This window comes from Phycicoccus jejuensis (assembly GCF_044797865.1).
GTDB lineage: Bacteria > Actinomycetota > Actinomycetes > Actinomycetales > Dermatophilaceae > Phycicoccus > Phycicoccus jejuensis.
The window spans coordinates 623243-680913 of record NZ_CP085209.1; the positions used below are offsets into that span (position 1 = coordinate 623243).

General features: G+C 67.5%; 49 protein-coding genes and 2 tRNA genes (2 of these 51 running past the window's edge). 34 read left to right on the top strand and 17 right to left on the bottom strand.

Going from position 1 to position 57671, the window contains the following annotated elements:
• On the bottom strand, nt 1–818 hold the 5' portion of the coding sequence (locus LG324_RS02850) for a LacI family DNA-binding transcriptional regulator (protein ID WP_030527006.1). 226 nt of this gene lie to the left of the window's left edge; 818 of the gene's 1044 nt are visible here — the first part of the coding sequence; the start codon lies at nt 816–818; its stop codon lies beyond the left edge, outside the window.
• A 122-nt stretch (nt 819–940) separates the two neighbouring features.
• Here LG324_RS02850 and LG324_RS02855 point away from each other — a divergent pair, with 122 nt between their 5' ends.
• From LG324_RS02855 to LG324_RS02875, 5 genes are all read left to right on the top strand, one after another.
• Nucleotides 941–2047 (top strand): substrate-binding domain-containing protein, encoded by a 1107-nt coding sequence (locus LG324_RS02855; RefSeq protein ID WP_030527005.1) that lies wholly within the window; start codon nt 941–943, stop codon nt 2045–2047.
• A 2-nt stretch (nt 2048–2049) separates the two neighbouring features.
• Nucleotides 2050–3072 (top strand): ABC transporter permease, encoded by a 1023-nt coding sequence (locus tag LG324_RS02860; RefSeq protein WP_030527004.1) that lies wholly within the window; start codon nt 2050–2052, stop codon nt 3070–3072.
• 85 nt (nt 3073–3157) lie between these two features.
• Complete coding sequence (locus tag LG324_RS02865; RefSeq protein ID WP_084696580.1) at nt 3158–3991, top strand: ATP-binding cassette domain-containing protein; 834 nt, start codon at nt 3158–3160, stop codon at nt 3989–3991.
• A 114-nt stretch (nt 3992–4105) separates the two neighbouring features.
• Nucleotides 4106–4498 carry a universal stress protein gene (locus LG324_RS02870; protein WP_207024085.1) on the top strand — a complete coding sequence of 131 codons (393 nt, stop codon included), beginning with the start codon at nt 4106–4108 and terminating at the stop codon, nt 4496–4498.
• Between the two features lie 204 nt (nt 4499–4702).
• The gene (locus LG324_RS02875; RefSeq protein WP_030527001.1) at nt 4703–4906 is read left to right on the top strand and encodes a cold-shock protein; all 204 of its coding nucleotides are present in this window, start codon (nt 4703–4705) and stop codon (nt 4904–4906) included.
• A gap of 154 nt (nt 4907–5060) precedes the next feature.
• Here the strand turns inward: LG324_RS02875 and LG324_RS02880 are convergent, their stop codons facing one another.
• Entirely contained in the window at nt 5061–6938 is a 1878-nt protein-coding gene (locus LG324_RS02880) for a penicillin-binding transpeptidase domain-containing protein (RefSeq protein WP_404351643.1), read from the bottom strand.
• Between the two features lie 159 nt (nt 6939–7097).
• Between LG324_RS02880 and LG324_RS02885 the strand changes: the two genes are divergently transcribed.
• The gene (locus tag LG324_RS02885) at nt 7098–8549 is read left to right on the top strand and encodes an LCP family protein (protein WP_404351645.1); all 1452 of its coding nucleotides are present in this window, start codon (nt 7098–7100) and stop codon (nt 8547–8549) included.
• 178 nt (nt 8550–8727) lie between these two features.
• The gene (locus LG324_RS02890; RefSeq protein WP_404351647.1) at nt 8728–10194 is read left to right on the top strand and encodes a mannitol dehydrogenase family protein; all 1467 of its coding nucleotides are present in this window, start codon (nt 8728–8730) and stop codon (nt 10192–10194) included.
• A 33-nt stretch (nt 10195–10227) separates the two neighbouring features.
• Here LG324_RS02890 and LG324_RS02895 read toward each other — a convergent pair whose 3' ends face one another.
• Nucleotides 10228–11259 (bottom strand): AraC family transcriptional regulator, encoded by a 1032-nt coding sequence (locus tag LG324_RS02895; protein ID WP_404351649.1) that lies wholly within the window; start codon nt 11257–11259, stop codon nt 10228–10230.
• 258 nt (nt 11260–11517) lie between these two features.
• On the opposite strand from LG324_RS02895, the gene LG324_RS02900 reads away from it, so the two are divergent.
• From LG324_RS02900 to LG324_RS02915, 4 genes are all read left to right on the top strand, one after another.
• Nucleotides 11518–12885 carry a sugar ABC transporter substrate-binding protein gene (locus LG324_RS02900; RefSeq protein WP_207024091.1) on the top strand — a complete coding sequence of 456 codons (1368 nt, stop codon included), beginning with the start codon at nt 11518–11520 and terminating at the stop codon, nt 12883–12885.
• A 105-nt stretch (nt 12886–12990) separates the two neighbouring features.
• Nucleotides 12991–13923, top strand: a complete 933-nt coding sequence (locus LG324_RS02905; protein ID WP_030526996.1) for a carbohydrate ABC transporter permease — start codon at nt 12991–12993, stop codon at nt 13921–13923.
• A complete protein-coding gene (locus LG324_RS02910; RefSeq protein ID WP_030526995.1) occupies nt 13920–14735 on the top strand; it encodes a carbohydrate ABC transporter permease in 816 nt (271 codons plus the stop codon). The genes LG324_RS02905 and LG324_RS02910 overlap by 4 nt, the downstream gene beginning before the upstream one ends.
• A gap of 37 nt (nt 14736–14772) precedes the next feature.
• Nucleotides 14773–15516 (top strand): SDR family oxidoreductase, encoded by a 744-nt coding sequence (locus LG324_RS02915; protein WP_404351652.1) that lies wholly within the window; start codon nt 14773–14775, stop codon nt 15514–15516.
• Between the two features lie 302 nt (nt 15517–15818).
• On the opposite strand, the gene LG324_RS02920 is transcribed toward LG324_RS02915, so the two are convergent.
• Nucleotides 15819–15908: transfer RNA gene (locus tag LG324_RS02920), tRNA-Ser, on the bottom strand.
• A gap of 137 nt (nt 15909–16045) precedes the next feature.
• Here LG324_RS02920 and LG324_RS02925 point away from each other — a divergent pair.
• On the top strand, nt 16046–16540 hold the full coding sequence (locus LG324_RS02925; RefSeq protein ID WP_404351654.1) for a hypothetical protein: 495 nt from the start codon (nt 16046–16048) through the stop codon (nt 16538–16540).
• Here LG324_RS02925 and LG324_RS02930 read toward each other — a convergent pair.
• Together LG324_RS02930 and LG324_RS02935 are read right to left on the bottom strand one after the other, a co-directional pair.
• Nucleotides 16465–16986: a GtrA family protein gene (locus LG324_RS02930; RefSeq protein ID WP_404351656.1), complete on the bottom strand. Its 522-nt coding sequence runs from the start codon at nt 16984–16986 to the stop codon at nt 16465–16467. The genes LG324_RS02925 and LG324_RS02930 overlap by 76 nt on opposite strands.
• Nucleotides 16983–19103 (bottom strand): ArnT family glycosyltransferase, encoded by a 2121-nt coding sequence (locus LG324_RS02935; protein WP_404351659.1) that lies wholly within the window; start codon nt 19101–19103, stop codon nt 16983–16985. Before LG324_RS02935 ends, LG324_RS02930 begins: the two co-directional genes overlap by 4 nt.
• 81 nt (nt 19104–19184) lie before the next feature.
• Between LG324_RS02935 and LG324_RS02940 the strand changes: the two genes are divergently transcribed.
• The gene (locus tag LG324_RS02940) at nt 19185–19673 is read left to right on the top strand and encodes a GNAT family N-acetyltransferase (protein ID WP_404351661.1); all 489 of its coding nucleotides are present in this window, start codon (nt 19185–19187) and stop codon (nt 19671–19673) included.
• A 109-nt stretch (nt 19674–19782) separates the two neighbouring features.
• Here LG324_RS02940 and LG324_RS02945 read toward each other — a convergent pair whose 3' ends face one another.
• Both LG324_RS02945 and LG324_RS02950 read right to left on the bottom strand, forming a co-directional pair.
• Nucleotides 19783–21285: a HAMP domain-containing sensor histidine kinase gene (locus LG324_RS02945; protein ID WP_030526989.1), complete on the bottom strand. Its 1503-nt coding sequence runs from the start codon at nt 21283–21285 to the stop codon at nt 19783–19785.
• 4 nt (nt 21286–21289) lie between these two features.
• Nucleotides 21290–22030 carry a response regulator transcription factor gene (locus LG324_RS02950; RefSeq protein WP_404351663.1) on the bottom strand — a complete coding sequence of 247 codons (741 nt, stop codon included), beginning with the start codon at nt 22028–22030 and terminating at the stop codon, nt 21290–21292.
• 166 nt (nt 22031–22196) lie between these two features.
• Here LG324_RS02950 and LG324_RS02955 point away from each other — a divergent pair, with 166 nt between their 5' ends.
• Nucleotides 22197–22877, top strand: a complete 681-nt coding sequence (locus LG324_RS02955; RefSeq protein ID WP_404351665.1) for a hypothetical protein — start codon at nt 22197–22199, stop codon at nt 22875–22877.
• Nucleotides 22878–22935: 58 nt separating this feature from the next.
• Here LG324_RS02955 and LG324_RS02960 read toward each other — a convergent pair whose 3' ends face one another.
• Entirely contained in the window at nt 22936–24762 is a 1827-nt protein-coding gene (locus LG324_RS02960) for a phosphoenolpyruvate carboxykinase (GTP) (RefSeq protein WP_404351667.1), read from the bottom strand.
• A gap of 191 nt (nt 24763–24953) precedes the next feature.
• On the bottom strand, nt 24954–25523 hold the full coding sequence (locus LG324_RS02965; protein WP_404351669.1) for a dihydrofolate reductase family protein: 570 nt from the start codon (nt 25521–25523) through the stop codon (nt 24954–24956).
• Nucleotides 25524–25690: 167 nt separating this feature from the next.
• Here LG324_RS02965 and LG324_RS02970 point away from each other — a divergent pair.
• The 3 genes from LG324_RS02970 to LG324_RS02980 all read left to right on the top strand — a co-directional run bounded on the left by LG324_RS02970 (nt 25691) and on the right by LG324_RS02980 (nt 27457).
• Nucleotides 25691–25763, top strand: a tRNA-Arg gene (locus LG324_RS02970).
• Between the two features lie 238 nt (nt 25764–26001).
• On the top strand, nt 26002–26226 hold the full coding sequence (locus tag LG324_RS02975; RefSeq protein ID WP_404351671.1) for a helix-turn-helix domain-containing protein: 225 nt from the start codon (nt 26002–26004) through the stop codon (nt 26224–26226).
• A 34-nt stretch (nt 26227–26260) separates the two neighbouring features.
• On the top strand, nt 26261–27457 hold the full coding sequence (locus LG324_RS02980; RefSeq protein ID WP_404351673.1) for a tyrosine-type recombinase/integrase: 1197 nt from the start codon (nt 26261–26263) through the stop codon (nt 27455–27457).
• A 1223-nt stretch (nt 27458–28680) separates the two neighbouring features.
• On the opposite strand, the gene LG324_RS02985 is transcribed toward LG324_RS02980, so the two are convergent.
• Nucleotides 28681–29535 (bottom strand): toll/interleukin-1 receptor domain-containing protein, encoded by an 855-nt coding sequence (locus tag LG324_RS02985; RefSeq protein WP_404351675.1) that lies wholly within the window; start codon nt 29533–29535, stop codon nt 28681–28683.
• 243 nt (nt 29536–29778) lie between these two features.
• Between LG324_RS02985 and LG324_RS02990 the strand changes: the two genes are divergently transcribed.
• Nucleotides 29779–30852 carry a hypothetical protein gene (locus tag LG324_RS02990; RefSeq protein ID WP_404351677.1) on the top strand — a complete coding sequence of 358 codons (1074 nt, stop codon included), beginning with the start codon at nt 29779–29781 and terminating at the stop codon, nt 30850–30852.
• A gap of 145 nt (nt 30853–30997) precedes the next feature.
• On the opposite strand, the gene LG324_RS02995 is transcribed toward LG324_RS02990, so the two are convergent.
• A complete protein-coding gene (locus LG324_RS02995; RefSeq protein ID WP_404351679.1) occupies nt 30998–32209 on the bottom strand; it encodes an IS110 family transposase in 1212 nt (403 codons plus the stop codon).
• Between the two features lie 426 nt (nt 32210–32635).
• Here LG324_RS02995 and LG324_RS03000 point away from each other — a divergent pair, with 426 nt between their 5' ends.
• The 5 genes from LG324_RS03000 to LG324_RS03020 all read left to right on the top strand — a co-directional run bounded on the left by LG324_RS03000 (nt 32636) and on the right by LG324_RS03020 (nt 36643).
• Nucleotides 32636–33193, top strand: a complete 558-nt coding sequence (locus LG324_RS03000; RefSeq protein WP_404351681.1) for a hypothetical protein — start codon at nt 32636–32638, stop codon at nt 33191–33193.
• Nucleotides 33194–33384: 191 nt separating this feature from the next.
• Nucleotides 33385–33756: a hypothetical protein gene (locus tag LG324_RS03005; RefSeq protein ID WP_404351683.1), complete on the top strand. Its 372-nt coding sequence runs from the start codon at nt 33385–33387 to the stop codon at nt 33754–33756.
• Nucleotides 33757–34070: 314 nt separating this feature from the next.
• Entirely contained in the window at nt 34071–34295 is a 225-nt protein-coding gene (locus LG324_RS03010) for a hypothetical protein (RefSeq protein WP_404351685.1), read from the top strand.
• Between the two features lie 1035 nt (nt 34296–35330).
• Nucleotides 35331–36005, top strand: a complete 675-nt coding sequence (locus tag LG324_RS03015; RefSeq protein ID WP_404351687.1) for a hypothetical protein — start codon at nt 35331–35333, stop codon at nt 36003–36005.
• Between the two features lie 149 nt (nt 36006–36154).
• On the top strand, nt 36155–36643 hold the full coding sequence (locus tag LG324_RS03020) for a hypothetical protein (RefSeq protein WP_404351689.1): 489 nt from the start codon (nt 36155–36157) through the stop codon (nt 36641–36643).
• Between the two features lie 768 nt (nt 36644–37411).
• On the opposite strand, the gene LG324_RS03025 is transcribed toward LG324_RS03020, so the two are convergent.
• A complete protein-coding gene (locus LG324_RS03025; protein ID WP_404351691.1) occupies nt 37412–37690 on the bottom strand; it encodes a DUF3892 domain-containing protein in 279 nt (92 codons plus the stop codon).
• Nucleotides 37691–38758: 1068 nt separating this feature from the next.
• Between LG324_RS03025 and LG324_RS03030 the strand changes: the two genes are divergently transcribed.
• The 4 genes from LG324_RS03030 to LG324_RS03045 all read left to right on the top strand — a co-directional run bounded on the left by LG324_RS03030 (nt 38759) and on the right by LG324_RS03045 (nt 43855).
• Entirely contained in the window at nt 38759–39841 is a 1083-nt protein-coding gene (locus tag LG324_RS03030; RefSeq protein WP_192912052.1) for an IS110 family transposase, read from the top strand.
• A gap of 50 nt (nt 39842–39891) precedes the next feature.
• Complete coding sequence (locus tag LG324_RS03035) at nt 39892–41523, top strand: NAD(P)/FAD-dependent oxidoreductase (protein WP_226283153.1); 1632 nt, start codon at nt 39892–39894, stop codon at nt 41521–41523.
• Nucleotides 41520–42923 carry a glutamine synthetase family protein gene (locus LG324_RS03040; RefSeq protein ID WP_226283155.1) on the top strand — a complete coding sequence of 468 codons (1404 nt, stop codon included), beginning with the start codon at nt 41520–41522 and terminating at the stop codon, nt 42921–42923. Before LG324_RS03035 ends, LG324_RS03040 begins: the two co-directional genes overlap by 4 nt.
• Before the next feature lie 164 nt (nt 42924–43087).
• Nucleotides 43088–43855, top strand: coding sequence for an alpha/beta hydrolase (locus tag LG324_RS03045; RefSeq protein ID WP_192912054.1), 768 nt, complete (start codon nt 43088–43090; stop codon nt 43853–43855).
• Nucleotides 43856–44317: 462 nt separating this feature from the next.
• On the opposite strand, the gene LG324_RS03050 is transcribed toward LG324_RS03045, so the two are convergent.
• Together LG324_RS03050 and LG324_RS03055 are read right to left on the bottom strand one after the other, a co-directional pair.
• Nucleotides 44318–45028 carry an HAD family phosphatase gene (locus LG324_RS03050; protein ID WP_192912055.1) on the bottom strand — a complete coding sequence of 237 codons (711 nt, stop codon included), beginning with the start codon at nt 45026–45028 and terminating at the stop codon, nt 44318–44320.
• Nucleotides 45028–45435 carry a hypothetical protein gene (locus LG324_RS03055; protein WP_192912056.1) on the bottom strand — a complete coding sequence of 136 codons (408 nt, stop codon included), beginning with the start codon at nt 45433–45435 and terminating at the stop codon, nt 45028–45030. The genes LG324_RS03050 and LG324_RS03055 overlap by 1 nt, the downstream gene beginning before the upstream one ends.
• A gap of 519 nt (nt 45436–45954) precedes the next feature.
• Here LG324_RS03055 and LG324_RS03060 point away from each other — a divergent pair.
• Nucleotides 45955–46845: a choline kinase family protein gene (locus tag LG324_RS03060; RefSeq protein WP_226283157.1), complete on the top strand. Its 891-nt coding sequence runs from the start codon at nt 45955–45957 to the stop codon at nt 46843–46845.
• Here the strand turns inward: LG324_RS03060 and LG324_RS03065 are convergent.
• Nucleotides 46763–47845 (bottom strand): IS110 family transposase, encoded by a 1083-nt coding sequence (locus tag LG324_RS03065; RefSeq protein WP_404351695.1) that lies wholly within the window; start codon nt 47843–47845, stop codon nt 46763–46765. The two genes, LG324_RS03060 and LG324_RS03065, sit on opposite strands and share 83 nt — an antisense overlap.
• A 493-nt stretch (nt 47846–48338) precedes the next feature.
• On the opposite strand from LG324_RS03065, the gene LG324_RS03070 reads away from it, so the two are divergent.
• The 3 genes from LG324_RS03070 (at nt 48339) to LG324_RS03080 (ending at nt 53223) form a co-directional block, all read left to right on the top strand.
• A complete protein-coding gene (locus tag LG324_RS03070) occupies nt 48339–50795 on the top strand; it encodes an FAD-dependent oxidoreductase (protein ID WP_192912057.1) in 2457 nt (818 codons plus the stop codon).
• A 643-nt stretch (nt 50796–51438) separates the two neighbouring features.
• Nucleotides 51439–51657, top strand: a complete 219-nt coding sequence (locus tag LG324_RS03075; RefSeq protein WP_226283274.1) for an NUDIX domain-containing protein — start codon at nt 51439–51441, stop codon at nt 51655–51657.
• 349 nt (nt 51658–52006) lie between these two features.
• Nucleotides 52007–53223, top strand: a protein-coding gene (locus LG324_RS03080) for an IS3 family transposase (RefSeq protein ID WP_191281029.1) whose coding sequence is annotated in 2 segments (ribosomal slippage) — nt 52007–52291 and nt 52294–53223 — 1215 coding nt in all. Because the reading frame shifts where the segments join, the coding sequence is not laid out codon by codon here.
• Between the two features lie 412 nt (nt 53224–53635).
• On the opposite strand, the gene LG324_RS03085 is transcribed toward LG324_RS03080, so the two are convergent.
• Nucleotides 53636–54718, bottom strand: coding sequence for an IS110 family transposase (locus LG324_RS03085; protein WP_192912052.1), 1083 nt, complete (start codon nt 54716–54718; stop codon nt 53636–53638).
• 246 nt (nt 54719–54964) lie between these two features.
• On the opposite strand from LG324_RS03085, the gene LG324_RS03090 reads away from it, so the two are divergent.
• The 3 genes from LG324_RS03090 to LG324_RS03100 all read left to right on the top strand — a co-directional run.
• Nucleotides 54965–56518 carry a class I adenylate-forming enzyme family protein gene (locus tag LG324_RS03090; RefSeq protein WP_404351698.1) on the top strand — a complete coding sequence of 518 codons (1554 nt, stop codon included), beginning with the start codon at nt 54965–54967 and terminating at the stop codon, nt 56516–56518.
• Nucleotides 56519–56592: 74 nt separating this feature from the next.
• Nucleotides 56593–57024 carry a hypothetical protein gene (locus LG324_RS03095; protein ID WP_404351700.1) on the top strand — a complete coding sequence of 144 codons (432 nt, stop codon included), beginning with the start codon at nt 56593–56595 and terminating at the stop codon, nt 57022–57024.
• A gap of 223 nt (nt 57025–57247) precedes the next feature.
• Nucleotides 57248–57671, top strand: the beginning of a protein-coding gene (locus LG324_RS03100) for an extracellular solute-binding protein (protein ID WP_404351702.1). The gene runs 464 nt beyond the window's last position; only the first 424 of its 888 coding nucleotides appear in the window; the start codon lies at nt 57248–57250; its stop codon lies beyond the right edge, outside the window.

Sequence of the window (57671 nt, forward strand, 5' to 3'; positions counted from 1 at the left end):
CGCTCGCGCAGCGCCCGGACGGCCCCGGACGCGAGGATGTTCCGGCCCGCGAAGACCGCGGTCGGCGGGTCGTCGAGGTCGAGGAGCCGGTGCACGACCTCGCTCGCCTCGTCGGTGGAGGCGACGCCGTCGACGACGAGCCGCGGGTCGGGGCGCAGGCCGCGGTCGGTGTGCGCGGCGGTGAAGCCCTCGCGCCGCAGCTGCGCGGTCGTCAGGGTCGGGAGGTGGAAGAGGGCGGCGATGCGTCGATGGCCCCGGTCGAGCAGGTGCTCCGCGGCCATCCGACCCCCGAGGAGGTTGTCGATGACGACCGAGTCGACGTCGACCCCGCGCGGCGGCCGGTCGACGAAGACCGCCGGTGTGCCGGTGCGCAGCTCGGCGACGAGGTAGTCCTGCCGGTCGCTCGCCGGCATGAGGACGAGGCCGTCGACCCGCCGCGTCACGAGGTCGTGAACGAGTTCCTGCTCGCGGTCGACCCCCTCGTCGAGGCTCGCCGCGAGGACGCCGGTGCGGTGCGAGCGGGCGGCGTCCTCGAGCGAGCGGAGCAGCCCGGCGGAGAACGAGTTGGACACGTCCTGGACGAGGGCGCCGATGAGCCCGGAGCGTGCACCGGTGCGCCGGAGGTTGCTCGCGGCGAGGTTGGGCCGGTAGTCGAGGCGCTGTACCGCGGCGGTGACACGCTCGCGGACGTCGGGGGAGACGCCCGCCTCCTCGTTGACGACGCGCGACACCGTCTTGAGGCTCACCCCCGCCAGGGCCGCGACGTCACGCATCGTCGCTCGGGGGCGACTCTCTCCTGACAACGATGTCACGGCCATGTCACAAGGTGTAGCCCATCTCTTGACCTCGGCGCAAGCAGAGGGTACAACTGTGGCCTGACAACGTTGTCACCTGGCAGCGTCGTTCGGTCCAGCCCAGCACTCAAAGGAGAGTCACGGACATGCAGCTCCGTCAGATCCCCACGACGCGCACCGCCCGCCGTGCCGTCGTCTCGGCCGCGATCGTCGGCCTCGCCCTCACCAGCACCGCGTGCAACCGCGGCAGCGACGCCGACACCGGCTCCGGTGGGGAGGCCGCCGTCGGCGTCACCCTCATCACCAAGGACTCCACCAACCCGTTCTTCGTCGCCATGCAGAAGGGCGCGCAGGCCGACGCCAGCAAGAACAACGTCAAGCTCACCGTCGCCTCCGGCAAGCAGGAGGGTGACGACCAGGGCCAGATCACGGCCATCGAGGACGCGATCGCCCGCGGCGACAAGGGCATCCTCATCACCCCGATGTCCACCGGCGTCAACGCGGCGATCAAGAAGGCCCGCGACGCCGGCCTCTACGTCATCGCCCTCGACACCCCGCCGGACCCGGCCGACACCGTCGACATCACCTTCGCCACCGACAACCGCTCGGCCGGCAAGCTCGACGGCCAGTGGGCCGCCGCCACGCTCGACGGCAAGCCCGCCGTCATCGCGCTCCTCGACCTCTTCGACGACAAGATCGTCTCGGTCGACTACAACCGCGACCAGGGCTTCCTCGAGGGCATGGGCATCGACGTCGCCGACGGCAAGAAGAACGGCGACGAGGCCCCCACCGGCAAGTACACCGGCGGCAAGGGCGGCGACTACACGATCGTCTGCAACGAGGCCAGCAACGGCGCCGAGGACGGCGGCCGCACCGCGATGGAGAAGTGCCTCGCGAAGAACCCGAACATCAACCTCGTCTACACGATCAACGAGCCGGCCGCCGTCGGCGCCAACGCCGCCCTCAAGGCCGCGGGCACCCAGGCGACCATCGTCTCGGTCGACGGTGGCTGCGCCGGCGTCAACTCCGTCAAGGAGGGTGTCATCGGCGCCACCGCCCAGCAGTACCCGCTGAAGATGGCGACCCTCGGCATGGAGGCGATCGCCAAGATCGCCCGTGGTGGCGAGAAGCCGAAGACCACCGAGGGTCTCGACTTCTTCGACACCGGCGTCGCGCTCGTCACCGACAAGCCGGTCGACGGGGTCGAGAGCATCGACTCGACCAAGGGCTCCGAGATCTGCTGGGGCAACTGAGCATGAGCTCCACCACCGGTTCTGCTGCCGCCGAGTTCGCTCGGCGGCAGCAGTCGCCCCTCCAGCGCGTGCAGGGCCTCCTGCACAAGCGGCCGTGGCTCAGTCCGCTGTTCCTGCTGTTCGTGGCGTTCCTCGCCTTCTTCGTCGCGACCCCGACGTTCCTGACGCCGAGCTCGATGGGGATCCTGCTGCAGCAGACCGCGGTCGTCGCCGCGCTGGCGGTCGGCCAGACCATCGTCATCCTCACCGCGGGCATCGACCTCTCGGTCGGCGCGATCATGGTGCTCTCGATGATGGTCATGGCCTCCCTCGCTCGTGACGGCGGGATGCCCGGTCTCCTCGCGCTGCTCATCGGCGTGGCCCTCGCGACGCTCGCCGGCCTCGTCAACGGCCTGCTCGTCACGCGGATCAACCTGCCGCCGTTCATCGTCACGCTGGGCACCCTGAGCATCTTCACGGCCATCGCGCTGCTCTACTCGGGAGGCGAGAGCATCCAGGCCGAGCACCTGCCGCGGCTGCTCAACTTCCTCGGTGAGGGCTTCGGGATCGGGTCCTTCCGGCTCACGTGGGGGATCGTCGTCGTCGTCCTCATGTACGCGGTGATGGCGTTCGTGCTGTCGCAGACCGCCTGGGGGCGCTACGTCTACGCCGTCGGCGACGACGCCGAGTCCTCGCGGCTCTCCGGCGTCCCGAGCCGGCGCATCCTCCTCGGCGTCTACACCGTGGCCGGGCTCATCTACGGCCTCGCGGCGTGGATCCTCATCGGCCGGGCCGGCGCCGCCACCCCGAACGCGGTGCCGGACGCGAACCTCGCGTCGATCACCGCGGTCGTCATCGGCGGCACGAGCCTCTTCGGCGGCCGGGGCCGGCTCATCGGCACCCTCATCGGCGCGCTCATCGTCCAGACGTTCTCGTTCGGGCTCTCGCAGCTCGGCGTGAACCAGCAGTGGCGCTACCTCGCGACCGGTGTGCTCGTCGTCGTCGCGGTCGCCATCGACCAGTGGATCCGGAAGGTCAAGGCATGAGGATCACCCCAGAAAGTTCGCCCACGCGAAGCGTGGGACCCGCGCTCCTGTGGTCCATGCGGGGCATGTCCATCGAGGGACCCCGATGAGCACCATCGACAAGCTCCCGCTCACGGTCGACCACATCCCGGAGGACCGTCGGCACATCTACGACGCCGAGCCGATCCTCTCCGCCCGCGACCTCGTCATCACCTTCGGGCGCGTCGTCGGCCTCGACGGCGTGAGCCTCGACCTCTACCGGGGCGAGGTGCTCGCGGTCATCGGCGACAACGGCGCCGGCAAGTCGACGCTCATCAAGTGCCTCACCGGGGCGTACCTGCCGGACTCCGGCCAGCTGCGGCTCGACGGCAAGGACGTCGCCTTCCGACGGCCGCAGGACGCCCGCGAGGCCGGCATCGAGACGGTCTACCAGCAGCTGGCCGTCATCCCCGCCCTCGACATCGCGAGCAACCTGTACCTGGGTCGCGAGGAGCGCCGCAAGGGCATCCTCGGCTCGGTGTTCCGGATGCTCGACAAGGGCGGCATGGAGAAGCGCGCCGGCAAGTCGGTCCAGGACCTCGGCATCCAGACGATCCAGAACATGGGTCAGGCCGTCGAGACGCTCTCCGGTGGGCAGCGTCAGGCAGTCGCCGTCGCCCGGGCCGCGGCGTTCGGGTCCAAGGTCGTCGTCCTCGACGAGCCGACGGCCGCGCTCGGCGTCAAGGAGTCGGGGATGGTCCTCGACATGGTCAAGCAGCTGCGTGACAGCGGCCTGGCCGTCATCCTCATCAGCCACAACATGCCGCACGTGTGGGACGTCGCCGACCGCATCCACATCCAACGGCTCGGGGGCTGCGCCGGTGTCATCACGCCGCAGTCGCACGACATGGGAGAGGGCGTCGCGATCATGACCGGCGCCAAGACGCTCTCCCGGTCCTGATCGCGTGGCGCCGCACCTGTACCTGTCACCAGGTGCGGCGCCACGTCCCAGGTGGCGGGCCCGCCGGATGACGCCGTGTGCCTCGGGTTCCCCTCTGCGCGAACCGGACCGGCGATGACCATCGTCGTGGGCTACGTCCCGCGCAGCGACGGGCTCGCCGCCCTCGAGGCCGCGCTCGCCGAGGCCGCACGGCGTGACGAGCCGCTCGTCGTCGTCAACGCCGGCGCCGACGCGGACCCCCGCGGCACGGGCCGCGCACAGCGTCGCGACATCGAGGCGATGTGCGCCGACCTCGCCCGCCGCGGGGTGCCCGTCGAGGTGCGCCAGCCGGCCCGCGGCCTCGCCCCCGCCGACGAGCTGCTCGAGGCGGTCCGCGCCTGCGGGGCGCGGCTGCTCGTCGTCGGCCTGCGCGACGGGGGACGCCCGGGGTCCGGCGACACGACGGTCGTCCGGCTGCTCGCCGAGGCCGAGTGCGACGTCCTCGTCAGCCGCTTCGTGCGGGGCTGAGCGGCCTGCGCTCCCGGTCCGTGGACGCGGGCGCCGCGGACCCGGCGCGGCGTGGCGCGCTCTGCTAGTTTCGTGACCGGTTGCAGCAACAGCAGTACCTCGAAGGTCGAACCATCCTCGCGCCACAGGGGGCTGGAGTCGCATCCACGGCCGGCGCGCAGTGTGCCGGGCGAGTGACACACAGGAAAAGGAAGTACCCCCCACATGGCACAGGGCACCGTGAAGTGGTTCAACGCCGAGAAGGGCTTTGGTTTCATCGCCCAGGACGGTGGCGGCCCCGACGTGTTCGTTCACTACTCCGCCATCGACACCCAGGGCTACCGCAGCCTGGACGAGAACCAGAAGGTCGAGTACGAGGTCACCCAGGGCCCCAAGGGCCCGCAGGCCGAGCAGGTCCGCCCGATCTGACGCCGGTCTCCTCCGACTGACGACGACCCCGCCCGGGTGCACCGGGCGGGGTCGTCCGCGTCCGGGCCCGGCTGTCGCCCCGTCCGCCGAGGTCGAGGGCGCAGACGGCCGCCGGGGCGACCACGTGCGCACTCGACGCCGTGCAGGGGCGCGGTCAGCGCTCGGCGAGGGCGGTGAGGAACCGCTTGGCGACCGGCGCCGCGGTCTGCCCGCCGCTCACGCCCTCCTCGACGAGGACGGCGAACGCCACCTGCCCCTGGTAGCCGGTGAACCACGTGTACGGCTTCTCGTCGACGCCGTGGTCGGCGGTACCGGTCTTGCCGCGGACGGTCCCGCCGGGGGTGCCGCGCAGCGTCGTCGCGGTGCCGCTCGAGACGACCTCGCCCATCATCGCGCGCAGCTGCGCGACGGCCTGGCCGTCGAGCGGGGTGGGCCGTGGCGTCGTGCCGCTGCGCACGAGCACCGGCGGCACGTAGGTGCCGCGCGCGACGCTGCCCGACATCACCGCGAGGGAGAGCGGCGAGGCCTCGGTCCGGGCCTGGCCGATGACCGCTGCGGCCTGGTCGGTGCCCGTGCGCGTCTCGGGGATGCTGCCGTCGAACGCGCCCGCGACGCCGAGCGTCGACCCCCATCCCGCCCCGATACCGAGCGCCTTCGCCGCCTCGGTCAGGTCGGTCGTGCCGAGTCGCTGCGAGAGCGAGATGAAGGCCGTGTTGCACGAGTGCGCGAAGTCCTGCGCAAACGGGACCGAGCCGGGGATGGACTCGCCGGCGTAGTTGCGGAACGAGCGGCCGTCGACGGTGATCGTCTTCGGGCAGGGCACGGTGCTCGTCGGGGTGGTGAGGCCCTTGGTCAGGTAGGCGTACGTCGAGGCGATCTTGAAGGTGGAGCCGGGCGGGTACTTGCCGGTGATCGCGCGGTCGAACCCGCTGCTCGGGGAGCTCGCGGCGGCGAGCACCTCGCCGCTGCGGACGTCGACGGCGACGACGGCCCCGGGGACGCCGAGCTTCGCATCCGCGAGGGCCTGCTCCGCCGCCTCCTGGACGCCGGGGTCGAGGGAGGTGCTGACGTCCGAGCCGGCCGTCGGGGCGGACTCGAAGACCGTGCGGTCGCCGGCCTCGACCGTGAGGCCCGGGCGCCCCGCGAGCTCGGGGTCGTACTGCCGCTGCAGCCCGCTGATGCCCGCGCGGTCGCCGGCGACGTACCGCCCGTCGCTGCCCTCGACGACCTCGGCCGTCACCTCCCCGACGGAGCCGAGGAGGGGCTGGCCGAACGTCCGCGTCCGGCCGAGGGGCTGGGTCGCGCTCGGGGCGATGACCCCCGTGATGGCGTCGAGCCGGGCCTCGCGCGAGCGGTAGTCGGACTCCCGGTAGGTGATGACCGGGATGGGCGCCTGCGACCCCGACTTCTCGCGCTGGGCCAGCGCCTCGACCACCGAGCCGGCGCGCACCCCGGTCACCTTCTCGAGCGCCGCGGCGTCGGCGGCGTCGGCGCGCACGGGGTCGAGCTGCACCTGGTAGACGGTGCCCTGCGGCATGAGCGGCTCGCCGTCGCGGTCGAGCAGGTCGCCGCGGGTGGGCGCGGTGCGCTTCAGGGCGAGGCGCTCGCCGGCCGCGAGCGAGGGGTGCCACGGGGAGCCGTCGGTCGGGCCGGCGACGAGCCAGCGGTCGCCGCGCTCGACGAGGCGCACGGGGGTGCGGTAGCTCCACGCCACGTCGCCGGGGAGCGTCCACGTGACGTCGAGGGAGGCGGTGGCGGTGGCTCCGTCGCGCGTCAGGGCACCGGGACGCGCGGACACGGACGCCGACCCGAGGCCCTTGACCGCCGCCGCGAAGTCCGTGCCCGCGCCGCCGGTCGCGAAGGGGACGGCCGAGAGGTCCTTGCCCTGCCAGGCGGCGGCGTAGCGGGCCAGGGCGGCCCGGGCCGCGTCGTCCTGCGCATCGCCTCGGGCGAGCGTCCACCACGCCCCGCCGCCGGCCACCACGACCAGCGCCGCGACCACCCCGAGCACCCACCCCGTGCGACGTCCCATGGGGACATCCAACCCGATGGGCCACCGGGCCGCCCGACGCGACGCCGGTGCTCGCGTTTCCAGCCGCCGCACAGGTGGCGTCCGTACACTCGGACGGTCGTCCGTACCTCTTTCGCCCGGCCCACCGGCCGGACACGGTCGGCACCGAAGGAGCAGACCGTGTCGCAGCCCACCCGGAGGGCGCGCGCCGAGCGCGCGCGCGCCACGCGTCGACCCCGGCGCCGGCGCATCGTCACCGTCCTCGTCGTGTTCGTCGCCGTGGCCACCCTCGTCGGCGGCGCCGCGTGGTGGCGCCTCGACGGCAACATCAGCCGGCTCGACATCAGCAGCGCGCTCTCGCAGGACCGTCCGACCCCGGTGGACGCGGACCCGACGAACATCCTCCTCATCGGCTCCGACACCCGGGTGGGGCAGGGCACCGGCGACGGTGCGACCGTCCAGGGGGCCCGCTCCGACACCACGCTCATCGCGCACCTGTCCGGTGACCGCAAGCACGTCACCGTCGTCTCGATCCCCCGTGACTCGATGGTGCCCATCCCGCCGAACTGCGACGCGAAGGTCCCCAAGCAGCAGTGGCCGGTGCAGCAGTTCAACGCCGCGTTCAGCCTGGGCGGCCCCGCCTGCCTCATCAACACGATCGAGGCGAACACCGGGGTGTTCATCAACCACTTCGCGGTCGTGGACTTCAACGGCTTCAAGGGGATGGTCGACGCGCTCGGGGGCGTCCCGGTCTGCACCCCCGTCGCCATCGACGACCGGCGGGCGCACCTCAAGCTCGCGGCCGGGCGCCACGTCCTCGACGGCACCCAGGCGCTCGGCTACGTGCGCGTCCGCTACACCGAGGGTGACGGCTCCGACCTCGGCCGGATCAAGCGTCAGCAGGCGTTCCTCTCCTCGATCGTCCAGGAGGCCACCCGCACCTCCCTGCTGCTGCGGCCCGACAAGCTCTACGGCTTCCTCGACGCGGCGACCAGGTCGCTGACGACCGACGAGGACATGGGGCTCGGCACGATGCGCGACCTCGCGACCTCGGTGCAGGACGTCGGCATCAAGAACGTCGCGTTCGTCACCGTGCCGGTCGAGCCGTACACGTCGGACGCCAACCGGGTCCAGTGGACCTCTGCCGCCGAGACGCTGTGGACGAAGATCCGCACCGACGAGCCGCTCGACGGCCCCACGAAGAAGCCGACGCCGACCGCCAGCGCGGCGCCGCTGACCGTCAGCCCCGCCGACGTCGCCGGTGTCGCGGTCGTCAACGCGACCGGGGTCGACGGCCTCGCCAAGCAGGAGGCCGACGCGCTGAAGGTCCAGGGCTTCCCCCTCGTCACGACCGCCTCGACGGCCGAGCGCACCGAGGGCGTCCTCGTCCAGTACTCCTCCGGGCAGGAGCAGGCGGCCCGCACGGTCGCGGCCGCCTTCCCCGGCTCGAAGACCGAGAAGGCGGACGGCCTCGGCACGACGATCCGCGTGGTCATCGGCCCCGGCGCCAAGACCGTCGTCGAGCTGCCGAACCGCCTCGGGTCCGACCCGGTCCCCAGCCCGTCGATCAGCCCGCCGTCCCCCGAGAAGACGATCGAGGCCCGCACCGCCGACCAGGACATCTGCGCCTGAGGCGCGGTCCGGCCGCACCGGGCGGTCGGACCGATACGAAGTCCTCGGGTGCTGGTGCTTTCGTTCCCGTCCCGGCCCGGGGTCTCCCCACGCGGCCCGAACCTTGGTTTCATGCGGGACGGACCCGCGACGTCGCGCGTGACAGCGGCGGCGGGCCGCGCGCGAAAGGACCCCTCCGGTGACCGCACTCACGACGACCGCGCCCGACGCGGGCGTGCCGAGCCCCTCGTACGACCGCACGACCGCCACGGTCGGCATCGTCCACTTCGGGTTCGGTAACTTCCACCGCTCCCACCAGGCGATGTACCTCGACCGCCTCATGGAGCGCGGCGAGGGCCTCGACTGGGGCATCTGCGGGGTGGGGGTGCTGCCGCAGGACGCCGCGATGCGTGACGCGATGCGCGCCCAGGACTGCCTCTTCACGCTCGTCGTGCGGCACCCGGACGGCTCGCTGGAGCCGCGGGTCGTCGGGTCGGTGCTCGAGTACCTCTACGGGCCGCAGGACGCCGAGGCCGTCTACGCCCGGCTCTGTGACCCCGCGGTGCGGATCGTCAGCCTCACGGTCACCGAGGGCGGGTACCTCAAGAACGCCGCGACGGGGGCCTTCGACGCGACCGACGCCGCGGTCGTCCACGACGTCGAGCACCTCGAGAACCCGCGGACGGCCTTCGCGTACGTCGTCGAAGGGCTGCGGCGCCGGCGCGAGGCCGGCCTGGAGCCGTTCACGGTCCTCTCCTGCGACAACCTCCAGGGCAACGGCGAGGTCTGCCGCCAGACCGTCACCGGCTTCGCCCGCCTCGTCGACCCGGCGCTCGCGGACTGGATCGAGTCGTCGGTCTCGTTCCCCAACTGCATGGTCGACCGCATCACGCCCGCGACGACCGACGCCGACCGCGAGTCGCTGCTCGCCGACTTCGGCATCGAGGACCGCTGGCCGGTGCCGGCCGAGCCGTTCACGCAGTGGATCGTCGAGGACGAGTTCCCCCTCGGCCGACCGGCGCTGGAGCAGGTCGACGTGCAGTTCGTCGACGACGTCAAGCCCTACGAGCTGATGAAGCTGCGCCTGCTCAACGCCAGCCACCAGGCGCTGGCCTACCTCGGCGCCCCGGTCGGGTACACGCTCGTCGACGAGACGATGCGCGACGAGCGCATCCGCACCTACCTCGAGCGCTACATGGCCGACGAGGCCGCGCCGACGCTCGGCGAGCTGCCCGGCATCGACCTGCCGGGGTACATGGCGACGCTGCTCGAGCGGTTCGCCAACCCGGGCATCCGCGACACCCTCGTCCGCCTGGCCACCGACGGCGCGAACCGGATGGCGACCTTCACCCTCCCGGCCCTGCGCGCCAACCTGGAGGCCGGGCGACCGGTGACCCTCGGGGCGCTCATGGTCGCCGCCTGGGCCGAGTACTGGGCCCTCATCGCCCGGGGTGGCCTGCCGGAGAGCGAGGTCCCGCCCGAGGTCCACGCGCAGGCGCTGCGCGAGGCGGCGTCCGACGACGACCCGGCGGCGTTCCTGCGCATCGAGGCTGTGTTCGGCGACCTCGCCGACGACGAGCGCTTCCGCGAGGAGTTCCTGCGGATGCGCAGCGCGCTCGCGGCCGAGGGCGTGCCGGCCACGCTCGACGAGGTGCTGGGGGGCTGAGCGGGCCGGGCGCCGTCGGGCGCCGTCAGGACCTCAGGGCTCGACGGGCGCCCGCAGGCCGAGGCTGAAGACCTCGGGCGGCGGCTTCTGCGACGACTCGAGCTTGCGGTACGACGTCGGCGTGGTGCCGACCTCGGCGAGGAACTGCCGGTTGAAGTTCGCCATGTTGTGGTAGCCGCTCATCGCCGCGACCTGCGCGATCGGGTGCTCGGTCGTGTCGATCAGCCTGCGCGCGTGGGCGATCCGCAGCTTCTTGACCATGTTGCTGAAGGTCATCCCGGTCGCCGACTTGAAGTACTTCGAGAACGTCGGCTCCGACATGTAGGCCATCCGCGCGGCCGTCGAGAGCCGGATGTCGCCGGTGAGGTTCTCGAAGATGTACGCGAGCCCGGCCTCGACCGCGCCGAGCGAGCCGGCGTCGGTCGGCCGGCCGAGCCACTCGCTGGCGACGACGTCGCGCTCCTCCGGGGGAGCGGCCGCGAAGAGCCCGAGCAGGCGGAAGAAGTGCGCCATCTGCTCGGCGCCCTGGGTGCGCGTCACCTCGAGGATCGTCTCGGCCGCGCGCCACGCCGTGGCCCCGGAGAAGACGAGCCCGCGCGTCGAGAGGCGCAGCACCTCGTCGACCTCCTGCAGCTCCGGGATGAGCCGCATGCACTGCCGGATCCAGTCGTCGGAGAACTGGATCACGGCGTCGCGGTCGACGGCGACCTGGCCCGGCTCGAGGTCGCTCACCCAGTCGTGCGGCAGGTTCGGGCCCATGATGCTCACGTGGCCGGGGGAGAAGGTCCCGACGTGGTCGCCGGCGATGAACGACCCGTGCGACTTGGTGATGAGGTGGATCTCGTACTCGGGGTGCGCCCCCCAGCCGCAGATCTCGCTCGGGAAGTCGTGGGTGAGCACGCGCAGGGCGTGCTGGGGGTGAGGCGGGATGATCTCGCGCCGCGGGGCGTCGGGGTAGGGGCCGCGCACCAGGGGGGTGTCGGGCTCGGTGCCCTCGACGGCCAAGGAGGGGAAACCCGCGAGCTTGAGCCGGGGCGTGCCGGTGGACTGATACGAAATCGTCACCACTCCTCGTTGACATCCTCGTCAGGACCCCGCTCACGGTGCCGCGTGCAGCGGTGCCGCTCAGCCGTACGGTCGCCCGCACGGGTGAGCACGGAAAAATAGTACCGAAACGACGAGGCGCATGGTCCTTGTCGCCCGGCGCGCCCGCCTTCTACGTTGCCGGTGTTCCACCGCGGCAAGGCGACGCGGAACGCTCCCCGGGCTCGGGGACCTCCTCCCGGGGACGGGTGGGGGAAAGACCTACCAAAGGAGTTAGGCATGCTCACCACGAAGCGCGCCCTGACCTTCGGCGCCGGTGCGCTGGCTTCGGCCCTCGCCCTGGCCGCCTGCTCGTCGGGGAACGTCTCCACGGACTCGGGCTCCGCCGGTGGCGGCGGGGGCGGGAACGTCACCCTCAACGTGGCCACCGTGAACAACGGCCAGATGAAGGACATGGAGAAGCTCAAGTCCGAGTACGAGAAGGCCAACCCCGGCACGACCGTCAACTTCCAGGTCATGGAGGAGGGCGACCTGCGCGCCGCCGTGACCGCGGACGTCGCGAGCGGCGCCGGCCAGTACGACATCGTCACCATCGGCGCGTACGAGACGCCGCAGTGGGGCGCCAACGGCTGGCTCGTCGACCTCACGCCGGACCTGCAGTCCGACTCGGCCTACGACGTCGACGACCTGCTCCCGCCGGTGCGCGACGTCAACACCTACGACGGCAAGCTGTTCGCGGTCCCGTTCTACGGCGAGTCCTCCATCCTCATGTACAACAAGGAGGTCCTCGACAAGGCGGGCGTCACGCTCGGCGACACCCCCACCTGGCAGCAGGTCGCGGACGCGGCCAAGAAGGTCAACTCCGCCGACATGGCCGGCATCTGCATGCGCGGCAAGCCCGGCTGGGGTGACCTCTTCGCCCCGCTGACGACGGTCGTGCAGACCTTCGGCGGCAACTGGTACGACGAGCAGTGGAACGCGACGGTCGACACCCCGGAGTGGAAGCAGGCCGTCACCTTCTACAAGACGATGCTCGACGAGTCCGGCGAGAAGGACCCGGTGTCGTACAGCTTCAACGAGTGCCTCACCGCGCTCAAGGAGGGCAAGGCCGCGATGTGGGCCGACGCCTCCGTCGCCGCGTCGATGCTCGAGGCCGACGACTCGCCGGTCAAGGGCAAGATGGGCTACGCGCACATGCCGGTCGAGAAGACCCAGCAGTCCGGCTGGCTCTGGAGCTGGAACCTCGCCATCCCGTCCTCGACCAAGCAGAAGGACGCCGCGCTGAAGTTCGTCAAGTGGGCGACGAGCAAGGACTACATCAAGCTCGTCGGTCAGCAGATCGGCTGGTCCAACGTGCCCCCGGGCTCGCGCACCTCGACCTACGAGATCCCGGAGTACAAGGAGGCCGCGGCCGCCTACGCCCCGATCACGCTCGACGTCATGAGCTCGGTCAACCCCAAGCAGCCGGGCGTCAACCCGCAGCCGTGGGTCGGCATCCAGTACGTCTCGATCCCCGAGTTCCAGGACGTCGGCAACCAGTGCGCCCAGCTCGTGGCGGACTACCTCGCCGGCCGCTCGTCGGTCGACGACGCCCTCGCCAAGTGCCAGTCGCTCGCCCAGGCCGCGGGCGACAAGCACAAGAGCTGACCCGCAGCACCCCGTGAGCGACGGGTGCCGAGGCCGGTCCCCCCGGCCGGGCTCGGCACCCGTCGCCACATCCCCGCCAGACCGCTCGCACAAGGGAGTGCCCAGATGACCGTGACCGAGCTCGACACGGTGGAGGCCGAGACCGCCACCGAACCCAGGCGGGTGAACAAGAAGGAGCTGCGGACCGCGCGCGGGCTGCTGCTGCCCGCCGTCATCTTCCTGATCCTCCTGACGCAGGTCCCGTTCGTCGTGACCATCGTCTACTCGCTGCTCCGCTGGAACCTGCTGTACCCCAACGACCGCGGGTTCACGGGTCTGTCCAACTACGCGTCGGCGCTGACCTCGGGGGACCTCTGGCCCTCGGTGCTGGCGACCGTCCTCATCACGGCCTTCTCGGTCATCCTCTCGGTGGCCCTCGGGATGATCTTCGCGATCCTCCTCGACCGGCCCTTCCGCGGCCGGGCCATCGCCCGCACGCTGATGATCACGCCGTTCCTCGTCATGCCGGCGGCGGCCTCGCTCATCTGGAAGTACTCGATGTTCGACACGAACATCGGCATCCTCAACTGGCTCTCCCGCACGCTGGGCCTGCCCGTCGTGTCGTGGTCGACCGAGCACCCGATGCTCTCGGTCGTCATCGTCCTCACGTGGCAGTTCACCCCGTTCATGATGCTCATCCTCCTGGCCGGGCTGCAGGGCCAGGACAAGGGCATCCTCGAGGCCGCGCAGGTCGACGGCGCCGGCACGTGGCGCACCTTCACGTGGATCACGCTGCCCCACCTGCGGATGTACGTCGAGATCGGCGTCCTCCTGGGGTCGGTCATCATCCTCCAGGTCTTCGACCCCATCGCCATCCTCACCAAGGGCACTGGCGGCACGAAGACGCTGGCCTACCTGCTCTACGAGCGGGCCTTCATCGGCCTGGACGTCGGGCAGGCCGCGGCCTACGGCGTGGTCACGGTGATCCTCACGATCATCGTCGCGACCGTGGCGCTGCGCACCCTCTTCAAGGTCTTCATGGCAGGAGGCAGCCGATGAACCGCTCGCTCCGTGGCTCCCTGGTCACCGCGCTCACGTGGGTGCTCGTGCTCGCGTTCTTCTTCCCCGTCTTCTGGATGATCCTCAACGGCTTCAAGCCCGAGTCGGTCGCCTCGTCGGTCAACCCGAAGCTGTTCTTCTCGCCGTCGACCGAGGGCTACCAGCTCGCGATGGACCGCGGGATGAAGGGCTACCTGCTCAACTCGGTGACCGCGGCGGTGACGGCGACGATCATCGCGGTCGTCCTCGCCATCCCGGCGGCCTACGCCCTGTCGATCCGCCGGGTCAAGAACGTCGAGAACGCGCTGTCGTTCTTCATCTCGACGCGGTTCATGCCGCTGGCCGCCGTCGTGCTGCCGCTGTTCATGATCCTCAAGACGCTCGGGCTGCTCGACAACATCTACATGCTCGCCGTCGTCTACGGCGCAGTGAACCTGCCGGTGGCGGTGTGGATGATGCGTTCGTTCTTCCTCGAGGTGCCGTTCGAGATCATCGAGGCCTGCCGCGTCGACGGCGCCGGCCTCGGCCGCGAGATCTTCCGGGTCGCGCTGCCGCTCGTGCTGCCCGGCGTCGCGTCCGCCGCGCTCATCACGTTCATCTTCAGCTGGAACGAGTACTTCCTCGCGACGCTGCTCACCTCCTCGGCCGCCCGCACGACGCCGCCGTTCCTCGGCTCGTTCGTCGACGGCCGCGGGCAGTTCCTCGCGGTCCTCTCGGCGGCGGCGACCATCGCCGCGCTGCCGGTCATCGTCGCGGGCTGGGTCGCCCAGAAGCAGCTCGTCCGCGGCCTGTCGATGGGAGCCATCAAGTGACCCGGACGTCGTCCCCTGCTCGTCGGGTCGTGGTCTGATGCCCGCGCCGAGCCGCGACCTGACCGGCACGGTCGTCGCCGTCACCGGAGCCGGCGGGGGCATCGGTGGCGCGACGGTCCGGCTGGCCGTCGAGGCCGGGGCCCGCGTCGTCGCCGGGGACCTGCGCCCCGAGGGGCTGGACCGGCTCGTCGAGGAGCTGGGGTCGGACCACGTCGTCCCCGTCGTCGGCGACGTCCGCCACGAGGAGACCGCCGACCGGCTGGTCGCCGCCGGGGTGGAGGCGTGGGGCCGGGTCGACTCGGTCGTCGCCAACGCCGCCGTCGGCTTCTACGGCGGGGTGCTCGACCAGAGCGCCGACGAGGTCGAGCTCATGGTCGACGTCACGCTCAAGGGCACCATCTGGACCACGCGGGCGGCGGTGCGGCAGTTCCGCGCCCAGGGCGACGGTGGCGACCTCGTCGTCCTCGCCTCGGTCGCGGGCCTGCTCATCGGCGGTGGCAAGGAGGCGGTGTACGCCGCCACGAAGGGCGCCCAGGTGAACCTCGGCTACGCCCTCGACCGCGAGCTGCGCGGCGAGGGCATCCGGACGACGGTCATCGCGCCCGCGGGGGTCAACACCCCGTTCGCCGCGGCCGACGGACGCTTCGGCGACGGCGACCCGTCGCAGGGGCCGTTCATGGACCCGGCCGACATCGGCGGCGCCGTCGTCCACGTGCTCCAGCAGCCCCGGCGGATGCGCACCGAGCTCTGGACGATGTGGAGCCTCGCCGAGCAGCACTGAGGCATCCCCCGAGCGACCGCCGGCCGGCGACCCTGCCCGGCCGACCGGCGGTGCCGTCACGGGGCCCCCGGGAGTGACTGGGCCTTCCCGGGGGCCTCGTCATGCGCCTGCTCCGCGCCTGCTCCGCGCCTGCTCCGCGCCTGCTCCGCGCCCGTCCCGCTGTCGGTACCCCGTCGAGTGAACAGAACACGCCGTGCGCGCCGGGGTGCCGGCGGCGTGTCCTGTTCACTCGACGGGTGAGAGGCGTCGGGAGACAGCGAAGTCCCCCGGGGGCGCAAGCTTCCCCGGGGGACTTCTTCGTGCGGAGGCGGAGGGATTTGAACCCTCGATGGGCGGTTAGCCCAAACCGCATTAGCAGTGCGGCGCCATAGACCGGACTAGGCGACGCCTCCAACGCTTGCACAGGGTATCCGGCACGGGACCTGCGGGCAAAAGCGCCCCGCCCGGTGACCGGCGACCCATCGGACGGACGGCCCGGGGTCGGCCGGATCGCGGGACGGAGCCCGCGGACGGCTGCCACACTGCCGCCGTGTCGAGTGCCCCGTTCCCGCAGCCGCCGTCCCCGCAGCCGGTCCATCCGCACCTCGCGGGCCCGGACCCGATGGCGCCGCCCGTGGCGCTTGCGCACGCCTCGACCGGGGGCGGCGCCGCCGTCGGGTGGGCCGTGGGGGCCGCCGTCGCGTCGGGCGTCGCGGTGGTCCTCTCCGTGGTGGCGCTGCTCCTCGCCGGCAGCGGGTTCTTCGCCGGCGCGGTCGACGACGGCGGCGGATGGGCGGAGTCGGTGCGCGGTCAGGTGACCGCGCTCCCGGACGGTGCGGCGCTGAGCGGCGACCGGCTCGAGTGGGCGGTCGGCGCCGCCGAGAGCGACTTCGGCTGGACCATCGACGACCTCAGCTGCCCCGACACCCCGGCCGTCACCACGTCGACGGTCGTCGTGTGCACGGGGACCTACGAGGACGCGGACTGGACCGGGGCCGTGCTGTTCGAGGACTCCGTCGGCGGGTTCGTCGTCGCCGAGTTCTGAGGCCCGCGGGGCGCGAAGACCCACCAGCGCATCGCGGCGTACTTGACCGCCGTCGCGGCGACGGTGGTCACGGCGACCACGCCGGTCTCGACCCACGTCGGTGCGTCCGGCGCGACGTGGGCCAGCAGCGCCAGCCCGCCCGAGGTCATCGCGAGCGTGAGGGACAGCACGAGCAGCCCCTGCAGCTGATGGCGTGCGACCCCCTCGCGGCCGCGGATGCCGAACGTCCAGCGCCGGTTGGCCCAGGTGTTCGCGACGGCGGCGACGAGCAGGGCGACGGCGTTGGCCACCTGGGGCGTCCCGAGGAGCGTCCGCAGGACGACGAAGCCGCCGAGGTGCAGGACGGTGCTCGCGACCCCGATGACGGCGAAGACGAGCAGCTCGCGGGGTACCGACCCCCGCGAGCGCACCGGGGCGGCGCTCGCAGGGGTCCGCACGACGGTCACTGCCCCGAGCCCGTCGTCGTCCGGGTCAGGTCGTAGAACGTCTGCCCGCCGATGGTCTGCGCGGTGAAGTGCTGCGAGACCCAGGTCGCGATCTCGCTCGAGGCGCTCGAGCCGCCCTGCTGCCCACCGAACCCACCGCCGGCGAGGAACCAGTGGATGCGTCCGTCCGCCACGTACTGCTGGAACTGCGCGAGGGTCGGGGAGGGGTCCGAGCCGTTGAACCCGCCGACGGCCATGACCGGCAGCTCGGTGGCCAGCTGCAGACCGGCCGCGTTCTGCGACCCGACGGCGGCCGCGACCCACGTGTAGCTCGACGCGTCGGCGGTGAGGGCCTCGACGACCGCGCTGTCGGGGGTGGTGGCGTCGAGCAGGCCGCCCATCCCGCCGCCCCGGGACGTCCCGCCCTGCGTGGTGCCGCCCTGCGTGGTGCCGCCCTGTGCGGTGCCGCCCTGTGCGGTGCCGTTGCCGAAGGGCGCGGTGCCGCCGTTGGGGTTGGTGGTGGTGCCGCCGGGTGCCTGACCGGGCATCCCGCCCTGCCCGCCACCGGGGCCGCCCTGCGGCATGCCCCCCGGCATCCCGCCACCGCTGGGTCCGCCACGGCTGCCGGCCGGTCCGGCCGTGACGATCGACCCGCTGTGCCCGGTCGCGAGCGTCGAGGCGGAGTACGCCGCGGGGCCGGCGAGCCCGGCGACGACCGCGAGGGCGGCCACGGGGGCGAGGCCTCGGCGGTGGAGCCGGCCGGCGACGAGGAACATCAGGGTCGCCGCGAGCCCGAGCGCGAGGACGGTGAAGCGCAGCCACCCGCCGTACGAGGTCGTGCGGGAGAGGAGGACGAAGCCCCAGACCGACGCGGCCGCGGTGCCGGCGGCGAGGGTGAGGGCGCCGAGGGCGTCGTGCCGTCGCTCCCACGCCTCGCCGGCGCCCATCCCGACGAGCGCGGCGATCGCCGGCGCCAGGGCGACCGTGTAGTACTCGTGGAAGATCCCCTGCATGAGCGAGAACACGAGCGCCGTGACGGCGAGCCACAGGCCCATCGCGAGGTAGGCGGCACGCCGGCGGTCCGTGCGTGGCGCTCGGCCGCGCAGCGCGAGCCCGGCGACGAGCAGGACCAGCGCGGCGGGCAGCAGCCACGAGATCTGGCCGCCGACCGCGGAGCCGAACATGCGGAGGAGGCCGACGCCGTCGGAGAAGCCGCCGCCACCGCCGACCCGGCCGACCTCGGAGCCGTCGAGTCGTCCGAGGCCGTTGTAGCCGAAGGTCAGCTCGAGGAAGGAGTTGGTCTGGCTGCCACCGATGTACGGGCGCATCGAGGCCGGCGTGAGCTCGACGACGGCCACCCACCAGCCGGCGCTCACGAGGAAGGCCGCCCCCGACAGCAGGCCGCCGACGAGTCGCCGGCGGATGGGGGTGTCCGCGCAGACGAGCCAGACGATCGCCACGGCCGGCACGACGAGCAGCACCTGGAGGCTCTTCGTGAGAAAGCCGAGGCCGGTGAAGACACCCGCGAGGGCGATCCAGCGGTAGGAGCCGGCCTCGACGGCCCGCAGCGTCGCCCAGATCGCGAGGGCCATGAGCAGGGTCAGGAGGGCGTCCGGGTTGTTGAACCGGAACATGAGGACGGCCACCGGGGTCAGCGCGAGCGCGACGCCGGCCAGCAGCGCCGCGCCGTGGCCGAAGCGCCGGCGCACGGCCGCGTGCGTGACCCAGACGGTGCCGACGCCCATGAGCACCTGCGGCAGGAGCATCGCGAACGAGGAGAGGCCGAGGAGGCGCACCGAGAGGGCCATGACCCAGAGCGACGCCGGCGGCTTGTCGACGGTGATCGAGCTCGCGGCGTCCGAGCTGCCGAAGAGGAAGGCCTTCCACGAGACGCTGCCGGCCTGGACCGCGGCGGAGTAGAAGCTGTTCGCCCACCCGCTCGCCGTGAGGTTCCAGAGGTAGGCGGCGGCCGTGACGACGAGGAGGGCCACGAGTGCCGGCCGGGCCCACGCGGGGTCCTCGGCCGGCCCCCGAAGGGTGCGGGCCAGGCGGCCGGTCCTCGGGGTCGTCGTGGCGGGGTGCGTCGCGAGGTCGGGGGTCCCGGGGCCGGAGGCCGTGCGCAGGGTGGCGGTGTCCATGCGTCCACGGTCCGGTCCGGGGCTGTGGCGCTCCTGTGGTCGTCCTGTCGCCCATGGATGACCCGGTGCGAGGATCGGGAGGTGACCGTCACCGTCCGTCCCGCCCGCCCCGACGAGCTCGCCGCGGTCGGCGAGCTGACCCTCGCCGCCTACGCCGCTGACAGCGGCATGACGCGCGAGCACCCGTACGCCGCATCGCTGCTCGATGCGGGGGCGCGCCTGCGCGACGCCGAGCTGCTCGTGGCCGAGCAGGATGGCGCGGTCGTCGGCACCGTCACCTACGTCCGCCCCGGCACGCCGTTCGCGGAGGTCGGCGGGGAGGGCGAGGCCGAGGTGCGGATGCTCGCCGTGTCGCCCTCGGCCCGGGGCGCCGGCGTCGGCCGCGTCCTCAGCGAGGCGTGCGTCGAGCGGGCGCGCTCCGAGGGGTGCCGGGCCGTCGTCCTGTCGAGCGCCTCGTGGATGCTCGCCGCCCACCGGCTCTACGGGCGGCTGGGCTTCCGGCGCCGGCCGGACCGCGACTGGTCGCCGCGTCCCGACATCGACCTGCTGGCCTTCCGTCTCGACCTCTGACAACCCCCGCCGCTCCTCGACCCCACTGATTGCCCATTCGCCACCTCCAGGGCCGCGTGGGAGCGCTCCCGAGGTGGCGGATGGGCAAGAAGTCGGGTGGGGAGGTGGGTCAAGAGGCGGGGAGGAGGACCGAGAAGGTGGTCGCGCCCGGCTCCGAGGTCACCTCGACCCGCCCGCCGTGGGCCTGCCCGACCGCAGCGACGATGGACAGCCCGAGCCCGGTCGACCCCTGTGCACGGCTGCGCGAGTCGTCGCCGCGCACGAAGCGCTCGAACACGGTGGGCTGCAGGTCACGGGGGATGCCGGGCCCGTTGTCCGACACCGAGATGCGCACCATGTCGGCCTCGGGCCGCAGCCTGGTGACCACCCGCGTCCCGGACGGGGTGTGGGTGCGGGCGTTGGCGAGGAGGTTCGCGAGGATCTGGTGCAGGCGGGCGCCGTCGCCGGTGACCTCGACGGGCTCCTCGGGGAGGTCGAGCTCCCAGCTGTGGTCGGGGGAGGCGGCGTGCGCGTCGCTCACCGCGTTGACGGCGAGCAGTGACAGGTCCACCGGCTCGCGCTCGAGGGGGCGACCGGAGTCGAGGCGGGCCAGCAGGAGGAGGTCCTCGACGAGCTCCTGCATCCGCAGGGCCTCGGACTCGACGCGGCCGAGGGCGTGGGTGACGGTCTCGGGCACCGGCTCCCGTTCGCGGCGGGTCAGCTCGGCGTAGCCGCGGATGGACGCGAGCGGGGTGCGGAGCTCGTGCGAGGCGTCGGCGACGAAGCGGCGCACCCGCATCTCGCTCTCCTGCCGCGACTGCAGCGCCTGCTCGACGTCGTCGAGCATCGTGTTGAGGGCGAGGCCGACCTGGCCGACCTCGGTCCGGGGGTCGGCGTCCCGCTCCGGGACGCGGACGGCCAGCGACACGTCGCCGGAGTCGAGCTGGAGGGTCGAGACCCGGCGGGCCGTCGCGGCGACCCGGTCCAGCGGGGCGAGGCTGCGGCGCACCACCACCGCGCCGCCCACGCCGACGAGGACGAGCCCGACGACGGTCCCGCCGACGACGAGGGCCAGCAGCTTGCCGAGCAGCTCGTCGACCGGACGAGTCGAGACGCCGACGACGAAGGTGCCCCCGTCGCCGATGCTGCGCGAGGTCACGAGGTAGTCGCCGAGGTCGTTGCCGAGGGAGATGCGCACGGGCTCGCCGCCCTCGACGGCGCTCGCGAGGCGGCGGATCTCGTCCGCGCTCAGCGTGCCGTCGGTGTTGGAGCGGGTGACCACCTGGTTGAGCGGGTAGCCGCGCGGGTCGGTGGCCACGGCGCCGGAGGCGGTCAGCCCGAGGACGAGGGTGCGGTCGCTGCCGGGAGCCCCGGGTGGCTGGCCGTCGCCGAAGCCGCGCCCGTCGTTGTCGTCGTCGAACACGCCGCGCCGGTCACCGGCGCGGAACAGCGCGCTCTGGAGGTCCTGGCTCAGCTGGCCGTCGAGGTAGCGCCGGGTCTCGACGACGGTCAGCGCGCTCGTCGCGAGCATGACGAGGGTGAACAGGACGAGGACGCCCGCGAGCAGCTGCGCGCGCAGGGTCCAGCGCGAGGGCCGCGCGAGGGCCGCGGGCCGGCGCAGGGCAGGTGTCATCGGCTCACTCGGCCGGCTTGAGGACGTACCCGACGCCGCGCATGGTGTGGATCATCGGGGCGCGTCCGACGTCGATCTTCTTGCGCAGGTAGGAGATGTAGAGCTCGACGACGTTGGCCTGGCCGCCGAAGTCGTAGTTCCACACCCGGTCGAGGATCTGCGCCTTCGAGAGCACGCGCTTGGGGTTGCGCATGAGGTAGCGCAGCAGCTCGAACTCGGTGGCGGTCAGCTGGATCTCGACCCCGCCGCGCGTCACCTCGTGGCTGTCCTCGTCGAGCGTGAGGTCACCGACGACGAGGACCGAGTCGCTGTCGGCGGCGGCGATCGCGGTGCGCCGCATGAGGGCCCGCAGCCGCGCGACGACCTCCTCGAGGCTGAACGGCTTGGTCACGTAGTCGTCCCCGCCGGCGGTCAGGCCGGCGACGCGGTCCTCGACGGCGTCCTTCGCGGTGAGGAAGAGGACGGGGACGTTGGGGTCGTCGGCGCGCATCCGCCGCAGGACCTCCATCCCGTCGAAGTCGGGGAGCATCATGTCGAGGACGACGGCGTCGGGCCCGAACTCCTTCGCCGCGCGCACCGCCTGGATGCCGCTCGCGGCGCTGCGGACCTCCCAGCCCTCGTAGCGCAGCGCCATCGAGAGCAGCTCGGTGAGGTTCTGCTCGTCGTCGACGACGAGGACGCGCACCGGGCTGCCGTCGAGGCGGGTCAGGGCGGGCGCAGGGGCGGGCTGCTGGCGGGTCGGCATGCGCCCACTCTGCGGTGACCGGCTTGGCCCTCCCGATGCGTCACCTGTGCGCTTCCTGTGTGCCACTCCTCCAATCTGCCAGCCGGGTGCTGGATGCGCCACAGGTTCGTGACAGCCGGGGGAGTGAGGGTGCACGCAGCCATCCGCCCGACGAAGGAGACCCTCGATGAGCGCGCGCCGCGACGAGCACGACCCCGTGACGCCCGGTTCCCCTCCCGCACAGCCCACCCCGGCCGACGAGACCGCCGCGCTCCCGGTGGCCGGAGAGACGCACGAGATGGCCCCCGCCACGGGTGCCACCGAGACCGCCGCGCCGGCCTGGGCCTCGCCCGGTCCGGAGGCAGCGCGACCCGTCCCGCCGAGCAGTGGCCCGGTGACGACGTACGGCGTGCCCGCCACGGCGGCTGCCGCCCCGTCGCCGGCGCCCGCTGCGGGCGACGGCTTCACGTGGCGTCGGCCGTGGGCCGGCTGGGGCACGCCGTCGCGGTGGTCCGGTCCGCGGACCGTCGTGGCGCTCGTCGTGGCCCTCGTCGTCGGCGCCCTCGGGGCGGCCGGTGCGACGGCGGCCATCACCCAGTCCGACGGCGGGCGCGGCGGGTTCGGGCAGGGGCGCTTCCCCGGCGGTGGCCCGGGCCAGCAGCAGGGCGGGCAGGGGTTCGGCGACCGACACGGGTTCGGTGACCGCGACGGCGACCACGACGGTGGCCGTGGTTTCGTTGACCGGGACGGCGACGGCGACCGCGGCGGCCTGCCGGGCCTCCCCGGTCAGCAGCCCGGCGCGCCCGGCCAGCAGGGCGGGACCTCGACCGACCCGGGTGACGCGAACGGCACCTCGCCCTCCACCTGACGGCACGGCAGGGCCCCGCCGGTGCGCATGCCGGCGGGGCCCTGTCGTGTGCTGCGGCTCAGGCCTTCTCGAGCCGCTCCTCGAGGGCGGTGAGCTCGTCGGCGAGGGCGGCCGGCAGCCGGTCGCCGATGGTGTCGAACCACTCGTGGACGAGCGGGACCTCGGCCTTCCAGTCCTCGGGGTCGACGCGCAGGGCCTTGGTCACCTTCGCGGCGGCGGCGGGGTCCATCCCCGTCGTGTCGATCGCCCCGGGGGCGGGGACGAGACCGACCGGTGTCTGCACCGCGTCGGCGGTGCCGTCGAGGCGCTCGACGACCCACTTGAGGACGCGGGCGTTGTCGCCGTACCCGGGCCAGAGGAACGAGCCGTCCTCCTCGTCGCGGCGGAACCAGTTGACCTGGAAGATCTTCGGCAGCTTCGCCGGGTCGGCCTTCGCACCCATGTCGAGCCAGTGCTGCATGTAGTCGCCGGCGTGGTAGCCGATGAAGGGCAGCATCGCCATCGGGTCGCGCCGCACGACGCCGACGGCACCGGTGGCGGCGGCGGTCGTCTCGGACGAGAGGGTGGCGCCGACGAAGACGCCGTGGGCCCAGTCGCGGGACTCGTAGACGAGCGGGACGGTGGTCTTGCGGCGGCCGCCGAAGAGGATCGCGTCGATCGGCACGCCGTCCGGGTTGTCGTACTCGGCGGCCATCATCGGGGTCTGCTTCGCGGGGGTCGTGAAGCGGCTGTTCGCGTGGCTGCTCGGCACGCCGGACTCGGGCGTCCAGTCGTTGCCCTTCCAGTCGGTCAGGTGCGAGGGCGGCGCCTCGGTCAGGCCCTCCCACCAGACGTCGCCGTCGTCGGTGAGGGCGACGTTGGTGAAGATCGAGTTGCCCTTCTCGACGGTCCGGACGGCCTGCGGGTTGGTGTGCATGCCCGTCCCCGGCGCGACGCCGAAGAGACCGAACTCGGGGTTGACGGCGTAGAGCCGGCCGTCGGGGCCGAAGCGCATCCAGGCGATGTCGTCACCGACCATCTCGGCGGACCAGCCGGCGAGCGTCGGCTCGATCATCGCGAGGTTGGTCTTGCCGCACTGGCTGGGGAAGGCGCCGGCGACGTAGTGGACGCGTCCCTCGGGCGAGGTGAGCTTGAGGATGAGCATGTGCTCGGCCATCCAGCCCTCGTCGCGGGCCATCGCCGAGGCGATGCGCAGGGCGTAGCACTTCTTGCCGAGGAGGGCGTTGCCGCCGTACCCGCTGCCGTAGGACCAGATCTCGCGGGCCTCGGGGAAGTGGGCGATGTACTTCGTCGTGCTGCACGGCCACGGGACGTCCTGCTGCCCGGGCTCGAGCGGTGCGCCCACCGAGTGCAGGCCCTTGACGAAGGGCGCCCGCCGCTCCTCCATCGCGCGCAGCACGGGGGTGCCGATGCGCGCCATGATCCGCATGTTCGTCACGACGTACGCGGAGTCGGTGATCTCGACGCCGAACATCGGCACGGTCGCGTCGAGGTGGCCCATGACGAACGGGATGACGTACATCGTGCGACCGCGCATCGAGCCGCGGTACAGCTCGGTCATCGTCGCGCGGAGCTCGGCGGGGGCGACCCAGTTGTTCGTCGGGCCGGCGTCCTCCTCGCGCTCGGAGGCGATGAAGGTGCGGTCCTCGACGCGTGCGACGTCGGTCGGGTCCGACTGGCAGAGGAAGGAGTTGGGCTTCTTGCGCTCGTCGAGTCGCACGAACGTGCCGGCGTCGACGAGCTGCGTCGTGAGGCGGTCCCACTCCTCGCGCGAGCCGTCGCACCACACCACCTCGTCCGGCTGCGTGAGGGCGGCCACCTCGTCGACCCAGGACTGCAGGTCGGGATGGGTGGTCCGGGGGAGGGTGCTGGTCGTGGTCGTCATCGCGGGGTCCTTCCGCCGCTACCGGGTGGGGTCGGTCACCGGGCGACGGGCTCTCGACGCTGTCGGGAAGGAACCTCGGCGGCCCATCGCTCAGGGCCTCACCCCCACCGTAGGACCGTCGTTCGCGGGGGTCGAGAGGCCGCGGGGCGGCGCGCTTGTGAAACTCTTCACAAGATGGCGAGGGCCGGGTGTCAGTGCCGGACGTCGTAGACGGCGAGGGTCACGCCGTTGCCGTAGACGGCGTGCTCGACGAGGTCCAGGGTGCCCGGACCGGTGTCGGGGCCGACGGTGAAGAGCCGCTTGCCGGTGCCGAGGACGACCGGAAAGACGAGCAGGTGGTAGCGGTCGACGAGCCCGGCGGCGGCGAGACCCTGCGCCAGGAGGGCGCTGCCGGCGACGAGGATCGGCCCGCCGTCGCCCTCCTTGAGCCGCGCGACGTCGTCGAGACCGCGCAGCACGGTCGTCGGCTGCCAGCCGGGGTCGGTCTCGGTCAGCGTCGTCGAGACGACGTACTTCGGCATCCGGTTGAAGCGTGCGAACTCGTCGTCCATCGACGGCCAGACCGGGGCGAACTCCTCGTAGGTGGAGCGACCCATGAGGAGGGCCTCGGACTCCTCCTGCTCGCGGCCCTTGATCTCGTAGGCGGCCTCGTCGAACGGGACCTCCTTGAAGGTCCAGCCGGCGCGCGGGTGCGTACCGCCGCCGGGGGAGTCCATGACCCCGTCGAGGCTGACGAAGGTGCTGACGACGAGCTGGCGCACGGGGTTCTCCTGGCGTTCGGTGGATGGCGTCGACGGTACGACCGGCGGCCCGCTCGGAACTCATCGGTGCGGTCGGCAGGCGCCCGGTCGACGGGCTCCGGGGGCCGATTTCTGATGCGCGCCGGAGGTCCGGTAGTCTGCTCTCTCGTTGCGCCTCGGCGTGACGGGCGCCCGTAGCTCAACGGATAGAGCATCTGACTACGGATCAGAAGGTTAGGGGTTCGAATCCCTTCGGGCGCGCAGAACGGATGGGTCCGTGACCTGCGGAAACACCAAACGAAGGCGCTCGCCGGCCACTGGCCACCAAGCGGCTGTGGCCCCAAAACTGGCCCCAAAACCCACACTGGCCGCGCTGTCGGGACGGGTCGTCGCCTGTCGGACAGGGACGGAGACCACGACGCCGGGAGCTCGTGAGCGCGTCTGTTCCGGGGGATGCGGCGGTGACTCTTGGGACGGCGCTGACCGCTTTCGGACTGACATGGAGACCATTAACGCCACCGTCAGCCCCAACCCGTCCTCGACCGACACCCTGCTCCTCACCCTCGATGAGGTGGCTCGGCATCTGCGTTGCGCGCGACGCAGCATCGAGCGCCAAGTTGCAAGCCATCGCCTGCACGCGGTCCACCTCGGACGCTCGGTGCGCGTGGAGCGCAGGGAGCTCGAACGGTTCATCGCGCAGATGCGCGAGCCCGACGATGCCTAGGCCCCGGAAGCCGGCCGAGCAGAGCACCTCCACCGTGTACAAGGGCGCTGACGGCCACTGGCACGCTCGCGTCACCATGGACCGGCGGCCGGACGGGACCCGGGCCCGCAAGCACCTGCGACGACGCACGAAGGCCGAGCTGCGTGAGGCTGTTCGGGAGCTCGAGCGCTCGCGGGACACTGGGACGTTCGTGTGGACCGAGGATGACGTGACGCTGGCCACGTGGCTCGAGCACTGGCTGGAGACGATCCTGCCGATGACGGCTCGGTGGAAGACGCTGTCGACCTACCGCAGCCAGATGCGCGTGCACGTGGTCCCTGCGTTGGGTGGGCGCAAGCTCAGCGAGCTGCGGCCCGAGCATCTGGAGGAGCTGTACCGGGACATGGCCGCCCAAGGGCGGTCACCACACGTGATCCGCGCCGTTCACCGCGTACTGCGCTCCTCGCTGAACGAAGCCGTCCGCCGGCGACGTATCGCGCACAACCCGGTCATCGTGGCCAGGCCTCCACGCGCGGCGCTTGTCGAGGTGGAACCCTTGTCCGTGGAGGAGACCCGTCGAGTTCTCACGGCTGCGGCTGGCACCAGGCATCCGGTGCGGTGGTCAGTCGCCTTGGCTCTCGGACTGCGGCAGGGAGAAGCCTTGGCGCTGACCTGGCCGGATGTCGACCTCGACAAGGGCGTGCTGCATGTTCGGCGTTCCGCTCAACGGCACACGTGGAGCCACGGCTGCGGGGGCATACATGGGCAGCCGGTATGCGGCCAACAGCGCGGAGCGCACTGTCCGCGACGCAAGAGTGGCGGACTGCTCCTCGTCGAGACCAAGACGTCGGCCTCCCGACGCAGGATCGTGCTGCCCCAGCCGCTGGTGGAGGAATTTCGCACCCAGCGCGTCGCAGTCAGGCAGGCCAGGCTGGCTGCAGGACCGGACTGGGACTCCACACTCGACCTGGTCTTCCCCAGTGCGACGGGAGGGCTCATCGACCCCGCACGCGATAACCGGGACTGGAACAACCTGGTTGCCTCCGCAGGCGTGCGACACGTGAGACTGCACGATGCTCGCCACACAGCGGCGACCCTGCTGTTGCTGCAGGACGTCGACATTCGGACGGTGATGTCCATCATGGGCTGGACTGAGATGGCCACCGCGCAGCGGTACACCCACGCAGTGGACGAGCTGCGGCTGCGTGCCGCGCGTCGGATGGGTGACCTCCTCTGGGCTCACACGGACTAGCTCGTTGCGTGCGGCAACTCCCCTGATGTGGGTTCTTCCACGCTGACCCGCTTGCGGTCATCGTTGGATCGGCACATGAGGGTCAGCGCTATTAGCTCAGCACCGTGGAACGCCGGAGGGACTGCTGGGCCTGGTCATACACATGCACGAGGTACTGCGTCTCTTCGCCCAGATAGGGCTACCCCTCCACTGGCTGCACGGCGCCCACTCAGTTGTGGCATTTCTATGCCCACTAACGGCTAATTGGACTCACCGAGGCAATCAAATACTGCGCCGCGCAATGGCATGTTGCCTTCTCGCTTCAAGGCGGTTGCGCAGTCGAGAGCGAAGCGTCAACCGTCCGCCGACATTCTCAAGCCGTAGCAGGCTCATCCAAGAGGGCACCCGGGACGCTCCCGCGCGCATCGGTCAGCTGCCTGCTTCATCGAGGAAGCCGGCAGGGCGCAACCTGCCGGGCACGCCCTGCCGCGTTTGCGCGCACTAGATGCGCACGTTGAACACCTCGCCACAGTGACCACACTTCATGAGGCCAGTTGTAACCCTCGAGAACGGGCCCAACTTTCGGCGACACTTCGGACAGGGCACGTAGATCGGCCCGTTGACGCGGCGTGTGTTCATGAGGCGACCTGCCCGCCTGGCTCGGCCCGTCGAGGGCGCGTGGCACCCGACTTGACGTTCTCCTTCATTGCGGTTCTCTCAATCCACGACCCTGTGGCTCGCCAGGAAGGTGGAGGATGGCGGCCTCAAACCAGAGAGTCCGACGACGTGCGACCCGGCACCGGCCGACGCGGGTCGTTCTATTCTGCGCCGATCGGCAATCACATACTAGATGTAGTAGACGACATCGGATAGGCCGCAAGATCTGGTGTTGCACGGTTGTACTTCCACCTCCCGTCACGAGCATGGAGACAGTCGCGGACTCCTCCAACGTGACATGTAGCCGGCCACGACCTCTGTGACCCGTGGAAGCCAAGGTCGCTGGTGAGGGTCAGCTAGGCACGAAGGCTTGCTTGCCACGTTTGGTGAGTTGGCTGGACGGCGCTGGTCGCACCGAGCAGGCCGGTTCATCGCTTCGGCTCTCGGGTAGACATGAACCGCGGCTGGGCGTTGACCACGTCAAGCATCGCGAGCGATGATTGGTCCGCCTAACCGAGCGAGGCCGGGGTCGGGCCGTCACCAGGTGCCTCTGATCACCTGAGGAGGCTTGCGCGGACTCGCCAGTACTACGCACGGACAACCTCAGCCAAACTGTCAGCTATCTCATCGACTGTGGCTACTGCCGTGTTCAGGGCCATGACCCCGGCTAGCAACGGTGAGTGCCGCTGAACCTCGTCCTTCGAGACGTGATGCCAGATCGGAAGGACCAAATCTTGGCCGGACTCCATCTTCTTGCCGAAGAGGCCATCCAGCTCTGCTTGGGTCCACTGCTTGGCGAAGAAGTGGGGCGAGATGATGACCACGCCAAACCGGCAGCCAGCGATCCCCGACTCAATTTCTTGGCGGATACTCTGACCCACTTTGATCTGCAGTTCATCGAACCAGACGGTCACCCCGCGCCGTTCGAGGGCATCCCTCAGCGGGCGAGCAATTTCGTCCTTATCCTCGCTAGCGTGCGAAAGGAAGACGTCGGTGACCAGTGAATTTCTGGACGCGACAGAGGGCTGAGGGTCGGTTAGGCGCTGATCCTTGAGTGCGTCGCCGAGACGGCCTGGGGCAAACTTCGCCGCCGATTGTTGGCTGTTTCGGCGGAGGTCGGCAAGCGCCTTCGATTGAGCCGTCGCCCGTTCCTTTTCGACCTTCTCCAGCAATTTCGTGATCCTGACCTCAGTATCCGCCAACTTCGTCTCGAGGTTTGCACGCGCCTTCTCGGCGTCATTGGCCTCCTTCGTCGATCGCTCGGCCTCCGATGTCTTCATGCGGATGGTTGAGGCGCTCTTCGACCGGGCGGCCGCCCCCTGAGCGTCGGCGGCCTTCTTGCGCTTTGCGGCGACTTTGCTGGAGGCCTTGCTGATATCGACACGCAGACGGTTGGCAGCCTCTCGGTGGCGCCGAAGTTCCCCTTCGTTGCTCAACGTCACTCCTCGGGGGTGCGGATGGTGTCCTTCAGGGTAGGAGGAAGGACCAACACCTCGGCGCCTAAGCGTCACTTTGCCGCCAGTGGCTGTCGCACGGCGGCCGCACTCGGTGCCGGGCCTACAGACTCCCATTGCCGACAAGGGATGATCGCCAGCGAGACCAGCACCTACAGGTGCCGCCTCTGGGAACACTTGGCAGACTGCGATCAGTCCCACCGACGGGGCGTGTGAGAAGGGGTGCGTTTCATGGTCGAATTCGGGGCGAAGGTGGCGGAGGACAAGGGCCGCCGGCTTGCGAGCGCGTTGAGTGCCGGGCTAGCTCCCGGCGAAGACGTGTGGATGATCGTGCGTGCCAACGGCGTCAAGCCCATGTTGGACCACATTGTCGTGACGAGCGCCCGCGTGATGGGGGTCCTGTCCACCGACGCCTCCATGCGTAAGAAGCAGATCTTCTCGGACGAGTTTCAGAGCGAGTCCGTGGGGATGAGCGCGACGGCTTGGCGCATGCTGACGTTCGTCTCGCACGCCGGGGCAAGCCTCAAGTTCGGGGACTTAAGTCAGAAGAGCGATGTTCCGCGGGTTCTCGAGGTCTTGGTACACCTTCGGGAGCACGGTGACGGTGCAAGGGCGAGAGAGTACGACGCGCAACTCGAGCTACAAGGAGCCCTGGATTCTGCGCGCTTCCTTGACGACGCGACGGTGATCTCCAGCCAAATCGTCGGCGGTGAGGTCAGCAGCAAGGCGCTGGAACAGATCCGGAGACATGCCCGGGCGGGAGAGAGGCCGTGGTTGGTCCTGTCGAGCGGAGCGGGAGGTGTGATGGCCGCCTTCGATGACCGACTGCTGATCATCAAGACTGGCGCGCTCACGTCGATGATGGCCGGATCTTTTGGTGGAGGGCGGACTGCAGTCTTTGACTTCGCGCACATCACGGGAGTTGAGTACAACTCGGGAATGCTCAACGGGGTGCTTGAAGTTCTGACGCCGTCTTATCAGGGAACGTCCAACAAGGATTTTTGGCGCGGGACGACGCAGAGCCGAAATGTGAACAGCGATGATCCCTTCACTCTCTCTAACACGTTGCCACTCGATCGGTCGACGTACGCTCGAGCGCAAGACAGTCTGAACGCGCTCCGAACCAAAATCGCCGAGTCCAGACGCCCGTCCGTGGTCGTTCAGCAGAGTCCTGTAGCGACCAATTCGCCTGCAGCCAGAGACATTTCCGAACTCGCTAAGCTGCACAAAGCCGGGGTGTTGTCAGACGAAGAGTTCGCTGATGCAAAATCCGCCATTATTGCGCGCCTGAAGGCAGGCAACTAGGCCACGTTGAGCTGAAGTGCCTGCGCCAGACGGTAAGCGCGAATACCGCGAAGGCTGGGTGCGCGTAGATGCTACGGGGTGCTTTAGTAGCAGAACGAACCCCAATGCGTGCCAAACATTGCGTCACTTCGGCACCCCTCTAATGTCAAGGCGCGGGTTCGAGCGGCCTGGGGGTCGTGCTCTTCCGTGTTCTCGTGGTGGGGCGTAGCGTCGTGGGTGCGGGTCCCGGGAGTGGCTGATCCGAAGTGCCGGTGGGCGGGTGCAAGCCGGTCGCGCTGGAGTGAAGAGACGCCCCGCAGTGCCCTCCCGGGCCCGCGTCCACGTCCGCGGCTGGCTGTTTTTGAGCGTCGGCGCGAAGGCGTCGGAAGAGGGCATCGGAGATGCGTCGTTTGAGGCAGCGCATGGCTTCGGCTTTGGTCTTCCCGGCGGCGATCTTGCGCTGGTAGTAGGCCCGCCCTTCGGTGTCGTGGCGTAGCTGGGTGGTCGCGGCGATGTGGATCATGTGGTTCATCCGCCGGTTCCCGGCGCGGGAGAGCCGGTGTCGGACGATCTCCCCGCTGGAGGCTTCGATGGGTGCGGTGCCGGTCCAGGAGGCGAACCGGTTGCGGTCGGCGAACCGGGCGACGTCGCCGACGTCGGCCAGGGTGCGAGCAGCAACGACGGGGCCGACACCGGGCAGCTCCATCAGGGTGGACCCGGACGCGGCCACCATCTCCTTGAGCTCGCGGGTGATGGCCTTGGCCTTCTTCTCGATCACCACGAGCTCGGCGATCTGTTCCGCGGCGAGCCGGCGCCGGGTCTTCCCGGCGATGTCCCGAGGCTTGACGGTGGCCAGGATGGTCTTGGCCTGGCCGGTGCTGATGTTCTTCTTCGACTGTCCCGGAACCAGTTCCGACAGCAGCCGGTGGACCCGGTTCGCCGCCTGGATCCTGGCGCGGGTCAGCTCCGCGCGCCGGTCGACCAGCAACCGCAGCGCCTCGAGCTGCACGTCGTAGGCCAGCACCCGCAGCCCTTTGGTCCGCACCGCGACCACCGCCACCGCGTGCGCGTCGTGGGAGTCGGTCTTGCGGTTGTGGCCGGTGTCGAACATCCGCGCCCGCGCGGACAGCTTGGCCGGCACGTCCACCACGTGCTCACCGTCGGCCAGTAGCCGTTGCGCCAGTGGCCGGCCGGCGCCGCTGCTGCCTTCCACCGCCCACACCCGCTCCGGGAAGGACGCGACGTGCCGGCGCATCGCCGCGTAGCCGGTCTTGTCGGTGCCGAACCGGCCGGCACCCAGCACCCTCTCACTCTCGTCGACGACCTCGATGGTCGCCGACAGCTTGTGGGGATCGACCCCGATGACCACTCTCGCCATGAGCTTCTCGCCCTTCCCGTCGTCACTGATCCGTTGACACCGGGCGGGCACTGCTACTGAGAGCTGGGCAGACCCCTCTTCAGCCACGCTCCGGCACGGTGTCCGGCGGGAACGCAGACCGAAGTTGAGCCACACCAATCAACCTGGTGGGCAGCCGCATGGAGAGCTTCCCGCCGAACACCTAGACCGAGTCTCGCCAGACCTTGGCCCTGCCGGAAGTCTCTAGTAGCCGCCTGCGGACGCGGGCTGCTTGCACAGATGCACCGGGAATCGCCGATGGCGGGGCGGCGACGGCTGTCAGCCATAGAGTTTGTTGCGGGCGGCTGCGGCTGGTTCGAGCCACTGGACCACTGCGGTAGGAGACGGATACCGCTGGAGAAGCGCGCCTTCGCGCGTGAAGATCGCCGGTGCCTGACGATGGCTCGCATGAGGACTTGGATTGCGGACTGGGGTCCCTTCCTGACTGTTGCGGCGACCCTGGGCCTCCTGGCCGTGACGTTTTGGTACGCCCGCCTGACGAAAACTATCGCTATCGCAGCCGTGGACTCGGCTAAGTCTGCCGAGCGGGCAGCACTGGCCGCGGAGGCGTCCGCCTCCTTGGCAGAGGCAGCTTTCCCGGTGGGTTTTGACGTGCATGTTCTTGCGGGCTTCTCCTACGGCGAGTGGTACCTCGGGGGCTTGACAATCGCGAGGGAGAACGTGACCGTCTTCGTTCACACCGTCAGCGCCGAAGCAGTGCTGCATCAGCCCGTTGACGAGCCCGACCATCCGGTGCGGCTTGAAATTCATGGCGGCCTCCCGGCCCGTCTCGAACCGGGGCACGAGATCTCCGGCTCCTTTCCTGAGGCGGAGAGGTTTGGATACCAACTTGCATTTGTACTAGTTGACGTTGAGTTTTCACTCGACTTGAACGGACCGCGGCGCCAGTTTCGGGCACGCGCGGCACCGGAGATCGTCGAAGGCTTGGATGACATGGGGTGCTGAGCCTGCGCGATTACCTGATTCAGGTCTCCTGCTGGCATCCCCGAAAGTCGACAGATGCATCACCGCACCGCGACAGCGCGTCCGGCGTGTGCATAGGAGTGGGCGCTGGATCCCGCGTTGGGCGTGGCATGCGCCGGACGTGCCACTATGCCTCTATGGGGAGAAGAGCAGGGGTAGCGCTTGTCAGTTCCATGACGCTCGCCTTGGTAGTTCCGGGCTGCTCGTCCGGCGATCAGGGCTCACCTGACGAGACACTGAAGGCGGCGTACAGGGCCGTCAGCGAGGGCCAATTCGCGAAAGCCTGCGAGTTCGTTGACGAGCAGGCCAAGAGGAGCTTTGCGATCTTCGGTTCCACCTGCGAGGCCGCCATGGCCAAGGAGTACCCGCCCGAGACTCGCGAAAAGATGACCGATGTGGAGATCGACATGGGTGGCGTGGACACTTCAGCCGACGTGGTCACAATCCCCGAAGAGGCTGTCTCCTTCGATGGCCAGCCCGCGCATGACGGAGACACGACGCTCGTAAGACGAGATGGAAAGTGGTGGATCACAGGCGGTCGGTAGATGGCACCTGAAGCGCGTGCCGAGTTCTTGATGCCAGATCGACCCGCAGCCTGTTACCACTCCCTGGTGCGTCTAACCGCCGCAAGACGACATGCCTAGGGCCCGAGTAGCCAGCGAGAGGCAAGAATGCTGGTCGCAGGTGCAGTCCTCAGGAAGTGAAGGAGCGAAGAATGAGTGATCTTCAGGCGGGCCTGATTACAGGCGCTGCCATCGCTGCTCTGACCTTCGTCTTGACCTCATCCGCGGAACTGCTCAGGACCCGGTGGTCCGTCCGTAGAGAGACGTCGGTCTGGCGCAGGCAAACCATGTACGCGGTGGCCGAAACCTACCTGCGTGCTGCCTTTGCCATCGCCGGGACCTCTTCAAACGCGCGGCGCGCCCGGCTCGACGGCTTATCTCTCCTCGAGACGCAGCCCTACCTGGATGTCTGCTCAGGAGAGCACCGCAAGATGGTCGACGCACTCTCTTCCCTCCGCCTGATCGCGCCGGCCGACCTGATCGGCGCGCCGAAGAGGTTCATGACTCGTCGCATGGCCTGATCAACCTCGCGATGGGAGAGCGAGAGCCTCTTGAGAGCACGGATGACGACGGTGGATGGTCGGGCGCCAGGAGGGCGGCGAACCGCGATCGCGAAGGTCTGATACGTGCCGTTCGGCAGATCTTTCAGCTCGACGCGGACGTGCCGGGTGTGAATCAGATGGTCGAAAGTGCGTGGAAGGTGCCTGCAGACCGAATTCGACGTCCGACCTACTCAAGTGAGACGCAGTAGGGCAAACGCATCAAGCCGCCTAGCCGCCCTAGTGCTCGCGCCCCAGAAGGGGCGGGTGCTCCGGTTGGCGCAGGAATTGTGCAGGCAGGGAGCTGCGTCATATCGCCGCCAAAGCCGATCGTCGCACTACTTCCGCAGGCGGCCCAACCACGGATGCCAGAGGCAACTTGCGAGCCTTTCGAGCGCCAGCTCGTGGGTTTCGGTGACGGGACCGGACGATATCGCCCAACCATCCTCTCCGTTCGGACCGATGCCGCGCTCGAACCGTGTCGCTGCCCGATGCGCCTCTACCGCTCGCATGTACCTCGCCACCACGCTGCGAGGCATTCCCGCGAGGATGGCGTTCGCTTCGAAGGCAGCCAGTGCCCGAGTGAACTCCTGAAAGCGGTTCTGATCAAATCTGAGTGCCTCCACTTCTGTCAGCGCTCGCCGCACGTCCGCGCGAGCCACCAGTCGCTCCCGTCGTTGTGTGACGAGCGGAGCAACCAAGCCGCCAATGATGGCCGCGGCCAGGGAAGAGATGAGGGTTAGCCAAGGCGTCACGCGCACAGTCTGGTGGCTGGCTCTGACAATGCACGCGCACCCCAATACCGCCGCGATCTCATCGTCTGTCGAGGGGTCGCGATAGGCGCCGTCAGGCCGCGTCCTGCCGCCTCAAGGAGGTCCCGGAAGTGGGCGGCCATCCCGTGGCGACCCTCGGGGAGTTGGTCCCGCACTCGAGACGTCCGGGCATTGCGGTCCCGCAAGTCCCGAACTGCGCTTGGCCCAACGAGCAGGGGCATCAACTGGCTGCAATCCTCCTCCCATGGAGAAGCCGAGGAAGTCCACCGGCCGCGAGGTAGTCGAAACAGCCGTTGCGGGAGCCGCCGGGTCAATACCTGTCGTGGGCAGCGTTCTGGCTGCGGGTCTGACCTTCGCACTCACGATGGCGCACAACCGTCGGATGGATGCGTGGTTTGACAGCATCGCTGAGCGCATCGACGCACTCGAGGACCGCCCGAGTTGGGAGGAACTCGCGGCCGATGACGCGTTCGTTGACGTGGTCATCGAGGCCAGCAGGGTGGCGGCCGGCTCAGCGCAAGAGGAGAAGCTGGCGGCCCTGCGCAATGCGGTAGTGAACACCATAAGAGGTGTCGAGCCTGACGAAGACCTGCGCTCCACATTCCTTCGTTACGTCGACGAGATGACGCCGACGCATCTGGCTCTGCTGGAGTTCATGAGCGGACCTGGTCGATTCTGTGACTCCCGAGGCTTCGAGCGTCCCAACATCTACATGGGATCTGTCCACTCGGTTCTAGAGGCGGCGCTTCCGAGCGTCGCCTCTAGCCCTCTGCTAGAAACGGCAGAGTCTGATCTCGACTCCAGGAGGCTGATTCACTCCGGCCTTAAGGTCATGATGACGGGTCCCGCGGTCTTTGAGACTAGGACGAAGCCTCTAGGCGATCGCTTCCTGCGCTTCATCACGGATGGGGACGCCTGAAGGACGCGCATTGGCGCCCAGGGGTCGAATCACCGGCGCACTCCCGAGGCCCGGCATGAACTGCCCCAACGGCCGGGGCACCGTGCTGCGTCTCTTCGCCGCGCGTGGCTGACCCTGGAGGGCGCGCGTCTGCGCAGTAGCGTTCAAGCATGATTGCTGGCCCCCCCGACACAAGCGCGCAGGGCTCGCCCGGTCCCACCGCGACCAACAGGGCGGTCATCCGGGCAGCATGCGCGGCCTTCAGAGCGGCTATAGAGGAGACGATCCCGCGACCAGTCGGCCTGGACGCCTTCCCCAAGGGCGCATGTGGTGACACCTGCGAGATGCTCGCAGACTTCCTTCGGTCCAGAAGTCTTGGCGATCCGACGTACGTCACCGGGCTGTCAGAGGATCATGCTCGATCCCACGCCTGGCTCGAGATCGATGACCTCATCATTGACATCACCGCGGACCAGTTCGGGGACGTCGAGGAGCAGGTAATCGTGACTACTGACCGGTCGTGGCACGAGTCTCGGTTCCCTTCGGTGGGTCGTCATCGCCCTGCCGGGCTGGCCCACTGGGATGGACTGACCCACGCCGAAGTCGAGGACTACTACTCGAAGCTCGAGAAGACTCTTGTCTTTGGCGTTCCTTCTTGAGGCCGTCGAAACCGTCAGGAAGTCTGGCAGGGGCCGATCCCCATCGCGTCTGACGTATCTCCGGGTCAGGAACGCATCTTTTCGCTGCGATGGATCTTTCAAGGATCACTGGGTGTCCTTCGGATCAGTGTCCGTGCCGCTGCAACCGGCTCAACCGAATCAGCGTGCGCCCAAGTCATGAGCTGAGTTCGTCCTCAGCCATCTCGTCCTCGGCGTCGCACCAGTGATCGCCAGCGTGACCAGGCTCCAGCCGGCAGTGAACCCCGCCAAAATTGCGCCGACCCTGAGGGAAGTACAGAGCGTCACACCAACCATCTGCATTGGCCACGGTGCCTCCAATCTTTCAGGCACGGGGAAGAGCCCGGCCACGGTTCAAGGGCAGTCGGCGTCGCAGCTGGTGCAGTGCCAATCGCTTCGGTTCTCGCACCACAGGTAGGTCTTCGCGCCGCAATCGACACACTCACCGTGGGGGACTTCGTCAAAATTCACGCTTCGACCCTACTTCCTAGTATGACACCCACCATCAACTGCGCCAGCCTCTTCAAGCGGTAGGCCCATTTGTTGAGGGTCCCCCAGACACTGATGAGGCGGCGGGAGGAACGGCCTGAATGCGGCGCGGCCGTGTCACGTCGCCGCGTGTCCGCGCGATCGCTCGCAGATCAGTAACCCATCTCACCAAGGTCAAGAAACGCGGTCCCGCCCTCACGAGTCAACCTCGCCAACATCAGTAACTTGTTGCTTCGGCCCCAGCGCCGCTAGGCGCAGGCGCTAGAAGCGGGGCAGCGACAAGAGGTTGTTGTTCCACTGCCCATCCGCGAAAGTCCGAAGAAAAGGCTCGCCATACTGGGGCCGGACTACACCCACCTCCGCACGCTGGAATCCGCTTCCGACGTAGGCAGAGTTGGAGGGATTATCCACCCAAGCGACCATGGTTGGCTTGTCGGAGGTGCCGGTCGCCCGGTCCGCTGGGTTGAGCCACCGGTAGCTGACGATGTGCTCGTGGCCGGAGCCCCCACTCATGCGGATATGTGTTATCTCGATGCTCATGACGTCTCCCGTTCCGGCGCCCAGGGTGAGCCCCTATGAGGAGACTGGCAGGAGGTTCTGACACCGCTCGTTATCGGCGGTCGGTGCGTCAGAGCGCCGCGAGATGCGTACGCCGGCGACGGAGTGCCCGTCAGGTCAGGACAGGAGCGCCGAGCCAGACGTCCCGACCCCAAGCGTCCAGAGGGTCTCAAAGAGAGAACTGCACGCGATCCTGCAACTAGACATAGGCGCCTCCTTTGCCTTGCACTTGATGGTTTCTTCCGGACGGTTCAGAACGAACTTCAGAGATACGAACCTGACGAGAGCGAGAACCAAGAGGACGCCGAGGGCCAAAAGGACTCCCGGAATCGAACCGAGAACTGCCGCCCCTGACCTGACCTAACGGACCATGGCACCCTACCCGCCGTGCACCAACTCGCGTCACACCGCCGCCTGCCGACCGCCTCAGGAATGCAAGCCGCTCCTTGAGTCGCTGCTTTGGCTCTGCTCTCTAGTCCGTCCGGCGTTGGTGCTTCGCAAACTTGTGGCGGTCTGTCCGGCCAAGGTCGCCAGAGTCATGATCAGCAATCGCGTCGGCCAACCAATCGAGCTGCTGATCGTTCTGTGGAGGGTCAGCAAGCACGTCCCTATCTTGCAGAGCGCCCAGTACTGCTCGGTGGATGGCAACCCAAGCGTGATCGGTCACCCCGCCAATATCCCGAACCGGTCGCCAGCGAACGAGCGACCTAATCGAGGCCGGGTGACCACGGTGAACGAGTGAACCGCCTGTAAGTCTTCGTCTCGGCTGGCCTGGGGCTGGCTGGCAGGGTTGGCGTCGGTCACCCGGTGCGCGTTGTGACTCCTGAATCGCCTGACCCCCCTTGGGGGTGTCATGCCTGGGATCTGTCCAGCGTGCGCTGGGTGCCGGCGCCGACCCTGGCCCACAACGATGGCTTGATCAGAAGCATGTCCACCAACGGGATTGCCGTCCCGGTGGTGTGACTCATTACAGGCCCGCCTCGTCGTGACTTCTCACCCGGGCTGACGCCGGCAACGACGTCCAACCCGAACAAGTGAGGAGAACATCGCATGCCCAGTCTGCCGGTCACGGTGGCTGAGACCTACCGCTACGTCGTAGGGGTCGACACCCACGCCGCAACCCACAGCTACGCCGTCGTCGATGACCGCGGGGCACTGCTCGACCAAGCCACCTTCCCGACCTCCCCGGCCGGGCTGCGTCGCGCGAGGGACTGGATCGGTCGCCGCACCCAAGGTGATCTCGACTCGGTGCTGATCGCCGCCGAAGGAACTGGCTCCTACGGGGCTGTTCTCAGCGACGTCCTGTCTGATGCGGGCTACCGCGTGGTCGAAGCACCAACCCCTCGGCGCGAACGTGGCCGCGGGAAGACCGACGCTCTTGACGCTGTCCTCGCTGCCCGTGCCAGCTTGGTCATGCCGCTGGCCTCGCTACGTGATCGCCGCGCCGGTCAAGCGCACACCGCGCTGCGGGTCCTCACCGTCGCCCGTGAGCACCTCAACGTCGAGCGGACCAGGTGCATCAACGCACTGACCTCGATGCTGCGCAGTCACGACCTCGGCGTCGATGCCCGAAAGTCTCTGACTTCCCAGCAGGTCACCACCATCGCTGGATGGCGACGTCGCGAGGAAGGGATCGGGACGGCGACCGCCCGCGCTGAGGCAGTCCGACTGGCCAAGCGCGTGCTCGTGCTCGATGAGGAGCTGTTCGAGAACCGTCAGCGACTGACCGAGATCGTCACCGCCGAGGCGCCCGAGCTCCTCGAATTGCGCGGCGTAGGCGCCGTCACCGCAGCCATCATCCTGACCGTCTGGTCCCACCCTGGACGCATCCGTAGCGAAGCGGCCTTCGCCGCGATCGCCGGCACTGCACCAATCCCCGCCTCGTCCGGCAACACCGTGCGTCACCGCCTCAACCGCGGCGGCGACCGCCGGCTCAACCGGGCACTGAACACCATCGTGCTGACCCGCATGCGAACTGACCCAGACACCCGGGCCTACGTCCAACGGCGCCTGGCCGAGGGCAAGACCAGCAAGGAAATCCGACGCTGCCTCAAGCGCTACGTCGGACGGCAGATCTTCCGCACCCTCGCCGCGACCCACCCAGGACCAGAAGTGCTCGCGCCAGCTGCTTGACACGACATAGAAGCATCCCAGGCAAGCCACGTCACTCGAAAGGACCCATGATGGAACCGACGAGGCAACTCGATGTCGTGGTCGTGGGTGCAGGATTCTCGGGGCTGTACATGCTGCACCGGCTACGTGCGCTCGGTATGAGCGTCCAGGTTATCGAACGTGCGCACGACGTTGGGGGGACCTGGTATTGGAATCGATACCCCGGTGCCCGTTGCGACATCGAGAGCATTGACTACTGCTACTCCTTTGACGACGAACTTGTTCAGGAGTGGCGTTGGAGCGAGCGGTACGCTGCCCAACCCGAAATTCTCAGCTACCTCGAGCACGTCGCGGACAGGTTCGACCTACGCCGACAGATCTCTTTCAACACCAGTGTCGTGTCGACTACATGGGATGAGGCGCAACGTGCGTGGCTCGTCACCTGCGACAACGCCGAGACACTGGTAGCGACCTACGTCGTCATGGCGACCGGCAACCTGTCGTCCGTCAAGCAGCCACAGGTTCTGGGGCTCGAAGAGTTCGCGGGGGAGTGGTTCCACACCGGCCGCTGGCCGCACCGGCCGGTGGACTTGACCGGAAAGCGGGTCGCCGTCGTAGGAACGGGTTCGTCGGGGATCCAGACCATCCCCCAGGTCGCCAAGGACGCCGACCAGTTGTACGTTCTCCAACGGACACCGAATTACAGCATGCCGGCGCACAACCGTTCACTGCGAGACGATGAGTGGCGTGAACTGACTGCGGACTGGCGTGAACGGCGCACCGTTTGCGAACTCTCCGAGAGCGGCGTGCCGGTGGACTCGCCAGACAGGTCCACGGCGCAGGCCACCCCCGAGGAGCGCCGGCAGCGGTTTGAGGAGGGCTGGCAGCGGGGAGGTATCAGCGCACTGTCCTCGGGTTTCACTGACTTCTTCACCAGTGAGGAGGCGAACAAAGTCGCGCAGGACTTCGCTCGGGCGAAGATCCGCTCAGTAGTCCGCAATCAGGACGTGGCGACACTCCTGTGTCCCAGCCACCACATCGGCACGAAGCGCACCTGTACCGACATCGGATACTTCGAGGCCTACAACCGCGACAATGTCGAACTTGTGGACATCCGCTCCAACCCGTTGGTCAAGATCACCACGTCGGGCATCCAGCTTCGTGACCGACAGATCGACGTCGACACCATCATCTTCGCGATCGGCTTCGACGCCATCACCGGCGCGCTGACGGAAATCGAGATTCGCGGCGTCGGGGGCCACCTCCTCACAGACAAGTGGGCCCACGGGCCGCGCACCTACCTCGGCATCCAGACCGCCGGATTCCCCAACTTGTTCATGATCACTGGCCCGGGCAGCCCCTCAGTCCTGAGCAACATGGTGGTGTCCATCGAGCAGCACGTGGACTGGATCACGGACTGCCTAAACCACTTGAGCCAGAACGGCATCAACCGCATCGAAGCGTCGGTGGACGCTGAGGACCAATGGGTGCAGCACGTCGCCGAACTCGCGGCCGACACCCTCTACCCCGAAGCCAACTCGTGGTACGTCGGAGCGAACATCCCCGGCAAGCCACGCACATTCATGCCGTACGTTGCCGGCTGCGGCCGGTACCGGCGCGAGGCCGAGGACGTCGCTGCCCGCGGCTACGCCGGCTTCATGTTAGGCGCCTCCAGTGCTGCCAAGAAGGAAGTCGACGCGTGATCAACCTCCAAGAAGAGTTGCAGAAGGACCCCGACCTGATCGCCTGCCTCGAGCGGCACGGAGTCCGCACCGTCATCGTGGGCGGATGCGACACCCATGGCGTAATGCGCGGCAAGCGAATGCCGACCGGTCAATTGTCCCGCATGCTTGAGCACGGTATGCCGCTCTGTGATGTTTTTTGGGTGATGCACGTCGACGAGTCCGGCCTTGTCGCCAAGCCAGAGGGAATCAACGGGTACTTCCCGACTGAGCGGCTTGGCTACCCCGACATCTTCGCCAAGATCGATCCGGCGACCTTGCGCCTAGTTCCCTGGCACGAGGACACGGCACTGCTCCTCGCTGACTGGCATCTGCCCCACGATGGTGGGCACGTCCCGATCTCGCCCCGGAGCGTGTTACAGCGTGTCGTCGAACGCACTCGCTCGATGGGATTTGAGCCAATGAGCGCGTTGGAGCTGGAGTTCTACCTGCTCAAGGAGAAAGTTGGCACTAAACATCTCAAACGTGCTGACGAACTAGTTCCTTTGCAGGAGGCGCCCAGCACCTACGGCGTCGTCCTGGGATCTCACCAGGAGACGATCGGCGCCATCATCCGCGATCGCATGCTCGAGTACGGGCTGCCGATCGAGGCGTGCAACCCCGAGACGGGTCCGGGACAGTTCGAAATCACCCTGCAGTACGACAAGAGCCTGAAGTCCGCCGACGATGCCTTTCTCTTTAAGTCCGCAGTCAAAGAGGTCGCTGCCCGGCACGAGCTCCTAGCCACCTTTATGGCAAAGCCCAACGGCGCCTGGGCGGGCAACAGCTGTCATATCCACGTCAGCCTGCGAGACAAGGAAGACGCCGGGGCCTTCTTTGCCCCGGGTCAGACCCACCAGATCTCTGAGACTATGCGGCACTTCGCTGGGGGTGTCCTCAGCACGATGGCGGAGTTCACGGCATTGATGGCGCCCACGCCGAACTCGTACCGCCGCTATGTCCCCTATTCCTGGGCGGGTACTACCGCCACGTGGGGCATCGATAATCGCTCCGCTGGCTTGCGGGCGATCTGCGAAGGCGAGAACGGCACCCGGCTTGAGCACCGTCAGCCGGGAGCTGACGCCAACCCCTACATCGCCACGGCTGCCCTTCTGGCCGGCGGGCTCCATGGGGTGCACAACAAGCTGGAGCCACCAGGACTGACCAGCATGGACATCTACGCGCTGCCAGCCGAGCAGGTGCCGTTGCTGCCCACCAGCTTGGCGGAAGCCCTGGACCTTCTGGAGGCGAGCGCCGTCGCTCGCGAGTGGCTGGGCGAGGAATTTGTTGATCACTTCCTCGCCATGAAGCGTGCGGAACTGAAGGCCCAGTCAATCGCTGTCACCGACTGGGAAGTGGCCCGCTACCTCGAGGCGCTGTAGTGCCGACAATACCCGGCCGTGAAGCCGCTGCGGCTCTTGATGAGGCAGCCAACCGCGCCCGGCCGAGCCTGCATCTGATGTCGCCGGCGCGGGCCCGCGATTGCTATGAGCGAGAAAGCTTGCGAACCGGCGGAGCACCGCTACCGGTGTCTGTGGTTCGGGACATGGCGGTCAATTCGCGCGTGCAAGCGCGGCTCTACCGACCGACGGAGGGCACCCTGCCCGTCGTGTTGTTCTTTCACGGGGGAGGTTGGGTGGTCGGCAGCATCAACACCCACGACCACATGTGTCGTGAGTTGGCTCAAAGAAGCGGATGCGCCGTGCTCAACGTCGGCTACCGGCTCGCACCCGAGCAGCCCTTCCCAGCAGCCGTCGACGACGCCGAGGCAGCGCTGTCATGGGTCCGAGGGCATGGCGCGGAACATGACCTTGACGTCGACCGCCTGGCTGTGGCGGGCGACAGCGCCGGCGGGAACGTCGCCGCTGCGTTGACCATCCGGGCACGCATGATGGGCGTACCGCTCCGTCTGCAACTGCTGTTCTATCCCGTCACAACCACCGACCTCGGCGTCGGCATCGACCCGCAGTACGAGGGCCTCGTCTTGTCCCGTGATGAGTTGGTGTCGCATCAGGACCACTACCTGCCGAACGCCACCGACCGACACAGCGCGGAAAGCTCACCCCTTGACTGCGCCGACCTGCGAGGACTCCCGGAAGCTGTCGTCGTCGTTGCCGAATGCGACCCAATTGCGCCGCAGGGTCTGCGCTACGCCGAGGCACTTCGTGTAGCGGACGTGCCAGTGACCGTGCACCTGCACCGCGGCAGCACTCACGGGTTCGCTCAGTTCCCAGGCGCTTTCGAGAAAGCGAGGACTGCGCTAGGGCAAGCAGCCGATGCCCTCCAACGGGCGTTTCTTGACGAGCGAGCGTGAACAATCTGCGAAGGTGCGACGCCGCAGCGGTCCTCGACGAAGCGTCGGGATGAAAAGAAGTCAACGCCCACCAAACGGTGCTCGAGAGGTAGTTCGCATCGGCGTATGAAGGACGAGATCGCCGACTCCGGAACTGAGCACCGAGTTTTTGCCGCAACGTGTCGACTGGAAGCAGATCAATACCCGTCTCGGCGCCGTCGTTAGATCCGAAGCAGCGTCCCCTCAGTCGCTGTGCTGACAGCGCCCCCGGGCGGCATCAGTTCTGCCTGTGTGTTGAGCTTCCCCGAGTAGATAACAACGGGCGTCGACAACAATCGAGGCGGAGGCGATCAACCTGCGGCCGCGAGCAGACGGAGGGTTATCCACCTACGAGACGATAGACAGGCTCTGAACGCACGTGCCCGTTGCAGCTGGCCGACCACTCTAGTAGCAGCTCAAACGAGTCGCTTCTTCTTCGTCCGCTCACACATCGAGCAGGTCGGCGCTCAGGCGATGGGTGGTCGCGACGCCTTGAGCAAGCACATGAGGACGAGGGTTGTCTCCGGTGACGGCAACGCACCGCATTCCGGCGGCAAGCGCGCCTTGGATACCCGGGACGGAGTCCTCGAAAACAAGAACGTCTTGGGGTTCGACACCCAGCAGCGCCGCACCCTTAAGAAACCCCTCGGGGTCAGGTTTGCCGTGCTCGACGTCTTCGACCGTGACGAATAAGTCGATGTGCTCGCCGGTCGAACAGTTGTTCAAGACCGCAAGGACGTCGTCACGTTGCGCGCCTGTCACGATCGCCATAGGAACCTCAAGGCGCGCCAGGTGTGCCACCAGTTCCGCAGCCGAATCAGTGATCGGAGAACGTTCTGCTACCAGCTGCTTGTAGCGGTCTCCGTGCCTAGCCAGCAGCTCGTCAACCAGGACCGAGTCGCCGCCGCCATGCGTGCGAACCGCGATTTCAACGATTTCTCGGTCGCTGTGTCCGAGTAGCCGCTCGGTGTATTCCTCCGGAGTCATTTGCCACCCGAGGTACTTGTGGAAGAGATCGGTGAAGCTGTTCAGCAGTATGGACTCGTCGTCAGAAAGGGTGCCGTTGAAGTCGAAGATGACAGCACGGTTTGTTCGTCTGCTCCAGTCGTTGATTAGTTTTTCCACCGATGGGTGGCTGGGGTCGGTAGTTGGCATCACAGCACCGGCCTTACGTAGGGCACCGAGATGTCGCCGTCGATGAGGAAGCTCCCGGTCGGCATGAAGGATGGGCCGTCGTTGGCCAAGAGTGCGTAGGGGCCGAGGTCGAGAGTCGAGACGTCCTCGAGCGGGACGCAGCGGGCGGTGCCGAAAGCGATACCGACGCTGCCGCCGTGGCGAGGTGCTGTCTGGGAAAGGTTGTCTACCTTGTCCTTCTTCGTGCCGTTCGAGGGCGCGAACCACTTCCGTACTTCATCGGCAGCAGCCGCCTTGCGAGCCGCAGGGGCTAGATCGCCACTAATGACCGCAGCTCTTCTCTTGGCTATGGGGCCGCCGCTGGCGAGTCCCGGGCCGATGGCGGGGCCGGCCTCAAGGGCGACGCGATCCTGCAGTCGGGTGATCATGGTGGCTGCTCCTCGTTTGCGATGAAGATGTTCATGTCGTCGAGAGGCATCGAAGTCGATGCGCCGTTCAGTCAATAGTCTAGTCTTTTGCGAGCATGTCAACCATTGCCGCTCCGCAGGTGGCGCTACCCGTGGACGAGTGCTGCGCGGCACAGGTAGGTGTGGACCGACCCAGAGGATGCTGTCGCGTCAGCGCTGACGTTGCTGTGGTCAGCGCCGCGGGGGTGGAGAGGTTGCGCCCAGCACCACCTCGAGGAGCACCGTAGGAAACGTTCCGGGCATACGTTGGGCACGATCTACTCCGTGGCATTGACCTCGGTACGTCCGGCCTCGGCGCGGCGCTGACCAGCGGTCTGGGTCTGCATCCGACCGCAAGTTGCTTCACCGGCGTGCCGGGCGAGGCGCGTCCTGGCGAACAATGGGTCTAGACCTTTCGACCTAGCGGCCCGTAGTGTCGTGCGCGTCAGATACTGAGCCCTTCTGACCATTCGCTGATCTGCTTAGCAATCGAGGAGTCCGATGTCGGCCGCCTTTCTTCAGGACGACCAGCTCGAATCGTTGTTTGACCAGATCCCGGCGCTTGCTGGCCGCCCGCGCTTCATCACCGAACTCTCAGGTGGACTCACGAACCGCAACTTGAAAGTGACTACGCCCGATGGGCGCTTCGTCGCGCGCTGCTCGGGTCTGGGCGGGGACGCTCTCGATATCGACCGTGATGTGGAATACCACAACTCTTGTGCTGCCGAGAAGGCGGGTGTTGGGGCTCCAGTCGTCGCATACCGCCCCGACCTCGGCGTGTTGGTCATCGAGTTCCTCGACGGCAGAACTCTCAGTCGGGAGACCATTAGAGACCAGGGCGTCATCGAGCGGATAGCGCTCTCGTGTCGCCAACTGCATGCGGGCCCGGCATTCCAAGGGACCTTCAACATGTTCGAGCGTCGGCAAGGCTACCTTCGAACAGTCCAGAGAAACGGGTTCCGACTCCCTCCGGGGTATCTCGACCACGCCGAAGCCCTTGGCCGCATCCAGAAGGCCCTCGCGGTGCGCGACGTCGGGACAGTTCCTTGCAACAACGATCTGCTCGCGGAGAACTTCGTCGACGATGGCGAGAAGGTTTGGCTCATCGACTACGAGTATTCGGGCAACAACGACGCCGCGTTCGAGCTTGGCAACATCTGGGGGGAGTGTCATCTTGACCTCGACCAGCTCGACGCACTGGTGACGGCCTACTACGGGCGCCACCGCCGGTCGAAGATCGCGCGGGCACGACTCCAGGGGATCGTCGGCCAGTATGGCTGGACCTTGTGGGGGATGCTTCTATGTCGTGTCAAGCAGCTGGCGCGAGCACTTCTGGTCCTGGGTGGGTCGCGGCGAGGGTGCGGAAGATCTGCCGTCCGACGTAGCGCTTGAGGCAGCGTCGGATTTCCTTGCTGGTCTTGCCCTCGGCCAGGCGCCGTTGGACGTAGGCCCGGGTGTCTGGGTCAGTTCGCATGCGGGTCAGCACGATGGTGTTCAGTGCCCGGTTGAGCCGGTGGTCGCCGCCGCGGTTGAGGCGGTGACGCACGGTGTTGCCGGACGAGGCGGGGATTGGTGCAGTGCCGGCGATCGCGGCGAAGGCCGCTTCGCTACGGATGCGTCCAGGGTGGGACCAGACGGTCAGGATGATGGCTGCGGTGACGGCGCCTACGCCGCGCAATTCGAGGAGCTCGGGCGCCTCGGCGGTGACGATCTCGGTCAGTCGCTGACGGTTCTCGAACAGCTCCTCATCGAGCACGAGCACGCGCTTGGCCAGTCGGACTGCCTCAGCGCGGGCGGTCGCCGTCCCGATCCCTTCCTCGCGACGTCGCCATCCAGCGATGGTGGTGACCTGCTGGGAAGTCAGAGACTTTCGGGCATCGACGCCGAGGTCGTGACTGCGCAGCATCGAGGTCAGTGCGTTGATGCACCTGGTCCGCTCGACGTTGAGGTGCTCACGGGCGACGGTGAGGACCCGCAGCGCGGTGTGCGCTTGACCGGCGCGGCGATCACGTAGCGAGGCCAGCGGCATGACCAAGCTGGCACGGGCAGCGAGGACAGCGTCAAGAGCGTCGGTCTTCCCGCGGCCACGTTCGCGCCGAGGGGTTGGTGCTTCGACCACGCGGTAGCCCGCATCAGACAGGACGTCGCTGAGAACAGCCCCGTAGGAGCCAGTTCCTTCGGCGGCGATCAGCACCGAGTCGAGATCACCTTGGGTGCGGCGACCGATCCAGTCCCTCGCGCGACGCAGCCCGGCCGGGGAGGTCGGGAAGGTGGCTTGGTCGAGCAGTGCCCCGCGGTCATCGACGACGGCGTAGCTGTGGGTTGCGGCGTGGGTGTCGACCCCTACGACGTAGCGGTAGGTCTCAGCCACCGTGACCGGCAGACTGGGCATGCGATGTTCTCCTCACTTGTTCGGGTTGGACGTCGTTGCCGGCGTCAGCCCGGGTGAGAAGTCACGACGAGGCGGGCCTGTAATGAGTCACACCACCGGGACGGCAATCCCGTTGGTGGACATGCTTCTGATCAAGCCATCGTTGTGGGCCAGGGTCGGCGCCGGCACCCAGCGCACGCTGGACAGATCCCAGGCATGACACCCCCAAGGGGGGTCAGGCGATTCAGGAGTCACAACGCGCACCGGGTGACCGACGCCAACCCTGCCAGCCAGCCCCAGGCCAGCCGAGACGAAGACTTACAGGCGATTCAGAATGCGGTCAGCCCAGTCGAGTACGACTTTTGGGAGTGGACCATGGGGCGATTCGACATGGCCGTCCGCGAATGCAGGGACCCGACTTCGAATCACTTCTTCACGACGTGCAGCTCGCAGACTGAACGCGACGTGGGCCTGAGGCCGCAAGAACCGAACTCCACTGACAAAGGATGCAGAGATGTCGAACAACCTCCCCAGCCGTTCCCACGTCGTCATCATCGGTGGCGGCGTCATCGGCACCAGTGTGGCCTACCACCTGACCAAGCTCGGTTGGACCGATCTGGTTCTCCTCGAGCAGGGGCAACTGTCGTCCGGGACCACCTGGCACGCCGCCGGACTTGTAGGACAGCTCCGGGCCTCCGAGAGCGGTACGCGACTTGTCCAGTACTCAACCCAGCTATATGCCGAGCTGGAGTCCGAGACGGGGCTTTCTGCCGGGTACAAGCAGTGCGGCGGCGTGACTGTCGCGCGTACCGAGGACCGGATGACGCAACTGCGTCGCACGGCCGCCACGGCTGAGGCCTTCGACATGGAGTGCGTGCTACTAACCCCAGCCGAGGCGCAGGAGAAGTACCCGGTCATGCAGGTCGATGACCTGGTGGGGGCCATCTGGCTACCTGGGGACGGCAAGGCAAACCCCACCGATCTCACCTCATCGCTCGCGAAAGGCGCAAGGATGCAGGGTGCTCGCGTGTTCGAGCGGGTCAGGGCCACCGGCATCCTCTCGGACCGCGGCCGTGTCACTGGGGTCCAGACGGACGCGGGAACCATCGAGGCCGAAATTGTCATCAACTGTGCGGGCCAGTGGGCGAAGGCCGTTGGCGCCCTCGCGGGAGTCAACGTTCCCTTGCACTCGGCTGAGCACTTTTACGTGGTCACCGAGAGCCTCGAGGGTGTCCACACCGACTTGCCGGTGCTGCGTGATCCCGATGGATACACCTACTTCAAGGAAGAGGTCGGTGGCCTGGTCGTGGGCGGGTTCGAGCCCGAGGCCAAGCCCTGGGTTGCGCCCGACCGGCTGCCCTGCCCCTTCGAGTTCGCGCTTCTCGAAGAAGACTGGGACCACTTCTCGATTCTCATGGACAACGCATTGTTGCGAATCCCCGCCTTGAACGAGACCGGCATCCGGAAGTTCTACAACGGTCCGGAGAGCTTCACCCCCGACAACCAGTTCATCCTCGGCGAGGCGCCCGAGTTGCAGAACTTCTTCGTCGGCGCTGGTTTTAACTCGGTGGGTATCGCTTGCGCCGGGGGAGCTGGTCGCGCACTGGCGGAATGGATTGTGGGAGGGGAGCCTTCGAGCGACCTAACGACCGTCGACATCCGTCGGTTCGCCAAGTTCAACGGGAACGTCACCTGGCTCCACGACCGGGTTAGTGAGATTTTGGGTCTGCACTATGAGATCCCGTGGCCGAACCGTGAGATGCGCACCGCGCGGCCCTTTCGCCGCTCGCCCGTCCATCACCTGCTCGTCGAGGCCAACGCGAACTTCGGTAGCCGGATGGGCTGGGAGCGCGCGAACTTTTTCGCTCCGAAGGGGGCGAACGCAGGAATTGAATACTCGTGGGGCAAGCAGAACTGGTTGCCTTGGTCAGCCGCTGAGCAGCGCAACACCCGTGAAAACGTTACGGTCTTCGACCAGACCAGCTTCTCGAAGTACCTGCTGAAAGGCAGGGATGCTGAGGCGGCGCTGCAGTGGTTGTGCACCAATGACGTCGCTGTCGAGGTGGGTAGGGCGGTCTACACCGGTATGCTCAACAGCCGAGGCACCTACGAGTCCGATGTCACTGTCACCCGGGTGGCGCACGACGAATACCTCATCGTGTCTAGCGCAGCTACCACGGAGCGCGACAAAGACCACATCGGAAAGCACATCCCTACCGGGCTCGAGGCCACGCTATTCGACGCCACTTCTAGTTTGGCGGTGTTCGGCATCATGGGTCCTCGCGCGCGCGATTTGCTTGCCAAGGTAAGCCGGGCCGACCTCAGCGACGACGCCTTTCCGTTCGGAGCCAGTCGCGAGATCGACCTCGGCTACTCGACTGTCCGCGCAACCCGAATTACCTACGTGGGCGAGCTCGGCTGGGAACTGTATGTGCCGGTCGAGTTCGCAGTTGGGGTGTACGAACTGCTCTTTGAAGCCGGCGCTGAGTTCGACGTTGCGCGCGGTGGATACTACGCGATTGAGTCGATGCGCCTCGAGAAGGGCTATCGCGCATTCGGGCGTGAGCTCACCCCTGACCACAACCCTGTTGAGGCCGGCCTGCAGTTCGCTTGCAAGCTCAAGAGCAGCATCGATTTCCTGGGACGCGCCGCCGTGGAGAAGGTTCGGGCCCAGGGTCCAAGGCGCCGTCTTGTCGGACTGCAGGTCGACTCTCCTGAAGCCATGCTGTGGGGCGGCGAGCTCATCCTGCGTGACGGCGTCGCCGCTGGCCAGGTGACGTCCGCAGCTTGGGGCGAAGCTGCGGGCGCCTGCGTTGGCCTGGCTTACGTCTGGGACCCCGCGGGGAAACCCGTCGACATCTCCTGGCTCCGGGCGGGCAGTTACTCAGTGAACGTCGGCGGGGAGTTGTTCGCGATCACAATCGCCCTCAAGGCGCTGTACGACCCCACAAACGAACGCATTCGATCCTGACGGGTGCGCACTTCGGTCGTCGACCGGGAGCCACGGTTCGGCGGGGCACGTCATCGGACAGTCTTCGTCCTCGTTCCCGGGGAGGCTGCGCGTAGGTGCCGATTCTGCCGGCGTTTCCCTTCGCTCAGGGGCGTTCAGGTGAGCAGCTGGATGGGGTCGTTGAGTCCAACACCGTCTGAAGTCCAGGTAGCCCGGGTGGGCTCCTTTCGGCGACTCCCAGCTCGACGCCCGTGTGGAGCGCACCGGGACCGGGTCCGGTCAGTGGGTTCGGGCGTGTCTCCAAACGGCGAACGTGCACGCGGCCGTCCTGCGGATCGGCTTCGGAGTTCCAGCTGTTGTCCAGGTTAGCGTTCATGGTCGCTGGTGTTAGGGGCGTTGCAGACAACGCGGGGCGCCGAGGGATGCTAACGGATGGCGACAGGCGGGTCTCGGGGAGATTGGTCCCTCGGCATTGGTCTAGTGGTCACCGTCACGGTCACCGTCATCGAGTTCGCGTCCCCGCGGGGAAGGGCCAACAGTGACTGTCCGCCGACTGCGGCCAAACGTCGGCGTGCGTCGAGCTGTCCGCGTAGTTGTGGTGGACGAAGGCACGTGCTCGTTATCGGCGCTCGAGATGTGACCATGTGCCGGAGCTTGGCCGGTGGTGGGAACTGCCGGGCGGCGGCCTAAACGCAGGAGAGGGAGCGTCTTGTCGGCCGCGAGACGAGAACTTTGGGAAGAAACGGGACTGCGCCCATCACCGAGCAAAATGGCGGTACCCACGTGGCACCGTGCTTCGCCTACCCGTTCTATGGGGGATGGCGAGTACAGATGGAGTCGATTGTCACGATGGAAGTGCTGGATGTTCGACCGCCGTGTGTAGTCGCCCAACCCGACGCGTACGAACGCGCCGATCATGTGACGAGTCGCTGGGTGGACCCTGCCTGGGTGGAGGCAGCAGAGGCTCGGTTCTACCCTGGGACGCTGCCCCAATATCTGGGCCCCCATCTTGCAGGACAGCCGATTGTCGAGCCGTCCGAGTGGTGGCCGCCCGCCGACCCAGGGGTCTGAACCCGGGTCTAGGCTCGCGCGCTCGAGCCATGACCGAGGAATCGACCGCGGTAGCAAGCACCGGCCCGAGTGCTGCGCACAGGCTGGACGCCCGGGTCTGCTGCACGGATAGGTGACATCTGAATCTGCGTCGATGAGTCGGCGCTGGAAGGATGTGCACCATGCCGAAGGCGTTCCCCAAGGAGTTCCGCGAGGACGTGATCCGGGTCTACAAGGACTCGGATGCCTCGATGGCCCAGGTCGCGAAGGACTTCGGCATCTCGCCGTCGTGCCTGAAACGGTGGCTGTCGATCGACGAACGGAACTCGTCCCGATCATCAAGCCGCGCCACCCCCGCGGCTGAGTCTGATGCGCTGCGTGAAGCGAACAAGCGGATCAAGCTCCTCGAGCAGGAGAACGAGGTCCTGCGTCGCGCTGCTGCGTATCTGTCGCAGGCCAACGTGCCGGGAAAATGATGTACCCGCTCGTCCGCGAGCTGGCCGCCAAGGACGCCCCGGTGCGGGTGCCCGTCGCGGTGACGTGCCGGGTGCTCGACATCGCACGCCAGCCCTACTACCGCTGGCTGAAGTGCCCGATCACCGACGCCGAACTGAGGGCGGCTTACCGCGCCAACGCTCTGTTCGACGCTCACCGCGACGACCCTGAGTTCGGCTACCGTTTCCTGGTCGATGAGGCCAATGAGGCCGGCGAGCCGATGGCCGAGCGGACGGCCTGGAGGATCTGCTCTGAGCTGGGTTGGTGGTCCTCGCACGGCAAGAAGCGCGGCAGCAACGGCAAGAAGCCAGGGCCGCCGGTCCACGACGACCTGTGCGCCGTCATCGACAGGCACGGGGTGACCCGGCACGAGTTCATAGCCAACAGCCCGAACGAGCTCTGGCTCAGCGACATCACCGAACACTGGACCGGCGAAGGCAAGCTCTATGTCTGCGCGATCAAGGACGTCTACTCCAACCGGATCGTCGGCTACTCCATCGACTCACGGATGAAGTCGTCGCTGGCGGTCGCGGCGCTGAACAATGCCGTTGCTCGCCGCCGCATCGAAGGTGGTGATGTGGCTGGCTGTGTGGTTCACACCGACCGCGGGTCGCAGTTCCGAAGCAGGAAGTTTGTCCACGCGATCAACCGTCACTCGATGGTTGGCTCGATGGGCCGGGTCGGTGCGGCTGGCGACAACGCGGCCATGGAGTCGTTCTTCGCGTTGCTGCAGAAGAACGTCCTCAACCGGCGAGCGTGGGCGACGCGCGAGGAGCTGCGGATCGCGATCGTGACTTGGATCGAGAGGACCTACCACCGACGCCGTCGACAGGCCTCTCTTGGACGGTTGACCCCGGTCGAGTACGAGTTGATCATGAATCCGGCCGTGATCAAGGCGGCCTAACCGAAACTGTCACCCGTTCGTGCAGCAGACCCAGGAGCCGGGTAAGTGTTCCCGGCGCAGGAAGAGACGATGAACGGTTCGCCGCTTCTCGGAAGACCCCCGGGGCCACGGCTCCAGCATCAATGGTCGATCCCTGCAAGACGTCCCTTGACATCAGACGAAGCGTCTGCGCTACTTATGCCACCCGTTGTACAACAGGCGCAACATCAGCGAACGGTAGGTGACACACTCGTGACTTCGCACAGCAGGGGCGCTGGCGGATCGGCCGAGGGAGTGGAGCGCTCGGAGGCGTTCTCATGGCCAACCAGCGTGACTGGCAACGCCTGGAGCGTGATGCCAGCCGCACCCATCGTGGAGACGCTGGTTCCGGTGCTGCTAGAGAAACCACACGCCGTGATGCTTCTATGTCGTGTCAAGCAGCTGGCGCGAGCACTTCTGGTCCTGGGTGGGTCGCGGCGAGGGTGCGGAAGATCTGCCGTCCGACGTAGCGCTTGAGGCAGCGTCGGATTTCCTTGCTGGTCTTGCCCTCGGCCAGGCGCCGTTGGACGTAGGCCCGGGTGTCTGGGTCAGTTCGCATGCGGGTCAGCACGATGGTGTTCAGTGCCCGGTTGAGCCGGCGGTCGCCGCCGCGGTTGAGGCGGTGACGCACGGTGTTGCCGGACGAGGCGGGGATTGGTGCAGTGCCGGCGATCGCGGCGAAGGCCGCTTCGCTACGGATGCGTCCAGGGTGGGACCAGACGGTCAGGATGATGGCTGCGGTGACGGCGCCTACGCCGCGCAATTCGAGGAGCTCGGGCGCCTCGGCGGTGACGATCTCGGTCAGTCGCTGACGGTTCTCGAACAGCTCCTCATCGAGCACGAGCACGCGCTTGGCCAGTCGGACTGCCTCAGCGCGGGCGGTCGCCGTCCCGATCCCTTCCTCGCGACGTCGCCATCCAGCGATGGTGGTGACCTGCTGGGAAGTCAGAGACTTTCGGGCATCGACGCCGAGGTCGTGACTGCGCAGCATCGAGGTCAGTGCGTTGATGCACCTGGTCCGCTCGACGTTGAGGTGCTCACGGGCGACGGTGAGGACCCGCAGCGCGGTGTGCGCTTGACCGGCGCGGCGATCACGTAGCGAGGCCAGCGGCATGACCAAGCTGGCACGGGCAGCGAGGACAGCGTCAAGAGCGTCGGTCTTCCCGCGGCCACGTTCGCGCCGAGGGGTTGGTGCTTCGACCACGCGGTAGCCCGCATCAGACAGGACGTCGCTGAGAACAGCCCCGTAGGAGCCAGTTCCTTCGGCGGCGATCAGCACCGAGTCGAGATCACCTTGGGTGCGGCGACCGATCCAGTCCCTCGCGCGACGCAGCCCGGCCGGGGAGGTCGGGAAGGTGGCTTGGTCGAGCAGTGCCCCGCGGTCATCGACGACGGCGTAGCTGTGGGTTGCGGCGTGGGTGTCGACCCCTACGACGTAGCGGTAGGTCTCAGCCACCGTGACCGGCAGACTGGGCATGCGATGTTCTCCTCACTTGTTCGGGTTGGACGTCGTTGCCGGCGTCAGCCCGGGTGAGAAGTCACGACGAGGCGGGCCTGTAATGAGTCACACCACCGGGACGGCAATCCCGTTGGTGGACATGCTTCTGATCAAGCCATCGTTGTGGGCCAGGGTCGGCGCCGGCACCCAGCGCACGCTGGACAGATCCCAGGCATGACACCCCCAAGGGGGGTCAGGCGATTCAGGAGTCACAACGCGCACCGGGTGACCGACGCCAACCCTGCCAGCCAGCCCCAGGCCAGCCGAGACGAAGACTTACAGGTGATTCAGTTCGAGGACGGAGCCTCGCTAACAGCGGAGGCCCTGCTCGCGCGCGCGGAGCAGTTCGCCGCCTACGTGTCCAAGCGTGTTCCTCGCGGAACTCCTATCGCTGTGGCCATGGGTAACCGTGCCGAATTCTTTATCATATGGCTCGCATTGCTTGGTACCGGCCATCCGATGGTGAACATGAATCCTGCGCTCACCCAAACGGAGGCGGAACACATGCTACGGGACTCTAGAAGTGCGTGGGTTTTAGCCGAGCAGCAAACGTCTCAACTCTTCCGCTCCGCCCAGACCAAGTGTCCCGATCTATCGGAAGTGCTAATCCTCGGCGAACAGGAACCTGACGGATTGCTTGCCTTTTGCGACGAAGACGATTCGTTTGATCTACTTTCCGCGCCTCCCTCAATTCATGACACGACCTTCATCACTTATACGTCGGGCACCACTGGGATGCCTAAGGGTTGCGCCCACCTGCAAGGCGAAACTTGCAGATACGTTGACGTGGTTGGGCGACTCTACGACCTGCGGTCAACAGACAGCTTCCTCAACCCTCTCCAATTCTTCTACGGGGACTCGATCTGGCTGTTCGCCCTTTCGTTGAAACTTGGTGCGCCATTCGTCTCAATGCGGAAGTTCAGCGTCAATCGATTTTGGTCCGTAGTTCAGCAGTTTGAAACTACCGTGCTGCTGGGTATTGGAGCCATCCCGAATCTTTTGCTGAAACGCGAGCCCACCACCGACGAACAGAATCACACGATGCGAATGGCGCTGCAAATCGGAGTTCCACCGCGACACCACCGGGAACTGGTCGAGAGATTCGGATTCCCGTGGTACGACGTTTACGGATTGTCAGAGACTGGACTGAATCTCGCAATGCCCCCCCATCTTGCTGACTCTTACATAGGCACGGGGGCGATTGGGCTGCCTGTCCCGGAGGTGGACGTCGAGATCGTGGATCGAGCGGGGTTGCCACTAACGGGCGAGACCATTGGGGAACTAGCGGTCTCCGGGCCATTCATGATGGCGGGTTACCTGAATAACCCGCAGGAGACTGCGAATGTCACCCTGGGCCGGTTTCTTAGAACCGGGGACGAGATAAGCCGCGACGCGGACGGCATGCACTTCTTCAGGGGACGGCTCAAAGAGGTCATACGGCGGGGTGGCGAAAACATCGCGCCGTTCGAGGTGGAGGCCGTAATACGTTCGCACCCAGCAGTGCACGATGTAGCGGTTGTTCCCGTCCCCGATGATCTTCGTGGTGAAGAGGGGAAAGCTTATGTGGAGTTCACCGGCGTTGAGCGCGTCGACTTCTCAGAATTGGTGAATTTCTGTACGGAACGGCTCGCACCTCACAAGATCCCGCGCTATTACGAGCTTCGGGACCGGCCGTTCCCTCGAACGCCGTCTCAACGAATCAGGAAGGCCCAGTTGAAGGTCGCGGGCGTTCACGCCCTTGATGACGTCTGGGATCGAACCGAAATGAGGGTTCAATGAACAGCCAAGAAGTTGTTGCGTTTGAGAACTTGCCAAGCCTGGTTGGTCGGAGATTTGCGTCAGATAGTTTTCGAGTGACCCAGCAGGAGGTCGATACATTCGAAGACATCACTGGGGTGACGACGACGTACGAGGATAGTCTCGCGGCTGACTACCCCGAAGGAATGATCGAAGGCTTCCACTCCTTGGCCCTACTCGACTACCTCGTTCACGGTCTTGTGCGGCCCGACCCAGTCACTTGCTTTACCTTCAACTATGGCGTGGACCGCGTCCGTTTCACGGCCCCACTTCACACGACGGACGAACTATACTTCACGATGGAGATCCGGGCGGCAGAGTCCAGAGGTAAGGGCTACCTGATGAGGTACCACTGTGTGATTGGAGCCGTTGGGCAAGAACGACCTGGGATGGTTGCCGAGTGGCTCGGCCTCGTACTCCCGCGTACCACGACTGAATTCAGGAACAAGGACCGCAGCAGCAATCCAATCACTTTTCGGAAGGTTTAGGATATGAGCAATTTGGGGAGACGACGCGGCTTGACGTTCGTCGGTGCGGTGGCGCTTATCGCGGCGGCCGGATGTGGTGGAGATCAATCCGAATCAATCAGTGCCTCCGACGTGGTTGAAGGGGCTCCGGTTGCTGGCACAGTGAAGCCGGGCTCGCTCGAGGGGGTCACGGTCAACTACACGTCTTGGGGGGGGCGAAATTCAAGAGGGGCAGATGGCGGGGGTGAAGGGCTTCGAGTCGGACTCCGGAGCCACGATCGTGGAGGATTCCCCGACGGATTATGCCAAGATCAAGGCACAGGTTGCGGCTGACCAGGGAACGTGGGATGTGGTGGATGTCGAGTCGACCTGGGCAGCAGCTAATTGCGGTTCGCTTCTTATGGAACTCGACGAGAAGATCATCGACCGGTCGGTGCTCCCTCCAGACAATCAAGGATCTGCATGCTCCGTGCCTGTCGTGGGAACCGGAAACATTTTCGCTTACGATGCTGACGAGTTCCCAGAGGCTCCGGATGATTGGCAAGACTTCTTTGACGTGGACCAGTTCCCGGGCAAGCGCGCCGTTTTCGCTGGGAACCCCGCGGCAGTACTCGAAGCAGCGCTCATGGCAGATGGCGTAGCGTCGGAAGAATTGTATCCCCTGGACG

Excerpts from the sequence above, each read along its gene's own strand:
- LG324_RS03030 (WP_192912052.1), top strand. The coding sequence starts at position 38,759 with ATGCCCAGTCTGCCGGTCACGGTGGCTGAGACCTACCGCTACGTCGTA.
- LG324_RS03070 (WP_192912057.1), top strand. The coding sequence starts at position 48,339 with ATGTCGAACAACCTCCCCAGCCGTTCCCACGTCGTCATCATCGGTGGC.
- LG324_RS02955 (WP_404351665.1), top strand. The coding sequence starts at position 22,197 with ATGAGCGCGCGCCGCGACGAGCACGACCCCGTGACGCCCGGTTCCCCT.
- LG324_RS03035 (WP_226283153.1), top strand. The coding sequence starts at position 39,892 with ATGGAACCGACGAGGCAACTCGATGTCGTGGTCGTGGGTGCAGGATTC.
- LG324_RS02960 (WP_404351667.1), bottom strand. The coding sequence starts at position 24,762 with ATGACGACCACGACCAGCACCCTCCCCCGGACCACCCATCCCGACCTG.
- LG324_RS03065 (WP_404351695.1), bottom strand. The coding sequence starts at position 47,845 with ATGCCCAGTCTGCCGGTCACGGTGGCTGAGACCTACCGCTACGTCGTA.
- LG324_RS02945 (WP_030526989.1), bottom strand. The coding sequence starts at position 21,285 with ATGACACCTGCCCTGCGCCGGCCCGCGGCCCTCGCGCGGCCCTCGCGC.
- LG324_RS03060 (WP_226283157.1), top strand. The coding sequence starts at position 45,955 with ATGTCGGCCGCCTTTCTTCAGGACGACCAGCTCGAATCGTTGTTTGAC.
- LG324_RS03085 (WP_192912052.1), bottom strand. The coding sequence starts at position 54,718 with ATGCCCAGTCTGCCGGTCACGGTGGCTGAGACCTACCGCTACGTCGTA.
- LG324_RS02990 (WP_404351677.1), top strand. The coding sequence starts at position 29,779 with ATGGTCGAATTCGGGGCGAAGGTGGCGGAGGACAAGGGCCGCCGGCTT.
- LG324_RS02995 (WP_404351679.1), bottom strand. The coding sequence starts at position 32,209 with ATGGCGAGAGTGGTCATCGGGGTCGATCCCCACAAGCTGTCGGCGACC.
- LG324_RS02900 (WP_207024091.1), top strand. The coding sequence starts at position 11,518 with ATGCTCACCACGAAGCGCGCCCTGACCTTCGGCGCCGGTGCGCTGGCT.
- LG324_RS02905 (WP_030526996.1), top strand. The coding sequence starts at position 12,991 with ATGACCGTGACCGAGCTCGACACGGTGGAGGCCGAGACCGCCACCGAA.
- LG324_RS03025 (WP_404351691.1), bottom strand. The coding sequence starts at position 37,690 with ATGAGCATCGAGATAACACATATCCGCATGAGTGGGGGCTCCGGCCAC.
- LG324_RS02910 (WP_030526995.1), top strand. The coding sequence starts at position 13,920 with ATGAACCGCTCGCTCCGTGGCTCCCTGGTCACCGCGCTCACGTGGGTG.
- LG324_RS02950 (WP_404351663.1), bottom strand. The coding sequence starts at position 22,030 with ATGCCGACCCGCCAGCAGCCCGCCCCTGCGCCCGCCCTGACCCGCCTC.
- LG324_RS02870 (WP_207024085.1), top strand. The coding sequence starts at position 4,106 with ATGACCATCGTCGTGGGCTACGTCCCGCGCAGCGACGGGCTCGCCGCC.
- LG324_RS02865 (WP_084696580.1), top strand. The coding sequence starts at position 3,158 with ATGAGCACCATCGACAAGCTCCCGCTCACGGTCGACCACATCCCGGAG.
- LG324_RS02860 (WP_030527004.1), top strand. The coding sequence starts at position 2,050 with ATGAGCTCCACCACCGGTTCTGCTGCCGCCGAGTTCGCTCGGCGGCAG.
- LG324_RS02875 (WP_030527001.1), top strand. The coding sequence starts at position 4,703 with ATGGCACAGGGCACCGTGAAGTGGTTCAACGCCGAGAAGGGCTTTGGT.
- LG324_RS03020 (WP_404351689.1), top strand. The coding sequence starts at position 36,155 with ATGATTGCTGGCCCCCCCGACACAAGCGCGCAGGGCTCGCCCGGTCCC.
- LG324_RS03000 (WP_404351681.1), top strand. The coding sequence starts at position 32,636 with ATGAGGACTTGGATTGCGGACTGGGGTCCCTTCCTGACTGTTGCGGCG.
- LG324_RS02855 (WP_030527005.1), top strand. The coding sequence starts at position 941 with ATGCAGCTCCGTCAGATCCCCACGACGCGCACCGCCCGCCGTGCCGTC.
- LG324_RS02880 (WP_404351643.1), bottom strand. The coding sequence starts at position 6,938 with ATGGGACGTCGCACGGGGTGGGTGCTCGGGGTGGTCGCGGCGCTGGTC.
- LG324_RS02915 (WP_404351652.1), top strand. The coding sequence starts at position 14,773 with ATGCCCGCGCCGAGCCGCGACCTGACCGGCACGGTCGTCGCCGTCACC.
- LG324_RS02935 (WP_404351659.1), bottom strand. The coding sequence starts at position 19,103 with ATGGACACCGCCACCCTGCGCACGGCCTCCGGCCCCGGGACCCCCGAC.
- LG324_RS03050 (WP_192912055.1), bottom strand. The coding sequence starts at position 45,028 with ATGCCAACTACCGACCCCAGCCACCCATCGGTGGAAAAACTAATCAAC.
- LG324_RS02975 (WP_404351671.1), top strand. The coding sequence starts at position 26,002 with ATGGAGACCATTAACGCCACCGTCAGCCCCAACCCGTCCTCGACCGAC.
- LG324_RS03055 (WP_192912056.1), bottom strand. The coding sequence starts at position 45,435 with ATGATCACCCGACTGCAGGATCGCGTCGCCCTTGAGGCCGGCCCCGCC.
- LG324_RS03045 (WP_192912054.1), top strand. The coding sequence starts at position 43,088 with ATGGCGGTCAATTCGCGCGTGCAAGCGCGGCTCTACCGACCGACGGAG.
- LG324_RS03005 (WP_404351683.1), top strand. The coding sequence starts at position 33,385 with ATGACGCTCGCCTTGGTAGTTCCGGGCTGCTCGTCCGGCGATCAGGGC.
- LG324_RS03015 (WP_404351687.1), top strand. The coding sequence starts at position 35,331 with ATGGAGAAGCCGAGGAAGTCCACCGGCCGCGAGGTAGTCGAAACAGCC.